The sequence below is a fragment of the Micromonospora sp. NPDC000663 genome (genome assembly GCF_042898105.1).
In the GTDB taxonomy this organism is placed as follows: Bacteria; Actinomycetota; Actinomycetes; order Mycobacteriales; family Micromonosporaceae; genus Micromonospora.
Window position 1 is genome coordinate 1245898 of the sequence record NZ_JBIAYR010000001.1, and the last position, 56763, is coordinate 1302660.

Annotated in this window: 51 protein-coding genes and 2 pseudogenes (2 of these 53 cut by a window edge); 30 read left to right on the plus strand and 23 right to left on the minus strand. The window is 71.5% G+C overall.

All coding sequences use genetic code 11. The features are described from left to right. Positions 1-664 carry the 5' portion of an Acg family FMN-binding oxidoreductase gene (locus ACFY1S_RS05970; RefSeq protein WP_387113260.1) on the minus strand. Its footprint begins 311 nt before the window's first position, so 664 of the gene's 975 nt are visible here — the first part of the coding sequence; the start codon lies at positions 662-664; its stop codon lies off the left edge, out of view. 194 nt (positions 665-858) lie between these two features. On the opposite strand from ACFY1S_RS05970, the gene ACFY1S_RS05975 reads away from it, so the two are divergent. Further along, positions 859-1497 carry a response regulator transcription factor gene (locus ACFY1S_RS05975; RefSeq protein WP_285793775.1) on the plus strand — a complete coding sequence of 213 codons (639 nt, stop codon included), beginning with the start codon at positions 859-861 and terminating at the stop codon, positions 1495-1497. A gap of 10 nt (positions 1498-1507) precedes the next feature. Here ACFY1S_RS05975 and ACFY1S_RS05980 read toward each other — a convergent pair whose 3' ends face one another. From ACFY1S_RS05980 to ACFY1S_RS06000, 5 genes are all read right to left on the minus strand, one after another. Further along, complete coding sequence (locus ACFY1S_RS05980) at positions 1508-3184, minus strand: GAF domain-containing protein (protein WP_387114329.1); 1677 nt, start codon at positions 3182-3184, stop codon at positions 1508-1510. Positions 3185-3280: 96 nt separating this feature from the next. After that, positions 3281-4276 (minus strand): Acg family FMN-binding oxidoreductase, encoded by a 996-nt coding sequence (locus ACFY1S_RS05985; protein WP_387113263.1) that lies wholly within the window; start codon positions 4274-4276, stop codon positions 3281-3283. A gap of 339 nt (positions 4277-4615) precedes the next feature. Next, the gene (locus ACFY1S_RS05990) at positions 4616-5518 is read right to left on the minus strand and encodes a universal stress protein (RefSeq protein WP_387113265.1); all 903 of its coding nucleotides are present in this window, start codon (positions 5516-5518) and stop codon (positions 4616-4618) included. Beyond that, positions 5479-7872: a phosphoketolase gene (locus ACFY1S_RS05995; protein WP_387113267.1), complete on the minus strand. Its 2394-nt coding sequence runs from the start codon at positions 7870-7872 to the stop codon at positions 5479-5481. The genes ACFY1S_RS05990 and ACFY1S_RS05995 overlap by 40 nt, the downstream gene beginning before the upstream one ends. 66 nt (positions 7873-7938) lie before the next feature. Beyond that, positions 7939-8799, minus strand: a complete 861-nt coding sequence (locus tag ACFY1S_RS06000) for a universal stress protein (RefSeq protein WP_387113269.1) — start codon at positions 8797-8799, stop codon at positions 7939-7941. Between the two features lie 147 nt (positions 8800-8946). On the opposite strand from ACFY1S_RS06000, the gene ACFY1S_RS06005 reads away from it, so the two are divergent. From ACFY1S_RS06005 to ACFY1S_RS06035, 7 genes are all read left to right on the plus strand, one after another. After that, on the plus strand, positions 8947-9183 hold the full coding sequence (locus ACFY1S_RS06005) for an HTH domain-containing protein (protein WP_007457155.1): 237 nt from the start codon (positions 8947-8949) through the stop codon (positions 9181-9183). Further along, a complete protein-coding gene (locus tag ACFY1S_RS06010; RefSeq protein ID WP_387114332.1) occupies positions 9183-9761 on the plus strand; it encodes a Clp protease N-terminal domain-containing protein in 579 nt (192 codons plus the stop codon). Before ACFY1S_RS06005 ends, ACFY1S_RS06010 begins: the two co-directional genes overlap by 1 nt. Before the next feature lie 93 nt (positions 9762-9854). Next, on the plus strand, positions 9855-10859 hold the full coding sequence (locus ACFY1S_RS06015) for a diacylglycerol/lipid kinase family protein (protein WP_387113272.1): 1005 nt from the start codon (positions 9855-9857) through the stop codon (positions 10857-10859). Beyond that, positions 10852-11853 carry a YihY/virulence factor BrkB family protein gene (locus ACFY1S_RS06020; RefSeq protein WP_387113274.1) on the plus strand — a complete coding sequence of 334 codons (1002 nt, stop codon included), beginning with the start codon at positions 10852-10854 and terminating at the stop codon, positions 11851-11853. Before ACFY1S_RS06015 ends, ACFY1S_RS06020 begins: the two co-directional genes overlap by 8 nt. Before the next feature lie 70 nt (positions 11854-11923). Continuing rightward, positions 11924-13414: a phosphatase PAP2 family protein gene (locus ACFY1S_RS06025; RefSeq protein ID WP_387113276.1), complete on the plus strand. Its 1491-nt coding sequence runs from the start codon at positions 11924-11926 to the stop codon at positions 13412-13414. 10 nt (positions 13415-13424) lie between these two features. Continuing rightward, positions 13425-14240, plus strand: a complete 816-nt coding sequence (locus tag ACFY1S_RS06030) for an endonuclease/exonuclease/phosphatase family protein (protein WP_387113278.1) — start codon at positions 13425-13427, stop codon at positions 14238-14240. Positions 14241-14309: 69 nt separating this feature from the next. Further along, on the plus strand, positions 14310-14456 hold the full coding sequence (locus ACFY1S_RS06035) for a hypothetical protein (protein ID WP_387113280.1): 147 nt from the start codon (positions 14310-14312) through the stop codon (positions 14454-14456). Between the two features lie 136 nt (positions 14457-14592). Here ACFY1S_RS06035 and ACFY1S_RS06040 read toward each other — a convergent pair whose 3' ends face one another. Continuing rightward, on the minus strand, positions 14593-15423 hold the full coding sequence (locus ACFY1S_RS06040; RefSeq protein ID WP_387113282.1) for an alpha/beta fold hydrolase: 831 nt from the start codon (positions 15421-15423) through the stop codon (positions 14593-14595). Then, positions 15420-16382 (minus strand): TIGR03557 family F420-dependent LLM class oxidoreductase, encoded by a 963-nt coding sequence (locus tag ACFY1S_RS06045; RefSeq protein ID WP_387114335.1) that lies wholly within the window; start codon positions 16380-16382, stop codon positions 15420-15422. The genes ACFY1S_RS06040 and ACFY1S_RS06045 overlap by 4 nt, the downstream gene beginning before the upstream one ends. A 350-nt stretch (positions 16383-16732) precedes the next feature. On the opposite strand from ACFY1S_RS06045, the gene ACFY1S_RS06050 reads away from it, so the two are divergent. Continuing rightward, complete coding sequence (locus ACFY1S_RS06050; RefSeq protein WP_387113284.1) at positions 16733-18079, plus strand: cellulase family glycosylhydrolase; 1347 nt, start codon at positions 16733-16735, stop codon at positions 18077-18079. Between the two features lie 122 nt (positions 18080-18201). Here ACFY1S_RS06050 and ACFY1S_RS06055 read toward each other — a convergent pair whose 3' ends face one another. From ACFY1S_RS06055 to ACFY1S_RS06070, 4 genes are read right to left on the minus strand one after another with little or no spacing between them, the layout of a single operon-like run. Next, positions 18202-20337: an alpha-galactosidase gene (locus ACFY1S_RS06055; RefSeq protein ID WP_387113286.1), complete on the minus strand. Its 2136-nt coding sequence runs from the start codon at positions 20335-20337 to the stop codon at positions 18202-18204. Beyond that, positions 20334-21215 (minus strand): carbohydrate ABC transporter permease, encoded by an 882-nt coding sequence (locus ACFY1S_RS06060; RefSeq protein WP_387113288.1) that lies wholly within the window; start codon positions 21213-21215, stop codon positions 20334-20336. The genes ACFY1S_RS06055 and ACFY1S_RS06060 overlap by 4 nt, the downstream gene beginning before the upstream one ends. Beyond that, entirely contained in the window at positions 21212-22168 is a 957-nt protein-coding gene (locus ACFY1S_RS06065) for a carbohydrate ABC transporter permease (protein WP_387113290.1), read from the minus strand. Before ACFY1S_RS06065 ends, ACFY1S_RS06060 begins: the two co-directional genes overlap by 4 nt. A gap of 21 nt (positions 22169-22189) precedes the next feature. Then, positions 22190-23518 carry an ABC transporter substrate-binding protein gene (locus ACFY1S_RS06070; protein ID WP_387113292.1) on the minus strand — a complete coding sequence of 443 codons (1329 nt, stop codon included), beginning with the start codon at positions 23516-23518 and terminating at the stop codon, positions 22190-22192. Between the two features lie 283 nt (positions 23519-23801). Between ACFY1S_RS06070 and ACFY1S_RS06075 the strand changes: the two genes are divergently transcribed. Beyond that, entirely contained in the window at positions 23802-25790 is a 1989-nt protein-coding gene (locus tag ACFY1S_RS06075) for a beta-galactosidase (RefSeq protein ID WP_387113294.1), read from the plus strand. 37 nt (positions 25791-25827) lie between these two features. Beyond that, a complete protein-coding gene (locus ACFY1S_RS06080) occupies positions 25828-26601 on the plus strand; it encodes a DeoR/GlpR family DNA-binding transcription regulator (protein ID WP_387113296.1) in 774 nt (257 codons plus the stop codon). A 6-nt stretch (positions 26602-26607) separates the two neighbouring features. Here the strand turns inward: ACFY1S_RS06080 and ACFY1S_RS06085 are convergent, their stop codons facing one another. From ACFY1S_RS06085 to ACFY1S_RS06095, 3 genes are all read right to left on the minus strand, one after another. Continuing rightward, positions 26608-26835 carry a hypothetical protein gene (locus tag ACFY1S_RS06085; RefSeq protein WP_387113298.1) on the minus strand — a complete coding sequence of 76 codons (228 nt, stop codon included), beginning with the start codon at positions 26833-26835 and terminating at the stop codon, positions 26608-26610. Between the two features lie 75 nt (positions 26836-26910). Continuing rightward, on the minus strand, positions 26911-27147 hold the full coding sequence (locus ACFY1S_RS06090) for a hypothetical protein (protein ID WP_387114338.1): 237 nt from the start codon (positions 27145-27147) through the stop codon (positions 26911-26913). A gap of 86 nt (positions 27148-27233) precedes the next feature. After that, positions 27234-27506, minus strand: coding sequence for a DivIVA domain-containing protein (locus ACFY1S_RS06095; RefSeq protein ID WP_387113300.1), 273 nt, complete (start codon positions 27504-27506; stop codon positions 27234-27236). Between the two features lie 327 nt (positions 27507-27833). On the opposite strand from ACFY1S_RS06095, the gene ACFY1S_RS06100 reads away from it, so the two are divergent. The 4 genes and pseudogenes from ACFY1S_RS06100 to ACFY1S_RS06115 all read left to right on the plus strand — a co-directional run bounded on the left by ACFY1S_RS06100 (position 27834) and on the right by ACFY1S_RS06115 (position 31094). Next, positions 27834-28697: a helix-turn-helix domain-containing protein gene (locus ACFY1S_RS06100; protein ID WP_387113302.1), complete on the plus strand. Its 864-nt coding sequence runs from the start codon at positions 27834-27836 to the stop codon at positions 28695-28697. Beyond that, positions 28694-28915, plus strand: a complete 222-nt coding sequence (locus tag ACFY1S_RS06105) for a DUF397 domain-containing protein (protein WP_387113304.1) — start codon at positions 28694-28696, stop codon at positions 28913-28915. Before ACFY1S_RS06100 ends, ACFY1S_RS06105 begins: the two co-directional genes overlap by 4 nt. Before the next feature lie 73 nt (positions 28916-28988). Continuing rightward, a pseudogene (locus ACFY1S_RS06110) lies at positions 28989-29702 on the plus strand (HEAT repeat domain-containing protein); the annotation flags it as partial. Between the two features lie 438 nt (positions 29703-30140). Further along, the gene (locus tag ACFY1S_RS06115; RefSeq protein ID WP_387114341.1) at positions 30141-31094 is read left to right on the plus strand and encodes a sporulation protein; all 954 of its coding nucleotides are present in this window, start codon (positions 30141-30143) and stop codon (positions 31092-31094) included. A 66-nt stretch (positions 31095-31160) separates the two neighbouring features. Here ACFY1S_RS06115 and ACFY1S_RS06120 read toward each other — a convergent pair whose 3' ends face one another. Both ACFY1S_RS06120 and ACFY1S_RS06125 read right to left on the minus strand, forming a co-directional pair. Then, positions 31161-31445 carry a hypothetical protein gene (locus ACFY1S_RS06120; RefSeq protein ID WP_387114344.1) on the minus strand — a complete coding sequence of 95 codons (285 nt, stop codon included), beginning with the start codon at positions 31443-31445 and terminating at the stop codon, positions 31161-31163. A 263-nt stretch (positions 31446-31708) separates the two neighbouring features. Then, complete coding sequence (locus ACFY1S_RS06125) at positions 31709-33751, minus strand: glycerophosphodiester phosphodiesterase family protein (protein ID WP_387113306.1); 2043 nt, start codon at positions 33749-33751, stop codon at positions 31709-31711. Positions 33752-33940: 189 nt separating this feature from the next. Between ACFY1S_RS06125 and ACFY1S_RS06130 the strand changes: the two genes are divergently transcribed. After that, entirely contained in the window at positions 33941-34360 is a 420-nt protein-coding gene (locus ACFY1S_RS06130; RefSeq protein ID WP_387113308.1) for a hypothetical protein, read from the plus strand. Between the two features lie 80 nt (positions 34361-34440). Here ACFY1S_RS06130 and ACFY1S_RS06135 read toward each other — a convergent pair whose 3' ends face one another. Together ACFY1S_RS06135 and ACFY1S_RS06140 are read right to left on the minus strand one after the other, a co-directional pair. Further along, positions 34441-36669, minus strand: coding sequence for a HelD family protein (locus tag ACFY1S_RS06135; RefSeq protein ID WP_387114347.1), 2229 nt, complete (start codon positions 36667-36669; stop codon positions 34441-34443). Between the two features lie 257 nt (positions 36670-36926). Further along, a complete protein-coding gene (locus ACFY1S_RS06140) occupies positions 36927-38057 on the minus strand; it encodes an outer membrane lipoprotein carrier protein LolA (RefSeq protein WP_387113310.1) in 1131 nt (376 codons plus the stop codon). Positions 38058-38154: 97 nt separating this feature from the next. Between ACFY1S_RS06140 and ACFY1S_RS06145 the strand changes: the two genes are divergently transcribed. Further along, positions 38155-38811 carry a response regulator transcription factor gene (locus ACFY1S_RS06145; RefSeq protein WP_357988570.1) on the plus strand — a complete coding sequence of 219 codons (657 nt, stop codon included), beginning with the start codon at positions 38155-38157 and terminating at the stop codon, positions 38809-38811. Positions 38812-38870: 59 nt separating this feature from the next. Next, positions 38871-39955 (plus strand): annotated as a pseudogene (locus tag ACFY1S_RS06150) (sensor histidine kinase). 11 nt (positions 39956-39966) lie between these two features. Here the strand turns inward: ACFY1S_RS06150 and ACFY1S_RS06155 are convergent. Both ACFY1S_RS06155 and ACFY1S_RS06160 read right to left on the minus strand, forming a co-directional pair. Then, a complete protein-coding gene (locus tag ACFY1S_RS06155) occupies positions 39967-41532 on the minus strand; it encodes a tetratricopeptide repeat protein (RefSeq protein WP_387113312.1) in 1566 nt (521 codons plus the stop codon). Positions 41533-41589: 57 nt separating this feature from the next. After that, positions 41590-42051, minus strand: a complete 462-nt coding sequence (locus ACFY1S_RS06160; protein WP_364374719.1) for a MarR family transcriptional regulator — start codon at positions 42049-42051, stop codon at positions 41590-41592. 49 nt (positions 42052-42100) lie between these two features. Here ACFY1S_RS06160 and ACFY1S_RS06165 point away from each other — a divergent pair, with 49 nt between their 5' ends. Together ACFY1S_RS06165 and ACFY1S_RS06170 are read left to right on the plus strand one after the other, a co-directional pair. Continuing rightward, positions 42101-42622 carry a VOC family protein gene (locus ACFY1S_RS06165; protein ID WP_387113314.1) on the plus strand — a complete coding sequence of 174 codons (522 nt, stop codon included), beginning with the start codon at positions 42101-42103 and terminating at the stop codon, positions 42620-42622. Between the two features lie 24 nt (positions 42623-42646). Next, complete coding sequence (locus ACFY1S_RS06170) at positions 42647-43531, plus strand: hypothetical protein (protein WP_387113316.1); 885 nt, start codon at positions 42647-42649, stop codon at positions 43529-43531. 184 nt (positions 43532-43715) lie between these two features. On the opposite strand, the gene ACFY1S_RS06175 is transcribed toward ACFY1S_RS06170, so the two are convergent. Beyond that, complete coding sequence (locus tag ACFY1S_RS06175; RefSeq protein ID WP_030333600.1) at positions 43716-43895, minus strand: DUF4236 domain-containing protein; 180 nt, start codon at positions 43893-43895, stop codon at positions 43716-43718. 249 nt (positions 43896-44144) lie between these two features. Between ACFY1S_RS06175 and ACFY1S_RS06180 the strand changes: the two genes are divergently transcribed. From ACFY1S_RS06180 to ACFY1S_RS06210, 7 genes are all read left to right on the plus strand, one after another. Next, on the plus strand, positions 44145-44222 hold the full coding sequence (locus tag ACFY1S_RS06180; RefSeq protein ID WP_349881247.1) for a putative leader peptide: 78 nt from the start codon (positions 44145-44147) through the stop codon (positions 44220-44222). 134 nt (positions 44223-44356) lie between these two features. Continuing rightward, on the plus strand, positions 44357-45388 hold the full coding sequence (locus ACFY1S_RS06185; protein ID WP_387113318.1) for an ABC transporter substrate-binding protein: 1032 nt from the start codon (positions 44357-44359) through the stop codon (positions 45386-45388). Then, positions 45385-46230, plus strand: a complete 846-nt coding sequence (locus ACFY1S_RS06190; RefSeq protein ID WP_387113320.1) for an ABC transporter ATP-binding protein — start codon at positions 45385-45387, stop codon at positions 46228-46230. The genes ACFY1S_RS06185 and ACFY1S_RS06190 overlap by 4 nt, the downstream gene beginning before the upstream one ends. Then, positions 46223-47077, plus strand: coding sequence for an ABC transporter permease (locus ACFY1S_RS06195; protein WP_387113322.1), 855 nt, complete (start codon positions 46223-46225; stop codon positions 47075-47077). Before ACFY1S_RS06190 ends, ACFY1S_RS06195 begins: the two co-directional genes overlap by 8 nt. Before the next feature lie 9 nt (positions 47078-47086). Beyond that, complete coding sequence (locus ACFY1S_RS06200) at positions 47087-48421, plus strand: LLM class flavin-dependent oxidoreductase (protein ID WP_387113324.1); 1335 nt, start codon at positions 47087-47089, stop codon at positions 48419-48421. Further along, entirely contained in the window at positions 48418-48978 is a 561-nt protein-coding gene (locus ACFY1S_RS06205; RefSeq protein WP_387113326.1) for a flavin reductase family protein, read from the plus strand. The genes ACFY1S_RS06200 and ACFY1S_RS06205 overlap by 4 nt, the downstream gene beginning before the upstream one ends. Next, the gene (locus ACFY1S_RS06210; RefSeq protein ID WP_387113328.1) at positions 48975-49592 is read left to right on the plus strand and encodes a malonic semialdehyde reductase; all 618 of its coding nucleotides are present in this window, start codon (positions 48975-48977) and stop codon (positions 49590-49592) included. The genes ACFY1S_RS06205 and ACFY1S_RS06210 overlap by 4 nt, the downstream gene beginning before the upstream one ends. 64 nt (positions 49593-49656) lie before the next feature. Here the strand turns inward: ACFY1S_RS06210 and ACFY1S_RS06215 are convergent, their stop codons facing one another. Beyond that, on the minus strand, positions 49657-51381 hold the full coding sequence (locus ACFY1S_RS06215; protein WP_387113330.1) for an exo-alpha-sialidase: 1725 nt from the start codon (positions 51379-51381) through the stop codon (positions 49657-49659). 359 nt (positions 51382-51740) lie between these two features. On the opposite strand from ACFY1S_RS06215, the gene ACFY1S_RS06220 reads away from it, so the two are divergent. From ACFY1S_RS06220 to ACFY1S_RS06230, 3 genes are all read left to right on the plus strand, one after another. Continuing rightward, the gene (locus tag ACFY1S_RS06220) at positions 51741-54080 is read left to right on the plus strand and encodes a beta-galactosidase (RefSeq protein WP_387113332.1); all 2340 of its coding nucleotides are present in this window, start codon (positions 51741-51743) and stop codon (positions 54078-54080) included. A gap of 187 nt (positions 54081-54267) precedes the next feature. Then, a complete protein-coding gene (locus tag ACFY1S_RS06225) occupies positions 54268-55047 on the plus strand; it encodes a DeoR/GlpR family DNA-binding transcription regulator (RefSeq protein ID WP_387113334.1) in 780 nt (259 codons plus the stop codon). A 253-nt stretch (positions 55048-55300) separates the two neighbouring features. Further along, a protein-coding gene (locus ACFY1S_RS06230; RefSeq protein ID WP_387113336.1) for a TIM-barrel domain-containing protein crosses the window boundary here: on the plus strand, positions 55301-56763 show its 5' portion. It continues 1312 nt past the right edge of the window; 1463 of the gene's 2775 nt are visible here — the first part of the coding sequence; its start codon is at positions 55301-55303; its stop codon lies off the right edge, out of view.

The window sequence follows — 56763 nt, forward strand, 5'->3', positions numbered from 1 at the left end:
CCCGGTCGCGGCTGCCGAAGCCGCGCGTCGGCAGCAGGTCCTGCGGTTCGCCCTGCGGGCCGCCGGCCGAGGCGGGTACGCCGTCCGGCGCGGGCTCCCGGCGCAGCCACTCCTCGCGTTCGGCCCGGTAGGCCGGGTCGCGCTCCAGCACCCGGTGCGCGCTGTGGGCGATCTCGCCGAACGCCGTGACCGCGCTGATCCCGACCAGTAGTTCCAGCCAGCAGTCCTCGGCGCGGGCGGCCTCGCCGAGCCGCCACCGAGCGTCGGCAGGCACCGGGTCCGGCCAGAACGGCATCCGGTTGCTGAACCGGCGGGGGATGGCCGCGTACAGGCTCTGCTCGGTGGGGGTGGGCCGACGCGGAACGTCCGGCACCAGCCGGGCCAACAGGTCCGGCTCGGCCGGGTCGGGACGCAGTCGTACCCGGGCCGGGAGACCCGCCACGGCCAGCGCGACGCGCACATTGAACAGGGCCGCGCCGCAGGCGATCCGGACCCCCCACCCGTTCGGGTCGGTCGCCGGCAGCCGGCGGGTCTGGTCGGCCAGCACCTCGATCCCACCGTCGCGCAGGCGCAGCCGCCACGGCTGGGTGTTGTGCAACGACGGCGCCCGGACCGCGTCCACGGCGGCGGCGCGCAGGTGGGCCGGGCTGTAGCCGACGTCCATGGCGGTGCTCCTCTCGGTCCGGCCGGTCGCCGAGACGTGCGGCCGACGCACCCCCACGGTCCGCCCCACGGGTGGGTGGCGAGCAGGGCCGGACGTCCCGACCAGCCGGGTCCGACCGCCCGCGAACTCCGGCCCGTCCTGATCGGGACCTTCGGCCCGTGCGGTGGGGCGCGGCAACGGGGTAGAAACGAGGGATGATCCGCGTCTTCCTCCTCGACGACCATGAGGTCGTCCGCCGTGGCCTGGCCGACCTGCTGCAGAGCAGCGGCGACATCGAGGTGGTCGGCGAGTCCGGCTCCGCGCAGGAGGCGGCCCGCCGCATCCCCGCGCTGCGGCCCGACGTGGCGATCCTCGACGCCCGACTGCCCGACGGCAACGGCATCGACGTGTGCCGCGACGTCCGGGCCGTCGACTCGTCCATCAAGGGCCTCATCCTCACCTCGTACGAGGACGACGAGGCGCTGTTCGCCGCGATCATGGCGGGCGCCGCCGGGTACGTGCTCAAGCAGATCCGCGGCACCGACCTGGTCGACGCGGTGCGCCGGGTGGCGGCCGGGCAGTCGCTGCTCGACCCGGCGATCACCACCCGGGTGCTGGAGCGCATCCGCAACGGTGTCGAGCAGCCGCGCGAGCTGAAGTCCCTCACCGAGCAGGAACGGCGGATCCTGGAGTACGTGGCGGAGGGGCTGACCAACCGGGAGATCGCCGGGAAGATGTTCCTGGCCGAGAAGACTGTGAAGAACTACGTGTCGAGCGTGCTGGCCAAGCTGGGCCTGGAACGCCGTACGCAGGCCGCCGTCCTGGCGACCCGCCTGCTCGGCAAGACTCCCTGACCCGACCCGGTCAGTCGCGGAGCGGAACTGTCCAGCACAGCTCGGTGCCGTGCGGCTCGACCCGGCCGACGGTGAAGATGCCCCCGTGGCCCTCGGCGCGTTCCCGCAGGTTGACCAGGCCGCCCCGGGCGGTGGCCGGGTCGCAGCCCACCCCGTCGTCGGTGACCGTCAGGCTGACCTGCCCGCCGTCGACCCGGACGGCGACGGTGACCCGGCTGGCATGCGCGTGGCGGACCGCGTTCGACAATGCCTCGCGCAGCACGGCGGTGAGGTCCGGGCGGATGGCGTCCGGGACGGCGCTGTCCACCGGGCCGGTCAGCTCCAGGTGCGGCCTGAAACCCAGCGACTCGGCGGCCAGCTCGACCGCCTCGCGGATTTCGGTTCGCAGCGCGGCGGTCATCGGTGTGCGCAGCTCGAAGATGGTCCGCCTGATGTCGCGGATGGTGGCGTCCAGGTCGTCGACTGCCGCGTTGATCCGTTTGGCGACCTCGGGTCGGGTCATCATCGGCGCGGCGCTCTGCAGTTGCAGACCGGTGGCGAAGAGCCGCTGGATCACCACGTCGTGCAGGTCGCGGGCGATCCGCTCGCGGTCCTCCAGGACCACCAGCAACTCCCGTTCCTCCTGACCTCGCGCCCGCTCCATGGCCAACGCCGCCTGCCCGGCGAAGCTGCCCAGCAGGGCCATCTCGTCGTCGCCGGCGCCGCCGCCGCGCTCCGGCGGGTGCGCGACGACGAGCACGCCGTGCAGCGTCTCCGCGGTGGCCAGCGGTGAGATCACCGCCGGGCCGGTGTGCAGCAGCGCCGGCCACGGCGCGGCATGGCCGAGGTCGTCCACCTGGTCCTGGCGGCCCTCCGCAATGGCCCTCCCGAAGCTGGTGTCGGCCGCCGGCAGGACCGTGCCGACCAGCCCGCGGGCCTGCTCGTCGACACCGTCGACCACCTCGACTGTGAACTGCTCGGCGTCGGTGTCGTAGAGCAGCATCAGCGCCAGCTCCGCCTCGGCCACCTCGCGGGCGCGCCGCGCCACCAGGGCCAGCGCGTCGGTACGGCGCACCTCACCGAGCAGCACCGAGGTGATCTCGGCGGTCGCGGCGAGCCAGCGTTCCCGCCGGTGCGCCAGCGCGTACAGGCGGGCGTTCTCGATGGCCACGCCGGCGGCGGCGGCGAGCGCGACGACGATCTCCTCGTCGTCCTCGGTGAACTGCGCGCCGCCCTGCTTCTCGGCCAGGTAGAGGTTGCCGAACACCTGGTCCCGGATGCGCACCGGCACGCCCAGGAAGCTGTGCATCGGCGGGTGGTTCGCCGGGAAGCCGTAGGAACGGGGGTGCTGGGTGATGTCCGGCATCCGCAGCGGCCGGGGCTCGTCGATGAGCAGGCCCAGCACGCCCCGCCCGTGCGGCAGGTCACCGATCCGCGCGTGCTGCTCGGCTGTGATGCCGTGCACGATGAAGTCGTGCAGCAGCCGGTCCGGGCCGATCACGCCGAGCGCGCCGTACCGGGCGCCCACCAGCTCCGAGGCGGACTGCACGATCCGTTGCAGGGTGGTACGCAGATCCAGGTTGGTGCCGATGCCGACCACCGCGTCGAGCAGGGCACGCAGCCGCTCCCGACTGGTGACCACCTCACCGACCCGGTCCAGCATCTCCTGGAGCAGTTCGTCGAGGCGTACCCGGGACAGGGGGCTCAACCCCAGCGACGGGGTCACCGGCGATTCGTGGCGGGGATGCGAAGGGCTGCTCGTCACCCGGCGATGGTAGCGCCGTGAATTTTCCGGCCGGGCTGCTCAGCCCTGCTCACCGCGGACCGCTGAGGTGTCGACCACCTGCTCGGTGGTCAGTCGCGGGGTGTGCGGCGGGCCGGCGTGTGCCGGGTCGGCGATCCCCAGGCGCAGCACCAGGTACGGGTAGCTGAGCCCGGCGAGGAGCTGACGCAGCGTCTGCCGGGTGCCCGGCACCTCCACCACGGCGCTGAGCGGCACCACCGACACACCGAGGCGGGTGGCGGTCAGCCAACCGGCGGAGAGTGCCTCGCCGGCACGCAGCCAGCTGTCCGGTTCGTCCTCGTCGCCGTGCAGCAGCGCGTACACCGCGGCGCGGTCGTGACCCGGACCCATCGGCAGGCTGCCGGGGCGGCCGAAGTCGCGGGCCGGCACCGTGGTCTGCGGGAGCTGCTCGGGCAGCACCTCCGCCGGCAGCCCGGTGCCGGTGCCGGCCCGGCCCGTCCAGTACGCCAGTTCGGCACGCAACTCCGGGTCTTCGGACTCGACCGTGTCGGCGTGCCCGGCCGTGGCGGCCAGCTCCAGCACCTGGTCGCGGTCGAGGATCTGCAACCGGCAGCCCTCGGCGGTGACCGCCCGGCTGATCTGCGTGATCGCGTCCGTCGGCACCGGCTCGTCGCTCACCGGCCGCCGGTCGGTGTGCCGGACCTGCATGCACTGCACGATGCGCATGGCGTCCGGGTCGGCGTCGGTGCGGCTCAGGTCGGTCAGCCGGGCCAGCAGCTCGCGGTCGCCCGGGTCGGGCAGCCGCTCCACGACGGCACGCCACCCCTGCGCGGCAAGCGCCACCCGGGCGTGGTGCAGGGCGGCGCCGCAGCTGATCGCGAGGAGCCGACCCTCCGGGTCGGTGGCGGCCAGCTTGCGGTCGGCGACCGAGCGCAGCTCCAACGCGTCGGGTAGCACCCGCCACCGCCACGGCTGCGTGTTGTGCACCGAGGGGGCGTGGCCGGCGGTGGCGGCGGCCTCCGCCAGCGCGGTGGTCAGCTGGCTCTCCTGACTCATGGTCACGACCTTTCCGTCTCTGCTCATCGTGCCTCACGACCCGATGCCGTGCGGGACTTGCCGCACCATCCTGTGCCATCGGGCGTCAACGCGCAGGGGTCGCAGGTCCCGACCGCACCGGGACGTTGCGCCCGCCCACCGACGAAACTCCGGGTGTACGGCTACGGCCGGCCACGGACTGCGACGATGCGCAGGTGGGGGCGGTGGAGTCGACCGAGTGTGTGCCGGAGCGGCCGGTCCGGGTCCGCCTCCGGCGGTGGTGGCCGTGGGAGGAGTTCTTCTCCCTGGACCCGTCCGACCCGGCGGCCGAGCGGCGGTGAAGCGCGAGCCCGGCCGGCCTCAGCGTTCCCGGACCACCGCCACCGGGCAGTGGGCGTGCTGGATCAGCTGCTGGCTGACCGAGCCGAGCAACATGCCGGCCAGCCCGCCCCGGCCCCGGGTGCCGACCACCACCAGCCGCCCGTCGCGGCTCGCCTCGATCATCATCGCCGCCGGGCTGCCCGGCACCAGGTCGACAGTGACGTCCAGGCCGGCGAACGTGCGCCGCCACGGCTCCACCAACTCCTCGATCGCGGCCCGCTCGTCGGGCACCCCGGCCGCCCCGCCGGGGCCCGGCGTCCAGGCGTGCAGAACGCGCAGCGGAACCTGCCGCTGCGCGGCCCGCTCCGCAGCGAAACCCAGCGCCACCTGCGACGGCTCCGAGCCGTCCACGCCCACCGCCACCGGGCCGACCGATGCGCCGCTCGGGACGTCACCGTCGCGGACCACGACGACCGGGCAGCGCGCGTGCGCGGCGACCGCCACCGCCGTCGACCCGGCCAGCAGGCCACCGAACCCGCCGTGTCCCCGGCTGCCGAGCACCAGGATCCCGGCCTCGGCGGAGCGCTCCTGCAACACGAGGGCCGGCGGCCCGTCGTACACCTGGCCGGTGATCGTCAGCCCGGGGTTCGCGGCCGTGGCGTCCGCCGCTGCCCTGCGGACCAGGTCCTCGACCTGCCGCCGGGCGGTGTCGTCTGGCCAGACGCCGGGCGCCACGCCCGGGCCGACCCAGCTGGCCACCGTCAGCCACTCGAACACGTACGCCAGTCGCACCGGCTGCCCGCTGCGCCGAGCCTCGTCCAGCGCCCAGTCCAGGGCCCTCGACGCGTCGGTGGAGCCGTCGTAGCCGACCAGGATCTCCGCGTCACGCACGTCGTCCTCCTTCAGCGGTTCGTCGGGTCGGTCTCGCGGACCCAGCGCCACTCCGCGACCTGGGGGTCGTCCTCGCCGTACCGGCGGGTGTAGTCGCGGGCGGCCTGCCGGGCGTCGACCATCTCCTGCCGCAGGTGCGCGGCGCGCGCGCCCAGCCCGGGCACCCGGTCGATGACGTCGATGACCAGGTGGAAGCGGTCCAGGTCGTTGAGCATCACCATGTCGAACGGGGTGGTGGTGGTGCCCTCCTCCTTGTAACCGCGTACGTGCAGATTCTCGTGGTTGGTACGGCGGTAGGTGAGCCGGTGGATCAGCCACGGGTAGCCGTGGTAGGCGAAGATGATCGGCCGGTCCGGCGTGAAGATGGTGTCGAACTCCTTGTCGGGCAGCCCGTGCGGATGCTCGGTGTCCGGTTGGAGCCGCATCAGGTCGACCACGTTCACCAGCCGCACCTTCAACTCCGGCAGGTGCTGGCGCAGCAGTTCCACGGCAGCGAGGGTCTCCAGGGTGGGCACGTCGCCGCAGCAGGCGAGCACCACGTCCGGTTCGGTGCCCGCGTCGCTGCTGGCCCACTCCCAGATGCCCAGGCCGCGCCGGGTGTGCTGGATGGCCTCGGTCATCGTCAGCCAGTTCGGCGCCGGCTGCTTACCGGCCACCACCACGTTGATGTAGTGCCTGCTGCGCAGGCAGTGGTCCATCGTGGCGAGCAGGGTGTTCGCGTCCGGCGGCAGGTAGACCCTGACCACCTCGGCCTTCTTGTTGACCACGTGGTCGATGAAGCCGGGGTCCTGGTGCGAGAAGCCGTTGTGGTCCTGGCGCCAGACGTGGCTGGACAGCAGGTAGTTCAGCGAGGCGATCGGCTGCCGCCACGGGATGGCCCGGGTCACCTTCAGCCATTTGGCGTGCTGGTTGAGCATCGAGTCGACGATGTGTATGAACGCCTCGTAGCTGGTGAACACGCCGTGCCGGCCGGTCAGCAGGTAGCCCTCCAGCCATCCCTGGCACAGGTGCTCGGAGAGCACCTCCATCACCCGGCCGTCGGGGGAGAGGTGGTCGTCGCCGGGCACCGTCTCGGCCACCCAGGCCCGGTCGGTCACCTCGAAGGCGGCACCCAACCGGTTGGAGGCGACCTCGTCGGGGCCGAACAGCCGGAACGTCTCCGGGTTGGCGGCGATGACGTCGCGGATCCACGGGCCGAGCACCCCCGTCGCGCCGGCCATCGGCTGGCCCGGCTCGGGGACCTCCACGCCGTAGTCACGAAAGTCGGGCAGGGTCAGGTCACGCAGCACCACTCCGCCGTTGGTGACCGGGTTGGCGCTCATCCGCCGATCGCCGCGCGGCGGCAGCGTACGCAACTCGTCCACCGGCGCGCCCGTGGCGTCGAACAACTCCTCGGGCCGGTAGCTGCGCAGCCACTGCTCCAGCTCGGCCAGGTGCGCCGGGTTGTCGCGAACCTCCGACAGCGGCACCTGGTGGGCCCGGTACGTGCCCTCCACCTGCTTGCCGTCGACCTCGCCGGGGCCGGTCCAGCCCTTCGGCGTCCGCAGGATGATCATCGGCCAGCGGGGGCGTTCGACGAGACCCCCGGTACGTGCCCGGCTCTGGATCGCCGCGATCTCGTCAAGCGTCCGGTCCATCGTCGCGGCGAGGGTGCGGTGCACCTCGGCCGGGTCGTCGCCGGCCACCACGTACGGCTGGTAGCCCGACCCGTGCATCAGGTCGAGCAGGTCGGCCTCGGGGATCCGGGACAGTACGGTCGGATTCGCGATCTTGTAGCCGTTGAGGTGCAGGATGGGCAGCACCGCGCCGTCGCGGGCCGGATTGAGGAACACGTTGGAGAGCCAGCTGCCGGCCAGCGGACCGGTCTCCGCCTCGCCGTCACCGATGACGCACGCCACCACGAGGTCCGGGTGGTCGAACGCGGCGCCGTACGCGTGACTCAACGCGTACCCCAGCTCACCGCCCTCGTGGATCGAACCCGGCACGTCCGCCGCGACGTGGCTGGGGATGCCGCCGGGGAACGAGAACTGCCGGAACAGCCGGGCCATCCCTGTCTCGTCGCGCGCCACGTCGTGGTAGCGCTCCGACCAGGTGCCCTCCAGCCAGGTGTTGGCCACGATGGCCGGGCCGCCGTGCCCAGGGCCGGTGACCAGCATGGCGTTCAGGTCGCGCGCCACGATCACCCGGTTGAGGTGGGCGTAGATCAGGTTGAGGCCCGGGCTGGTGCCCCAGTGGCCGAGCAGCCGCGGCTTGATGTCGTCAGGGGCCAGCGGGTCGCGCAGCAGGGGGTTGCCCAGCAGGTAGATCTGCCCCACGGTGAGGTAGTTCGCGGCGCGCCAGTAGGCGTCCAACCGGCGCAGCTCGTCGTCGGTGAGGGCGCCGTGCACGTCGAGAGCGGTGTCCATGATGCTGCCTCTCGCGGGGTCGGATGGGCGTCCGGGGTCCAGCTTCGCGGCTGGCGGCGCCGCGGATCAGGGCCGTTGGTCCCGTGTCGGGCGGGCGGCGGGGCCGGTGAGCGGCTTCGTGGCGAGGCCTCGCACGACGACCACCGGGGCCGGGGAGTGGTAGAGCAGGGACTGGGCGACGGCGCCCAACATGGCTCGGCCTGGTTCGTCACCCCGGGCCGCGACCACCGCCACCTGCGCCGAGCGGGACGTCTCGACGAGCACCTCGCCGGGATCGCCGCGCTCGACACGGCTCTCGGTCACCACCCCGGGGCGGTCGGCGGTGTGCCGGGCCAGCGCCTCGGTGAGCTGCTCGGTGACCGCGTCGGTGTCCTCGTCGTACTCCGCCACCCGCAGGGCCAGGAGTCGTGCGCCACGCTGGGCCGCGCACTCCAGGGCCCAGCGCAGGGCGAGGTGGGAGCTGGGTGAGCCGTCCACGCCGACAAGCACGGGGCCCTGCGGCGGTGGCTCGCTGCGGACCGTCAGCAGTGGGCAGCCGGCCCGGGCCGCCAACTGCACCGCGGGCGTCTCGGCCGGTACGCACTTACCGCTGCCGGCCATGCCGCTGTCGCCGACCGCCAGCAGGAAGGCCGCCTCCGAGCGCCGGATGAGGGTCATCAGCATGGCGCTCTCGACGATCTCGCCGCGTACGGTGAGCCCCGGTTCGGTCCGGTGGGCGAGTTGGGCGGCCTGTGCGATCAGCTGCTCGGCCCGGTCCCGGGGCGCGGCGACGGTGTCGGCGGCGAAGGCCGCGTGCCAGTCGAAGGTGTGCAGCAGGTGCAGTGCCCGGCCGTGCCCGGCGGCCTCCAGGGCCGCCTGCTGGACGACCGGGAGATCGCGCTCCGAGCCGAGGCCGACGATCACCTCCGCATCGACGGATGCGGTCATCCGACATCACCTCCCGGGCGTCGCGCCCGGCACGACCACGCTGTCCCTCACCGAGGGTAGTCGGGCGGGTGCGGCAGCGGGGCCGGTTCGCCCACGCCTCGTCAACCGGGGTTGACACGAGTGGCGCTGTCAACGTATGTTGACGCCATGAGTCAGGCGACGGAACTCGCGGCGGCAGCCGGCAGCACCGACCCCCGGGTCGGGCTGCGCGCCGTCCGCGCGCTGCGCCGGCTGCTCGAGCGGCTCGAGGTGGTCCAGGTGGACAACGCCCGTCGACAGGGCTGGTCCTGGCAGGAGATCGCCGACGCGCTCGAGGTCAGCCGGCAGGCGGTGCACAAGAAGCACGCCGGACGACCGGCGGTCAACTCATCCTGGGAGGCGTGATGTTCGAACGGTTCACCGACCGGGCGCGCGACGTGGTGCGGCGGGCGCTGGAGGAGGCACGGGCCGAGGGGCAACGACCGGTAGGCACCGAGCACCTGCTGCTCGCCCTGCTCGCCGACGAGGCCGGGCTGGCCAGCCGCGTGCTTACCGACGCCGGTGTGCGCGCCGACGACCTTCGCGAGCGGGTACGCCGGCACACCGCCAGCGGCGGCGCCGGCCTCGGCGACGCCGACGCGGCAGCCCTGCGGGAGATCGGCATCGACCTGGCCGCGATAGTGGCCCGCATCGAGGAGTCCTTCGGCCCAGACGCGCTGCGCGAGGCCGTACCCGCGCCGCGCCGCCGCTGGAGGCGCAGGAGGTACCTGGGCGGGCCGTTCTCACCCCGGTCCAGGAAGGTCCTGGAGCTGTCCCTGCGGGAGGCGCTGCGCCTGCGCCACAAGCACATCGGCACCGAGCACATCCTGCTGGGCGTGCTCCGGGAGGGCCACGGGCTGGGCGCGCAGGTGCTCACCGAATCCGGCGTCGACCTCGACGATCTGCGCCAGCGGGTGGAGAACGCCCTGCGGACCACCGCCTGACAGACCCGCAGGCGTTGAAACCTGTCTGTGGCACTTCCGACGCCCGGCGTCCACGGGCTCGCTGAAGCCGTCCCTGTGCTGCACACTGACGCCGTGGATCCTGGACAGGACAGACGACCCTCGGGCGGCGACGGCGGGCTGCGCTCGGCAGTGGTGGTCAACCCCGTGAAGGTCGACGATCTCGACGAGCTGCGACGCACCGTCGACGACGCCCTGGCCGCCGCCGGCTGGCCGGCCCCTCAGTGGTACGAGACGACAGTCGACGACCCGGGCCGGGGCCAGACCGAGCAGGCCGTCAAGGACGGCGTCGACCTGGTCTTCGCCTGCGGTGGCGACGGCACGGTGATGTCCTGCGTCAGCGCCCTCGTCGGCACCGACGTGGCCCTCGCCGTGCTGCCGCAGGGCACCGGCAACCTGCTCGCCGCCAACCTGGGTCTCTCCACCGACCTGGCCGCCGGTCTCCAGGTCGCCGTCGAGCGGGGCCGTCGGCTGCTCGACGTCGGCGCGGTCGAGGACCGCTACTTCACGGTGATGGCAGGCATGGGCTTCGACGCCCAGATGCTCGAAGCCACGAACGAGACCACCAAGGCCCGCATCGGCTGGCCGGCGTACGTGGTGGGCGCCGTCCGGCACCTGCGCGACAGGCCGATGCGGGTGCAGATCCGCATCGACGACCGGCCACCGGTACGCCGCCGGGCCCGCTCGGTCCTGATCGCCAACGTGGGCCGGCTCCAGGGCGGGGTGCGGCTGCTCACCGAGGCCGAGCCGGACGACGGCTGGCTCGACGTCGCGGTGCTCACCCCGCACAGCCTGCGGCACTGGCTCGCGCTCGGTTGGGCGGTGATCCGCCGCAGCGGCGAGGTGCCCCGGATGGAGGTGTTCCGTGGCCGGCGCGTGGTGGTCACCAGCAACCGGGCCCAGCCGCGCGAGCTGGACGGCGACCTCATCGCCCCGGGCCGGCAACTGCGGGCGGACATCAAGCCCGAGTCGCTCTGGCTCTGCGTCCCCCAGCCGCAGGACGCCCCCGACCTGGCCGTCGACGCACAGGGCGCCGGAGAGCGGGGCGAGCAGCTGATCGAGGAAGCGCGCCGTGAGTAGCACCCGCATCGTGCCGGAGACCCGGCTGATGGCCGACGCGGAGCTGTCCGCCGACGACGCCTGGCGCACACTGCGCCGGCAGGGCGGCTGGCACCTGCTGCGGGACGCCTTCATCCGGTTCCGCTACGGCGACGGGTTCAGCCACTCGCGGGCGTTCGCGCTGCAACTCTGCCTCGCCGTGGTGCCGTTCCTGATCGCCCTCACCGGCCTGGTCAGCGAGCTGGGCGTCCGGGAGGGCGGCCAGGTGGTCGCCGATACCGTCCTGGCGCTCACCCCCGGGCAGAGCGAGCAGGTGGTCGGCGACCTGCTCGGCGAGGGCGAGCGGGTCGAGGACGCCGGGGAGCTGGCGCTCACCCTCGGTCTGCTCACCGGCCTGGTCGCGTTGACCACCACGATGGCCCAGATCGAGCGGGGCGCCAACCGCATCTACGGCGTCGAACGGGACCGCCCCGCCCTGGGCAAGTACCTGCGCGCCGCCGTCCTGGCCGTCACCGCCGGCCTGCCCGCGCTCGCCGGGTTCCTCATCCTGGTGGGCGGCGGCGCGATGGGTGACTCGGTGCGCGAACACTACGAGTGGGGTGATGTCGCCCAGGGCATCTGGGACGCCGTACGTTTCCCGCTGAGCCTCGGGCTGACCGTGCTCGCGGTGGCCGTGCTGTTCCGGCACGCGCCCCGCCGACGGCAGCCCGGCCTGTCCTGGCTGCTCTTCGGCGCCGGCATCGCCACCGCCCTGTGGTGGACGACAAGCCTCCTGCTGGCCGCGTACGTGCGGTTCAGTGACGGTTTCGGCCAGACCTACGGTGCGTTGGCGGGCATGATGGCGCTGCTGCTCTGGGCCAACCTGACCGGGATCGCGCTCTTCGGTGGGCTGGCGTTCGCCGCCCAGTTGGAGGCGCTGCGCATCGGTGTGCAGGAGCCCGCCCAACCGGACCTGTGGGAGCCCGACGCCGAGCGCGGGGAGCTGCTCGACACCGGGGACATGTCCGCCCTGTAGCTGTCCCCGCGTGTACGCACGACGCGGATCGGGTAAAGCGCCTCGCCAGAGACGACAAGGGAGGTGCGGGGTGACCGCGGTCAAAGAGGTGGCGCGGCGTCCGATCGGTCATTTCGCCGAACGGAGCGTCGCCGGGCTGGCGGCCGTCACTGGCGCCGGGGTGGCCTTCGGGCTGCTGTTGCTGCTCGTGCGGGTGCGCTGGAGCCCGTTGCAGGACGCGGACCACGCCGTCGCCGAGTGGTTCAACGGGCTCGTCGCCCCGCACCACGCACTCGTCACAGTGCTCCAGGCGGTGACCGACCTGGGCGGCCGGCCGATTCTCATCTGGCTGGTCACCATCGCGGTGGTCGGTCTGCTGATCCGGCGCCAGCCCCGACTGGCCGTCTACCTGATCATCACAGGGGTCGGCGGTCTGATCCTCGACCCGTCACTCAAGACGCTCGTCGGCCGGCTCCGCCCGATCGTGGACGTGCCGGTCGCCAGCGCCCCGGGGAACAGCTTCCCCAGCGGGCACGCGCTCGGCTCGTTCGTCGCGTACGGGGCGCTGCTGCTGGTGTTCCTGCCGGCGATGGCGCCGCGCTGGCGTAAGCCGGCGATCGTCGGCGTCGGCGTGCTGGTGGCGCTGATCGGCCTGACCCGGATCGCGCTGGGCGTGCACTTCGTCTCCGACGTGTTCGGCGGCTGGCTGCTCGGCGCGGCGTGGCTGGGCGTCACCGCGTACGCCTTCCGGCTGTGGCGGCGCGAGCGGGGCCGGCCGGTGCCGTCGCTGAGCGAGGGTCTGGAGCCGGAGGCCGGGCACGACATCGCCCCCGCCCCGGCCGAGGAGCACGTGCTGGCCCATCCGCGCTCGGCGGTGGCCGAGCTGCTGGTCGGCTGGGTGCTCGTGTTCGGCGCGCTGTACGGCTTCGGCACGTACGTCAGCTACCACGCCAAGGGCACCTTCTTCGACACCCTGGACACGGAGGTGCCGCGCTGGTTCGCCGAGCGGCACACCGAGATGCTCACCGAGGTGAGCTGGTGGTGGAGCAAGTTCGGCGACACCCACGCGATCCTGCTCATCTCGCTGGTGTTCTGCCCGCTGGTGCTCGCGGTGTGGCGGCGCTGGCGGCCGGTGCTGTTCGTGGCGCTGGCGATGATCGGTGAGCTGACCCTCTTCCTCGCCTCGGCGCGGGCGGTCGACCGTCCGCGTCCGCCTGTGGAGAACCTGGACGGGCAGATGCCCACCTCGTCGTTCCCGTCCGGGCACATCGCGGCGACGATCTGCGTCTGGCTGGCCATCACCCTGATCGTGTTCCCCCGTACCGACCGCTGGTGGCGGTGGATCTTCGTGGCGCTGGCCGTGATCATGCCGGTCGGCGTGGCCACCTCGCGGATGTACCGGGGCATGCACCACCCGACCGACTTCATGGGCGCGATCCTGCTCTCCGCGCTCTGGATCGGGCTGCTCTACCTGGTCGTCCGCCCGAACGCCGACCTGGAGGAAGGCAACCAGCCGGCCATCGAGTCGGAGGACGTGGGCACCCTCGACGACGAGCTGGCGCGGGCCGGCCGGGCCGACTGAGCGCGGCGCCGTGCTGCGCGTGATGACCTGGAACATCCGCACCGGCGGGCGGGACCGCGGTGGTCCCGACCGGTTGGATCAGGTGGTCCGGGTCGTCACCGAGCAGGTGCCGGACGTGCTGGCCCTGGAGGAGCTGCGCGGCTTCGACCGCGACGGGCTGATGGTCACTGTGGCGGGCCGGGTGGGGATGACGCCCCACCTGGCCCGGTCCTGCTTCGGGCAGCCGGTGGCGGTGCTGGTCCGGCCGCCGTACCGGGTCGTCGACGCGAGGCCGGTGCGCCGCCCGTTCCACCACGCCGCCGCCCGCGTCGTGGTGGCCACCTCCGCCGGCCCGCTCACCGTGGTGGGCGCCCACCTCTACCCGTACTCCGGTGGGCGCCGGCGGATGGAGGTCGACTGGCTGGTCTCGGCAGTGCGACGCGCGCCCGGACCCCTGACGCTGGTCACCGGCGATCTCAACTCGCTCGATCCGACCGTCGACCACACCGCACGGCTGGCCGGGATGCCCGCGATGTACCGGCGGCGGCACCTGCGACGGGCCGGCGGGACCGTGGACACCCGTGCCATTGCCCGGTTGCTTGCCGCCGGGCTTGTCGATCTCTGGCCCGCGTCCGCCCCCGGAGCGCCGGAGGCCGAGGGGCTCACCGTGCCCACCCGGTTCGGCGGGGCCGAGTTCGCCGGAATGCGCCTCGACTACCTGTTCGGCAGCCCCGCGCTTGCCGAACGCGTCAGCGACTGTCGGGTGATCCGTGGCGGTGCGGCCGACACGGCCTCGGACCACTATCCGCTGCTTGCCGACCTGGACCTCGACAACGCTCCACACTGAACGGTCCAGGACCGCGAGCCGTGGCACGGGACCCGCCTGCTGCTGCTCGGAGCCCGGTGGGTCTGGTCGGTGACTGTGGTGCCGGTGGCGCGCGGCGTCACGGCGGCCTGGCGGGCCACCGTCGCGCCGGTGGCCCGCTGGATCCGCCGGTCGGTGTTCGACCCGGCCCGGTTGGCCTCCCGTGAGGTGCTCAGCGCACTGGGTTTGCGCCGCTGAGGCGGTCGGGCCTCAGAGCACCAGGTTGAGCAGGACTGTCAGCACCACCGAGGCGACGATCGAGAAGAGGATCATCAGGAGGCAGCCGAGTCCGCCGCCGAGCGGGCGGATCTCCGTGTTTCCGAAGCGCATGGGTTCACCTTTTCGTCAGGGTGGAGTTGAGGAGGTGGCGGACCGCGTCGGCGACCGCCGTCGGGGCAGTGGTTGCCACGTTGTGCGCGGCGCCGGGGACGACGACCAGGTCGCCGTCGACCAGCCGGGCCGCCTCGTCCCGCCAGCCGGCCGGTACGACCGGGTCACGACGTCCGGCGACGACGAGGGTCGGGGCGGTGACCCGGACCAGATCAGCCTCGATGGCGTTGTGGGCCGAGTGCGACAGGGTGGCGAAGACCCGCCAGGGCCTGGCGTTCCACACGTCCCGCACCAGGATCGGCGCCTGCAACGGCGCCTCCCGCGCGGTGTCCACCAACCATCTGCCGAACAGCCCTCGACGGGACCGGGCAGCCGGGTCGCTTGTCGGCCCGGCCAGGACCAGCGCACGTACCGCGTCCGGGTGGCTGGCGGCGAGCGAGGCGGCCACCTCCGCACCGAACGAGTGCCCGAGCAGGCACACCTGCGGCAGCCGGTACGCGGCCAGCCAGGTGGCCAGGTGCCCGGCGTGCCGGCGCACGTCGTACGCGCCCCGGGGGCGCTCGGACAGCCCGAAGCCGGGCAGGTCCGGCACGTACACCTGATGGGTGGCGGCGAGCGCGACGGCAAGCGGGGTCAGGTAGCGGTGGGAGACCGCGAGCCCGTGCACCAGGACCACAGGCGGCGCCCCGGTGCCTGGGTCCTCGCTTCGCCGGGTGTGGGTGCGCAGGCCGTCGACGAGCCGCCATTCGCTGACCAGACCGGCGGCCGGCCGGGGCGCGGCCATCGCGAGGCGCAGCTCGGTCCTCCCGAACCGGCCGGCGGGGGTCAACCTCACAGTTGCCGCAGCCGGGGCAGCAGTTGCTCCTGCGCCCAGTCCAGGAACATCGGCTGGGTCTCCCCGCCGACCTGGATGATCGCCACGTGGGTGAAGCCGGCGTCGACGAACTTGCGGAACGCCTCGACGTGCGCGTCGATGTCCGGGCCGCAGGGGATGCCCTGGGCGACGTCGTCCTCCCGGACGAACTGGGTGGCGGCGGCGAAGGAATCCGGCCCGGGCAGGTCGGCGTTTACCTTCCAGCCCAGCCCGAACCAGCGGAACTGGTCGTGCACGATCTTGCGGCACTCCGCCTCGTCCGGCCCGTAGCAGATGGCCACCTGCCCGTAGCGGGGCTGGCCGGCGCCGCCGGCGTCGTCGTACATCTCGATGATGTGCCGGTCGGGTTCGGTGGCGATGATGCCGTTGCCGTACTCGGCGGCGAGCGTCGCGGACTGCCGACCGGACGCGGCGACGGCCATCGGCACCGGACGCTCGGGGCGGTCCCAGACGTACGCGTCGGGCACGTCGAAGTGGTTGCCGGAGAAGGTGAGCGTCTCGCCGTTGAGCAGCGGCCGGATGATCTGCAACGCCTCCTCGAACATTTCGTGCCGCTGCTGCACGTGCGGCCAACCGCCGACCACGTGCTCGTTGAGGTTCTCGCCCGCGCCCAGGCCGAGGGTGAAGCGTCCGTCCGAGAGGGCGCCGATCGTGCTTGCCTTCTGCGCGACCACTGCCGGGTGGTAGCGGCGGATCGGACAGGTCACGAAGGACATCAGCTCCGCGCGGGAGGTGGCGTGGGCGACCGCGCCGAGCACCGACCAGGCGTACGGGGAGTGGCCCTGGGAGTCCAGCCAGGGGTAGTAGTGGTCGGACATCACCAGCTGGTCGAAGCCGGCGGCCTCGGCCCGGATCGCGTGGTCGACCAACTGCTTGGGACCGGCCTGTTCGCCCATCAGGGTGTAGCCGACGCTGACCATCCTGGTTTCCCCTTCCACCGACGTATCGTTCCCGGGATACCCAGGTCGGCAGCCCTCAACCCTCCCGTCCGGTTCACGGGCGGTGGTGCGTGAGGGGATTAACCGGTTAAGATTCGGTCTCGCGCGCATCCTGTGGTGGGGATGTTCGCCCCGGGACGGCCTGCGCTCGCGTGGGCCGTCACGGCTGTGCGGGGTCGGCTGCGGCCACTGAACCGGTTGCGCCCGCCGATCCATCGTCCTACGCTGATGCCTGCGCCGCCGGGAGCCGAGCGGTGGCTGCCGGGCTGCAGCCGCCTTCCCTGTCACGTCCCACCCCTGTCGGGCACCGGGGGTCCTGCCTGAGGAAGGCCATGAAGACTCGACTCTCCGCCGCCGGCGCCGCGCTGCTGGCGCTGCTCGTCGCGGTGCTGGCGTTCGGCCAGCCGGCCCGCGCCGCCGCCGGTTTCACAGTCGCCGACGGCAAGTTGTACGACGCCAACGGCACCGAATTCATCATGCGCGGGGTCAACCACGCGCACACCTGGTACCCGCAGCAGACCAGCTCGTTCGCCGACGTGAAGGCGCTCGGCGCGAACGCCGTGCGGGTGGTGCTCTCCAGCGGCGACAGGTGGACCCGCAACACCAACGCGGACGTCGCGAACGTCATCTCGCTGTGCAAGGCCAACCGGTTGATCTGCGTGCTCGAGGTGCACGACACGACCGGGTACGGCGAGCAGAGCGGCGCGATCACCCTCGCCCGAGCGGTCGACTACTGGATCAGCCTGGCCGACGTCCTCGCCGGCCAGGAGAAGTACGTCATCGTCAACATCGGCAACGAGCCGTACGGCAACCAGAACTACGGTTCCTGGGCCACCGACAACGCTGCGGCGATCAAGCGGTTGCGTACCGCCGGCCTGACCCACACGATCATGGTGGACGCGCCGAACTGGGGGCAGGACTGGTCGTTCACCATGCGCGACAACGCGGCATCGGTCTTCGCCGCCGACCCGGCCCGCAACACGGTCTTCTCCATCCACATGTACGGGGTGTTCGACACCGCGGCGGAGATCAGCGACTACCTGGGGCGGTTCCGGGCCGCCGGGCTGCCCATCGTGGTCGGTGAGTTCGGGTTCAACCACTCCGACGGCGACCCGGACGAGGACACCATCCTCGCCTACAGTCAGGCCAACGGGATCGGCTGGCTGGGCTGGTCGTGGAGCGGCAACGGCGGTGGCGTCGAATACCTCGACCTGTCCACGTCCTTCAACCCGGCCAACCTGACCACCTGGGGTCAGCGGCTCTTCAACGGCGCGAACGGCATCCGGCAGACCGCCCGGGAGGCAAGCGTCTACGCAAGCATCCCCCCGCCGACCACCCCGCCGCCCACGACCCCGCCGCCGACCACGCCCCCGCCGAACGGTGGCTGCACCGCGACGTACACGATCACCAACTCCTGGCAGGGTGGCTTCCAGGGTGAGGTACGGGTGACCGCCGGCGCGAGGGCGATCACCGGCTGGACCGCCGGGTGGACCTTCGCCAACGGGCAGAGCGTCACCCAGTCCTGGAACGTGGCCCTGACCAGCAGCGGCACCACGGTGACCGCGCGCAACGTGGACTACAACGGACGGCTGGCCGCCGGTGCCAGCACCAGCTTCGGCTTCATCGGCGGTTGGACCGGCACGAACGCCGCCCCTGTCGTGAGCTGCACGGCGAGCTGAACGACGGGCTGGTGGCCGAGCCCCACGCCGGGCCCGGCCACCACGCCCGTTCTGGTCAGTGCACCCGGTTACCGCCCGCCGTCGACACGGGGCGGCGCGAAGCACACGCGCCTCCGGACCGCTCAGTCGACGGCGTCGACCTCCAGGACCAGGCTCTGCTCCGGGTGCAACGCGGGCATCTGCACGCCCACCCGGGCCAGCGCCGCGCCGGTGAGCGTGACGCCCGTCGCCAGCCATATCGGCGCGGACCTGTTGATTGTCGCCGGGGCCGGGACGCCGTCCGCCGGCCGTACCCGGTAACGCCGGTCCGGGTCGAGGCCGGGCAGTCGTACCGCGCCCGGGACCTGCGCCACCGAGGTGGCCAGCCGTGCCACCGCGTACACCGCCCGGGTCTTGTCACCCGCGACCACACCGTGCGTCCAGACGGCCGGGTCCGGGTGGTCGACCCGGACCACCCGGCCGGCGTGCAGCAGCGGGCGCAGCCGCTTGTGCAGGGCCACCCAGGCGGCCAGCTCGGCCTGCTCGGCGGCGCTGATCGACGCGATGTCCCACTCGATGCCGTGGTGGCCGAACAGTGCGGTGGCCGCCCGGAAGCCCAGGTCGTGCACGCGGTGGGTGGTGTGCGAGCGTTCCGGGCCGATGTGCGTGCCGATCAGTTCCGGTGGCAGCAGCAGCCCGGTCCAGCGCTGGATGGCGAGCCGTTCCAGGGCGTCGTTGCAGTCACTGGCCCAGACCCGGTCGGTGCGGGCCAGGATGGCCAGGTCCACCCGGGCGCCGCCGGACGAGCAGCTCTCGATCTCCACCCCGGGATGCCGTCGGCGCAGTTCGTCGAGGAGCCGGTAGACCGCAAGCGTCTGCCCGTGCACGCCGGGTCGGCCGTGGTGCCCGGCCTCGGTGAGGTCCCGGTTCTGGTCCCACTTGAGGTAGCTGATTCCGGGATGGGCGTTGAGCAGTGCGTCGAGCCGTTCCAGCAGGTGGTCGTACGCCTCGGGGCGGCCCAGGTCGAGCACCTGCTGGTTGCGCCAGGCCGGCGGCAGCCGCCCCGGTACGGCGAGCAGCCAGTCACGGTGCGCGCGGTACAGGTCCGAGTCCGGGTTGACCATCTCCGGCTCCACCCAGAGACCGAACTGCAGGCCCCGACCTGTCACGTGGTCGATGAGCGGTTGCAGGCCGTCGGGCCAGACGTCCTCGTCGACGTACCAGTCGCCGAGCCCTGCCGTGTCGTCGCGCCGGCCGCGGAACCAGCCGTCGTCGAGCACGAACCGTTCCACCCCGATCTGCGCCGCCCGGTCGGCGAGCGCCCGCAGCCGGTCCAGGTCGTGGTCGAAGTAGACGGCCTCCCAGACGTTCAGCGTGACCGGGCGCGGGGAGCGCGGGTGCCCGGCCCGGGCCCGCAGGTGGGAATGGAGTACGTCGCTGAGTCCGTCCATCCCGGCGTCGGACCAGACGGCGTAGAGCAGGGGAGTGTCGTACGACTCGCCGGGGCCGAGCCGGACCTCGCCGGGGGCCAGCAGTTCGCCGCCGCCGACCGTCGACTCGCCTGTGGGACGGCGCTCGGCGAACGTGACGTGGTCGCCGCTCCACGCGGTGTGCACCGCCCACACCTCGCCGTGGCCGAAGTCGAACCCGGCGGTGCCGGCCACAAGCAGCAGGGTGGCGTCGTGTCCGGTACGGCCGTGCCGGCCCTCGCGGACCCAGGCGCCGTGCTGCCACGGGTGCCGCTGCGGGGACCGTTCCCGGCACCAGCGGCCGGTCAGGTCGAGCAGTTCGGTGGCGACCGCCGGCACCGGCAGCACGGGCGTCAGCTCCCGCAGCTCGTACGCGCCTTCGCCGTCGTTGCGCAGCCGGTGGCGGAGGGTCAGCAGGCCGCGCTGGTCAAGCGTCAGCTCGATGGTCAGGGACAGTCCGGCGGCCGGGTCCGACGCGCGCACGACCACCCGCGCCGGGGCGTCGGCGGGCTGGTCCACGTCGAGACCGTCCAACCGGAACGCCGTGGACCAGTCCCGCCCGTCACGGTGCCCGGCCAGAGCGGGCCTGCCGCTCCAGCCGGCGCTCGCCTCCGGCAGCAGCGACAGCACGGCGGGCTCGTCGAAGCTGCTCGGCACCACGGGCGGTACCGTCGCGTCGGTGAGCTGGCGCAGGCCCTCGTCGTCGAGGTCGCCGACGTCGCCACCCCAGTGCACGACCCGGGGCAGCCCCGGGCCGCGCGCGTCGAGCACCAGGCTGGTCCGCGCGTGGCGCAGGTGCAGGATCGTCATCCCTTCGAGGCTCCCAAGGTCAGGCCCCGGACGAAGTGCCGCTGGAGCATAAAGAAGATCACCAGGGTGGGGATCGCGACGAGCACGCTGCCCGCCGAGACCAGGTTGTTGTCGGTGAAGAACTCGCCGCGCAGGTTGTTGAGCGAGCTGGTCACCGGGAACTTGTCGCCGGTACGCATCAGGACCGTGGCCCAGAAGAACTCGTTGTAGATCCAGGTCACCTCCAGAGTGGCCAGTGCGGCCAGGGCCGGCCGGCACAGCGGCATGGTGACCTGCCAGTACTGCCGCCAGATGCTCGCGCCGTCGACCATCGCCGCCTCGTACAGGTCGCGGGGCAGCGCCTTCATGTAGTTGCTGAGCACGAAGACGCAGAACCCGCACTGGAAGGCCACGTTGATCAGGATCAGGCCCCAGTAGCTGTCGTAGAGCAGCTCCGAGTCGCTCATGAACTCCGGCAGCGGCACCTCGGTGAACAGCCGGAACAGGGGGATGAGCAACGCCTGTTGGGGCAGCAGGTTGGCCGCGGTGAAGATGCCGAGCAGGACCAGGTTGAGTTTCCAGCTGAACCGGGCGATGACGAACGCGACGCAGGAGGCGAGGAAGAGCGTCAGCAGCACCGCGGGCACCGTGATGTACACCGAGTTGAGGAAGTGCTTGCCGAACTCCGCCGTCCGCCAGGCGGTGACGTAGTTGTCGAAGGTCCAGCCGCCGAACGAGACGTAGCCGTTGACTGCCGTGTACTCGTACGAGCGCAGCGAGGTCAGCACCGCCCAGGCGATCGGGAAGAGCCAGACCAGCGCGACGACGATGAGGAAGCCGTGCAGCAGCAGCCGCAGCGGGGCCGGCCTGCGGCGACGGACCGGGATGTCGGTGCTCATTGCCGGTTCTCCCTCATCACGGTTGCCAGGTAGATGGTGATGAAGACCAGCGAGACGACAAGCATGATCGTGGCCAGTGCCGAGCCGAACCCGATCCGGCTCGCCTCACCCACCACGTTCTGGGTGACCAGCGCGGAGATCAGCTCCAACCCGTTGCGGCCCTTGTTGACCACCCAGACCAGGTCGAACGCGCGCAACGACTCGATCACCGTCACCACCAGCACGATGATGTTGATCGGCCGCAGCACCGGGAAGACGACCCGGAAGAAAGTCCGGCTCTCCGAGGCGCCGTCGACCGCGGCGGCCTCCCGCAGCGACGGGTCGACGCCCTTGAGCCCGGCCAGGTAGAGCAGCATGATGTAGCCGACGTGCCGCCACCCGGAGGCGACCATGACCGCCCAGATGTTGACGTTCGAGTCGCCGTACCAGTCGATGTTGCTGCCCAAGACCGCGTTGATCAGCCCCTGGTCGCGGGAGTAGAGCAGCTGCCAGACGAAGCCGATGAGCGCCAGCGAGAGCACCACCGGCAGGTAGAGCGCGGTCTGGTAGAAGCGGCTGCCCCGCAACTCCTTGTCCAGCAGCACGGCGAGGAACATGCCGAACGGGGTGGCGACCACGAACAGCACCGCCAGCCAGAGCAGGTTGTGCTGGATCGCCGGCACGAACGGCGGGTAGATGTTCACCACGTCGCTGTAGTTGCGCGCGCCGACGAACTCGATCTCGTTGAGTGGGCCGATGCCGTCCCAGTTGGTGCCGGAGAGCAGCACGGTGGCCGCCGCCGGCAGCCAGACGAATCCGGTGACGAGCAGCAGCGGGACGAGCACCATAAGCGTGATGACCACGCGGTCGGTGCGGGACAGGAGCCGTAGCCGCCGGCGACGACCACCCGTGGAGGTGGTCGCGGCCGGCGGCGGTACGGCGCGATCCGCTTGGATCAGGGGCAGGTCGGACACGATGTCCTCCCCCTTCCGCCGTCAGTCGGTGAAGATCGACTTCTTCTGGTTCTCGATGGACGAGGTGAGCCCGCCGATGTCCTTGGGGTCCTTGATGAACTGCTGGATCGCCGGAATGATCACCGTGGAGGCGAAGTCCGGTCGGGTGTCCCGGTCGAGGAACTGGGCGATCTCGGTGGCCGACCCGACCAGCTCCGCGGCCTTCTTCTGCAGGGCGGTGTAGCCGCTGACGTCCGCGCCGGTGTTGGCGACCAGGGTGGCCGGGTCGTTCTTGACGGTGATGTCCGCCGCGTCCTTGCCACCGAAGTACTCAAGCAGCTTGCGGGCGTTGTCCTCGTTCTTGGGCTTGCGGGCCATCATGTAGCCGTCGATCGGCGCGTCGAGCGCCTTGGCGCCGATCGAGGGGTCGATCTCGGGGAAGGTGAAGAAGTCGAGGTCGTCCTGCTCCTCGTTGGTGAACTGCTGACCGACGAAGAGGCCGAGCAGGTACATGCCGCTCTTCTTCTGCTGCAACGACTGGGCGGCCTCCTGCCAGGTGCGTCCGAGGCTGTCCGGCTGGTGCAGTGGGAGCAGACCGGCCCAGGTGTCGAATACCTTCTTGACCCTGTCGGAAGTCCAGGCCTCCTTGCCGGCCATCAGGTCGATGTGGAACTGGTAGCCGTTGATCCGCAGGTTGAGGATGTCGAAGGTGCCCATCGCCGGCCAGCCGTCCTTGTCGGCGAAGGCGACAGGGGTCAGGCCGTCCCTCTTCATCTGCGTGCCGAGCGCGGTGAACTGGTCGAGGGTCGTGGGCACCTGGTAGCCGTGCTGCTTCCAGACCGACTTGCGGTAGAAGACGGCCCACGGGTAGTACGTCGCCGGAACGAAGTACTGCTTGCCGTCGTCGCCTGTGGATGCCTTCTTGAACGCGTCGGAATAGCCGGAGAGCTTGCTCCACACGTCGCTGATGTCGCCGGCCAGGCCCTTCTGGGCGAAAAAGCGCATCCGGTAGCCGGCGAACCAGGTGAACACGTCGTCCGGCTTGCCCTGGAGGTAGTTGTTGATGTTCTCCTGGAACGTGTTGTGGTCGACCGTGTTCACCGCGACCTGGACACCGGACGAGGTCTTGAACCCGTCGGTGACCTTCACCAGGACGTCCTTGGGCTTCGGGTCGGACTGGTTGGACCCGAGCGACACGTCCTTGCTGGACCCGCCGGAGCCGGAGTCGTCGCCGCAGCCGGCGAGCAGGCCGGTGCCGAGCAGCGCGCCGGTGCCGGCCGCGCCGGCCAGCAGCGACCGTCGGTTGATGCCGGCGACGGACGGCGGTACGAGCCGAGCCAGGTACTCGGCTTGGGATCGGGGACGGGACATCTGTGCCTCCTGCGGATGAAGAGGTGCTAGTCCAAGGGCCATCAGAGGTGGTGACTGCGGAACCGCCGTCGTGATGACACATCGGGATCCACCGAGAATCCACATTGGCGAACACGAACGGCCATTGGGGCCTCAAGCTACCCGTCCGCAGGGCGCTGTCAAGAGGGCTGTTCGCCTCTGATAACCCAGTCGTGACGCGGCCGTTACGTGGTAAACGTTGGAAAGGAAATCGATGTTGGAAACTGTTGACTTGCGTGGATCGCCGGGTGCACCCTCAGCTGTCATGCGGCGATGGCAGGGCGACGGCATCCATTTCGGCGGCGACTACAACCCCGAGCAGTGGCCCGAGGAAACCTGGTCCGAGGACGTCGAGCTGATGCGCCGGGCCGGGGTCACCCTGGTCTCCGTCGGCATCTTCTCCTGGGCGCTGCTGGAGCCCAGCCCGGGCCGGTTCGAGTTCGGGTGGCTGGACCGCGTCCTGGACCTGCTGCACGACGGCGGCATCCAGGTCGACCTGGCCACCGCCACCGCCAGCCCGCCACCCTGGCTGGCCCGCGCGCACCCGGAGACGTTGCCCCGCCGGGCCGACGGCGCGGTCCTCTGGCCGGGCGGCCGGCAGGCGTACTGCCCCAGCTCGCCGGTGTTCCGCGAGCGGTCACTGGAGTTGGTGCGCGCGGTCGCCGGCCGGTACGCCGAGCATCCCGCCGTGGTGATGTGGCACGTCTCCAACGAACTGGGCTGTCACAACGTGCACTGCTACTGCGAGGTCAGCGCCGAGGCGTTCCGGGGCTGGCTGCGCGAGCGCTACGGCGACCTGGACCGGCTCAACGACGCCTGGGGCACTGCCTTCTGGAGCCAGCGCTACGGCGACTGGTCCGAGATCAACCCGCCGCGCACCGCACCGACCTTCGCCAACCCCACGCAGCAGTTGGACTTCCTGCGTTTCTCCTCGGACGAGCAGCGCGCCCAGCTGCGCGCCGAACGCGCGCTGCTCAGGACCCTGGTCCAGCAGCCGGTAACCACCAACTTCATGATCGGCATGGCCAAGAACATGGACTACCACTCCTGGGCCGCCGACGTGGACCTCGTGTCCAACGACCACTACCTGACCGCCGCCGAACCGCTGGCGCATCTCGGGCTGGCGTTCGCCGCCGACCACACCCGGGGCGTCGCGGGGGGTGACCCGTGGCTGCTGATGGAGCACTCCACGAGTGCCGTCAACTGGCAGCCGCGCAACGTGGCCAAGCTTCCCGGGCAGATGCGCCGCAACAGTCTCGCGCACGTCGCGCGCGGCGCGGACGGTGTGCTGTTCTTCCAGTGGCGGGCCTCCCGGGCCGGCGCGGAGAAGTTCCACTCGGCCCTGGTGCCGCACGCCGGCGCGGACACGAAGGTGTTCCGCGAGGTGTGCCAGCTCGGCGCGGACCTCAAGGCGCTCGCCGAGGTACGCGGCAGTCGCGTGGACGCCGACGTGGCGATCCTGTTCGACTGGGAGGCGTGGTGGGCTGTCGAGTTGGACTCGCACCCCAGCGTCGACGTCACCTACGGCGACCGGCTCTACGCCCTGTACGGCGCGCTGTGGCGGGCCGGCGTGACCGCCGACATCGTGCACCCGTCCGCCGATCTCAGCCGCTACCGGCTGGTCCTCGCACCCACCCTCTACCTGGTGCGCGACGTCGACGTCGAGGCACTGCACAGGTACGTCGAAGCCGGCGGCACGGTGGCGGTCACCTACTTCAGTGGCGTCGTCGACGAGAACGACCACATCCGGCTGGGCGGCTACCCGGGCGCGTTCCGCGACCTGCTCGGCGTACGCACCGAGGAGTTCTTCCCGCTGCGCGCGGGCGAACAGGTGCGCCTCGACGACGGCAGCACCGCCGACGTGTGGACCGAATGGGTGCACCCCGACGGCGCGGAGGTGCTGTCGTCGTACAGCGACGGGCCCTTGCCGGGCGTGCCGGCGCTGACCCGGCACCGGGTCGGCGACGGCGCCGCGTGGTACGTCGCCACCCGGCTGGACGAGCCGGCCACCGACCGGCTGGTCGCCCGGCTCCTCGACGAGGCAGGCGTCCGCCCGGCGGTGCCGGCGCCGACCGGCGTGGAGGTGGTACGACGGCGCGACGGTGAGCGGACCTGGCTGTTCGTCCTCAACCACACGGGGGCGCAGGTCCGGCTCCCGGTGGCCGGCGTCGAGCTGTTGACCGGTGAGCGGTGTGCCGGTGAGCTGGCGGTCCCCGCCGGGGAGGTGGCGGTCGTCCGTGAGGATCGGGCCTGATCGTCAGGACGGCCCCGGCGCGAAGGAGGTTCCCCACATGCTCGCCCAGCAGCGGCAGACCGCCATCCTCGATCTGATCCGCCAGCGCGGCGGCGTGCGGGTGAGTCAGCTGGTCAGCCGGTTCGGCGTGTCCGACATGACGATCCGGCGCGACCTGGAGGTGCTCGCCGAGCGCGGCCTGGTCGACAAGGTGCACGGCGGCGCCACGCTCGCCGGCCCGGGATCGGCCGAGGAGCCCGGCTTCGCCGCGAAGTCGATCCGCCAGCAGGAGGAGAAGCGGGCCATCGCCGAACGGGCGGCGACGATGGTGGAGCCGGGAATGGCCATCGCGCTGTCCGCCGGCACCACCACCGCCGCGCTGGCCATGCTGCTCTCCGACGTACGCGGGCTGACCGTGGTGACCAACTCGATCCCGGTGGCCGACGCGCTCTACCAGAACCCGCGCGCCGACCAGACGGTCGTGCTGACCGGTGGGATCCGCACCCCGTCGGACGCGCTGACCGGGCCGGTTGCCGAGGCGGCCATCAGCGCCCTCAACGTCGACCTGCTGTTCCTGGGTGTGCACGGGCTCAGCCCCCGTACCGGCTTCACCACGCCCAACCTGCTGGAGGCCGGCGTCAACAGGTGCCTCATCGGCGCCGCCCGCCGGCTCGTGGTGCTCGCCGACCACACCAAGTGGGAGACCATCGGCATCGCGACGATCGCCCCGCTGGAGGCCGCCGACGTACTGATCACGGACCGTGGGCTTCCGACCGAGGCCCGCACCACGATCGGCGAGCAGGTAGGCGAACTGGTGGTCGTGGAGCCCTGACGCCACTCAGCCCGGCCGCCCGGCTCGCCGCCGCTCGGCGAGGTACGGCAACGCGAACAGGTACAGCCCGGTGAACAGGAGCAGGGCAAGGGGGAGCAGTGGCACGTAGGACACCCAGACGATGGGATCGTCCTGTGCCGGCGCGACGAAGGTGACGACGACGGTCGCCGGGTCGCCGGGTTGCCGGGTCGCCCGGTCGCCGTCGAGCCCGGGCCAAGATCCGAACAAGAACACGGAAACTGGCCCTTCGAGCGTCGTGGAGGCAGCAGTTTCCCGGAAGTTGCGCGGATCATGACCGGGCGCGCGGGCTCAGCGGTCATCCGCGGGCCGGCAGGATGCGGGGTGGTCGGCCGGCAGCCCGCACCGCAGGCGATCGGGCATGATCCGGTCGCAGAACACCCAGTGTCGTACGTGCTGCGCGTCCTCGGCCGAGACGGTGGTGCCGCCAACGTCCACCTGCGGCGTCGAGGCCAACGAACGAGCCAGTGTCCGCGCCAGGTCCAATGCCCCGGCCAGGTCGGCGACCGCCACCGGCAGGTGGATCACATGCCGAGGTCTCTCCGTGTACGCCTCGGCGGCGAACCTCGGCAGCGGCGTGAAGAGCCCGCTGTACTGGTGCTCCCATCCCGGGCTCACGGCTGACGCCGCTCGGGCCGGGCGCTGTGCCAGTCGCGTAGCGCCCGCTTCACCCGGGCGTTCTCCTCGCTGAGCCGGGCCACGTCGTGATGCAGCGTCGCCAGCTCGAGGGCGACGCGGTGCAGGAACCGCCGTACCTCCCGGGGGTCCAACCCGCGTCGGCCGAAACCGACGACGGCGAACTGCCGGTCGCGGACCTGGCTCGGGTGCAGCCGGGCCAACCGAGCGGCACCGTGGAACGTGCCGTCGTAGAGCGTGCCTCGGGTCATTCGTCACCTCACGCGTCGTCGACCGATGGGCGGGTCAGGGTCGCAAGGCGCCCTTTGCCGTGGTACTTATTCGTCAAGTCGGTTCGGAGCCGGGATTCGCACATCCCGACGCTCCAGTTGAGACCCGACGAGAGCCGGTATGCGACTGCCACTCGCGAGGCCGTCTCTCGTCACCTTCTCGGCTGTTGGCACAGCCGCGGTCGTCGTGTTTGCACCGGGCGTCCCCGGGGGCCGGCGATCACCTCACCCGAAGGCCACGTTTCCAGTGGCTTGGAACTGGAGCAATGGTTCCTACGCGGGCGTCGCCAACGAATTGAGAGGTGAACCATGCCGCACAAGCCGTTCATCCGGACCTTGCGTGCGCAATGGCTGGGTCAGCGCCTGCGGGCCCTGCGGGAGGAGCGGGGGATGACGTTGAAGTTGGTCGCGGAGCATCTGCAACGGGACATGTCGGCGCTTGGTCGGTACGAACGCGCGGACTGGCCGATCCGCAAAGGCGATGTGATCGCGCTGCTGGATCTCTACGGATTTCACCGCGCAGCCGAGCGGGCCCGCCTTCTAGCGCTTGCCGAGGAGGTCTGGCGCACCGACCGGTGGGACGAGGACTACGGCGACGTCGTGGACGCCTCCTTCATCGAGTATCCCTGGCTGGAGGGTCGCGCGGAGCAGGTCTGTTGCTTCCACCTCACCCTGGTACCAGGGCTGCTGCAAACCCGGGAGTACGCCGAGGCCGTGATTCGTAACGCGGCAGAACCGGGAGTCACCGAGGCGACGATCAATCGCTGGGTCGAGCTTCGGATGACCCGTCAAGAGGTTCTGAGGCGACGCCGACCGCTACGGATTTCTACGGTGATCGACGAAGCTGCGCTGCGTCGAATGGTCGGCGGGCCGGAGGTGTGGCGCCGACAACTACACCACCTCGCGCAGGCGCAGCGAATGAGCAACGTGGCAATCAGGGTCATGCCGATCGGCGTGGCCCTGCACCAAGGGCTCGACGGCACGTTCTGGATATTCCGCCTGCCGGAGCCGTATCCTGCGGTTGCCTACGTTGAGTCTTTGGGAGGCCGGCTCTACCTGGAGTCGCCGAAGGCTGAGCGCTTTGTTCGCGCCTATGGTCGTCTGCTGGATTCTGCGCTCAGCGAGAGCGAGTCAACGAAGTTGATCACGAGCATCGCGGAGGAGTTGTCATGAGCGAGAGCATGCCCAAGGTCGCATGGCACATCAGCACTAAGAGTGACAGCAATGGTGGCAGTTGTGTCGAGGCTGGGCCGGTTCTAGACGGGTCTGGTCGGGTGGCGGTGCGCGACAGCAAGGACCGCGCGGCAGCGACACTCCTCTACGGCGCCCGCGGCTGGACCGCGTTCGTCAACGGGGTCAAGGACGGCACGTTCACGCGCACCGATCCGTGATCGACTCGACATCGCCGAAGTGGGGGTGTCCCGGTCACGGTGATACCGCCATATCGGCGATATTGGGTTGATCATGTCCTCGCCGGCGGGCACCGTCCCAGGCGTGGCGGCACATGAGATCACGGAGCTGTTCGGTCGGGCGGTACGGCAGTTGGGTCGGACCGTTGAGCAGGGTGAGTCCGACGACGGCTGGGAGCTGCTTCGACAGGTGGCCGACTCGGGTCCGGCGGCCGTTCGGCTGGCGGTCGGACACCTCGCCGATCCGGACCGGGTGGTGCGTGGGGCGGCGTGCGACCTGCTCGGCTTCGCGAGCGACCTGCACGGGGACGCCGCGACGGCCCTGATCTCGCTGGCCACCACCGAACCCGATCCCGAGGTGCACTGGTCGATCGCCCGCGCCCTGGGTGCCACCTGCGATCCCCGCGCCCTGTCGACCCTTGCCACCCTCGCGGGCAACCCCGACAGCGACGTCCGGTTCCAGGTCGCGGTCTCGGTGCCGGCGGTCCTGGAAGACCCACCGGACGAAGCCGGCGACGCGGTGTTGATCGACCTGTGCCTGGACTCCGACCCGAAGGTCCGGGAGTCGGCCACCTTCGGCCTGGGCTGGGCGAGCACCGCCGACGGCGATGCCGTCCGGAGGGCACTGTGGGACCGCATCCACGACGCCGACCCGGAGGTACGCGCGGAAGGCATCCGAGGGCTGGCGCGGCGACGGGACGTACGGGCGCTTCCACTTGTACGTGGGCTGCTCGCCCAGGACGCGGTGCACACGTTCACCTTCCAGGCCGCCGCGTACCTTGCAGACCCGTCGTTGCTGCCGCTGCTGGACGGGTTCGATCCCACCGCGGACGGCGTCGCCGAGGCCCTGCTCGAGTGTGACCCGGTCCGCCGCGCCGAGCGCGATGAGCTGGCATGGCGACTACTGCTCGCCGTTTACCTGCGTCGCCCCGACTGGCAGGTCACCGTCGGCGGCGAGCGTTGCGATCTCGGCCTGTACCTCGATGCCACCGACGGATCAGGCGTCGCCGGGTCACTGGTTCGCCGACGGGCTGCTGAGTCGGGCCGGCGGCGACCCCGACCATGCAGCCGAGCTGGCGATCGAGGATCTGTCGACACACGGGACGCGGCACGCTTCACAGCCACCTCACAGCGCATCTGGATAAGGTGCGCGTCGAGTCAACGTCCGACTCCAGCCTGGAGCGGTCGGCGTCGCACAGGAGTTTCGATGGTCTTCAAGAAGATGTTGAGCGCGTTCGGCGTGGGTGGTCCCAGTGTGGACACCGTGCTGACCAACCCCAACACCCGGCCCGGCCTTACCCTCGAGGGGCAGGTGAACCTCGTCGGTGGTGACGCCCCGGCGGCCATCGAGCAGGTGGTGATCGGTCTGGTCACCCGGGTCGAGGTCGAGGGGCACGACGCCGAGTACTCGGGCACCCTGGAGTTCCACCGGATGGCCGTCAGTGGCGCGTTCGAGCTCGCCCCGAAGCAGCAGCTGTCGATCCCGTTCCAGCTGCCGGTGCCGTGGGAAACCCCGATCACCGACGTGTACGGCCAGCGCCTGCACGGCATGACGATGGGCCTGCGTACCGAGCTGGCCGTGGCGCGCGCGGTCGACAAGAGCGACCTGGACCACGTGGCGGTGCACCCGCTGCCGGTGCACGAGCGGATCCTGGAGGCGTTCCAGCGGCTCGGCTTCCGGTTCAAGCACGCCGACCTGGAGCGCGGTCACATCCGCGGCGTGCAGCAGACGCTGCCGTTCTACCAGGAGATCGAGTTCTTCGCCGCCCCGCAGTACGCGAGCACCATCAGGGAGGTCGAGCTGACCTTCGTGACGAGCCAGCGTGGCGTCGAGGTGATCCTGGAGTGCGACAAGCGCGGCGGTTTCCTCAGCGCCGGGCACGACGCCTTCGGCCGCTTCCAGGTGTCGCACGCCGACGTCGACCGCGTCGACTGGGCGCAGGTCGTCGACGGCTGGCTACGGGAGACGACCTCCCGTTACGGCAGCCTGCTCTCGCAGTACGGCCCGAGCCACGGGCGTGGTCACGGACACGGCCGTGGCCCCGGTATGGGTGGCATGGTGGCCGGCGCGGCGCTCGGCGTCGCCGGCGGGATGATCGCCGGCGAGATGATCGAGGACGCCTTCGAGGGCGACTTCGGCGACTTCGGTGGCGACGAGTAGTTCCGTCCACAGACGGCAGTGGCCTCCGGGAGATTCTCCCGGAGGCCACTGTGCGCCGTGATCCGGTCAGTGCCGGGTCTTGCGCTCTTCGCCGCTGCGCCAGGCGCTGCCGGCCTTGGCCAGACCCCGGCTACCGAGGTAGCCCAGCGTCAGCAGGGTGATCAGGAACCAGGCGTTGTCGGCCCGGAAGATGTCGACCCCTGCCGAGTTCCGCCCCACGACCTGCGACGCGCCCAGTACGGCGGCCACCGCGATCAGGTAGATCCAGAACTCGGTGGTCTTGAACGCCTGCTTGGTCTCCGTACCGGGTGCCCGCATGTCGTTCCGATGCCCGTCGTGCATGACCGGCATCTGCTGCGTGTCGCGCATGGCAGCGGGGTTCTGCGGGTCGTTCATCGGCCGGTTCATCGGCCGGGTGGAAGCAGCCTGCGTGCTCATCTGGTCCTCCTCAGGATGCGATGAGTCGTACCTGCCTTCCCTCGCCCCGCTACCGCGTTTCGGCCGCGGCGCGGTTCGTGTTCACGGCGGGGACGCCCCCCGACTACCCGACGCCGGTGAGCAGGTAACACCGACCGCCGGCCGGAAAATCCAGCCGGCGGTCGGGTCGGCGCACGTCAGCGCAGGCCGTTGCGGACGGCCACGCTCACCAGCAGGTCCGGGTCGTCGGTGATGATGCCGTCGACACCGAGGTCGATGACCCGCTGCATGACAGTCGCGTCGTCGACGGTGTACGGAATCACCTTCAGGTCGTACCGCGTCTGAAGGGTCCGTACGTCCGGTCCGTGGAAGTACGCCGGGTTCTCCCGCAGGTACCAGTCGGCCGAGGCGACAGTGCCCTGCTTCGGGTCGTGCACCTGCCAGTTGGCGGACACCGTGCCCGCCCCCGCGGCGCGGGTCAGCCTGCCCAGGTCCCGGTACTTCCACCAGTCCAGCCCACCGGTCCACGGGCTCTTCACCGACGGGTCGCCGTACACGGCCTCCAGCGAGCACTCGTCGGCGAGGATGGCGCACTCGGTCGGGCCGTACTGCCAGACCAGGCCGTCCGTGCCGATCCGCTTGTCGAGCTGCTTGGCGTACGTGATGGTGCGCCAGTCGAACGACTGGATGGTGGCCCGGCTGGTGAAGCCGGCCCGCTGGATGGCGTCGACGAGCTTGCGGGTAAAGCTGCGGTACGGCTCCGTGTCGTTCACCAGCGGGCTGATCTTCGTCTCGATGTTCATCCCGATGTCGGTACGGCCACTGGCCTTCACCAGGGCGAAAACCTCGTCCAGGGTGGGGATCCGGGCACCCGGGACGGGCACCTGCGCGGGCAGCTCCGGCAGCGTCCTCGTGCCGCAGTCGACGGTCTTGAGCTGCGCCAGGGTCAGCTCGTGCACTCCCTTGCCCACGTACGGGAACATCGGGTCGCCGCGGCGTACCGGGGCGGTGTCGACGCAGTGCGACCCGTTGACCGTGCGGTCGTGCAGCACCACGAGCGTGCCGTCGGCGGTGACGCCGGTGTCCAGTTCGAGGGTGGAGATGGCCCGGTTGGACAGCGCGTTGGCGAACGCCGGCAGGGTGTTCTCCGGCCGGGTGGCCCGTCCGCCCCGATGCGCCTGGATGTCGAACGGCGCCGCGTACGCCTTGGGCAGCCGGTAGCCGCGCTGCGCCAGCACGCCTCGCAGCCGGTTCGGGTAGTCGGTGATGATGCCGTCCACGCCGTCGTCGATCAGCTTGGTCATGGTCGGCACGTCGTCGACTGTCCATGGGATCACCTTGATCCCGTAGCTGTGGGCCCGGGCGACCATGTCCTTGGTGACGTACGGCTGGTAGTCCGGGTCGGTGACAGTGCCGTTCTGCGGCATGCCGTGCACCGGTGAGAAGACGCTCGCACCGAAGCTGCGGATCGCCCTGATCGGGTCGCCGCCGAAGTCGTCGATGTCCAGTCCGCCCAGCCACGGCGAGGCGCCCGGCTGGCCGGTCTGGAGGAAGTCGTAGTTGGTGAGGGCGACAAGCGGGAGCTTCGGTTCGACCTGGCGCATGCGCATCAGCGCGCCCCAGTCGAAGCTCTGGATGGTGACCTGCCTGAGCAGCCCGGCCGCGCGGATCTCGGCCGCGGTGACCCGCACGAACTGCTCGCGGGGCGCGGTCTCGGTCGGTGCGCCGGCCTCCACCTTGGTCTCGACGTTGAGCGTCACGTCGTTCGCCCGGTAGCGGTTCACCAGGGCGAACACCTCACGCAGCAGCGGCATCCGGGCACCCGGCACGGCGAGCTGGCCGGGCTTGTCGGGCAGTGTCTTCGCACCACAGTCGAGAGTGCGCACCTGGGCCACGGTGAGCGTGTTGACGTACTTCCCGACGTACGGGAACTCCGGGTCGCCGGGCGTCACAGGGGCGGTGTCGACGCACTTGGCGCCGCTGATCTTGCGGTCGTGGGTGACGACCGCCTGACCGTCCTCGGTGATCTGCACGTCCAGTTCGAGGGTGCTCACCCCGAGTTGGAGGGCGTTGCCGAAAGAGGCGAGGGTGTTCTCCACCCGCAACCCGAGGCCGCCGCGGTGGGCCTGCACGTCGAATGTCCGGTCCGGTCGCGGTTTCGCCTGGGCGGGCGCCGCGAGCCCGGTCGTCACCGTCGCGGCCACCAGGGCCGCGACGGCGGTACGGCGTACTGTGCGCACGCTGTCTTCCCCTCCTGCCGGCGGGCGTCTCCCCCCGGTCGCCGGACAGCATGGACATCCCGGACTGCGGGCAGACGGCCAGTGGACGGCGCGACGGTGAACCGTCGTGGACGACCTCCGGTCCCGCCGGTTTGCCCGGCCGGTGGCCGGGCACGCAGTCAGTTCCACAGCTTCTGCGAGGTGATGATCGTGCGTGAGGACGACATGCGGCAGGACGCCGCCCGCCAGGCCGAGGATCGGATCGCCGGAGGCGTGTACGGCGAGGGCGCCCTCGACGAGGTGACGGTGCCCCGCACCGATGTGGAGAGCCAGATCCAGCGCGACGACCCGCTCGATCCGGCGAACGAACGGATCGACCCCCAGGTGCTGCGCGACGGTGGTCCCGTCGCCGGGCAGGGTGCGGTCACCACCACCGGTGGCACCGCCGGGCCGGCGAGCGTACGTCGGGTGGCCCGGCAGCCCGAGCGGCACCCGGGCACTGTCGCACCGACCACTACCGGCGATGCCACCACAGGCGGTCTGAGCACCCCGACGGGTGGTGGCACCAGCGACCAGTCCACGTCGGCGACCGGGCCGGCCAAGTCCACCCGGGACAAGACCCGCGACTGACGACCAGGCGCCTACCTACCGACGCGTGATCATGAGGTTGACGTGGCTGTCAGAGACCACAGGCCACGTCAACCTAATGATCAACTGGGGTCGGGCTGGGGGCGCAGGACGCCGAGGCGTTGGGTGGCGCGGGTGAGCGCGACGTACAGGTCGCTGCGCCCACGAGGTGACTCGGCGACCATCCGGTCGGGGTCGACCACGAGCACCGAGTCGAACTCCAGCCCCTTGGCCTGCGCGACGGTCAGGACGACGACAGCGCTCTCCAGCTCCGGGTGCTCGCCCACGGCAGCCTCGGGCAACGCCGCAGTAAGCGCGGCGCCCAACTCATCCACCCGGCTGGCCGGCACGATCACGCCCAGCCGGCCCTCGGCCAGCCCAGCAGCCTCCCGGGTGGCCGCCGCCACCAGCTCCGCCGACAACTGCCAGTCGGGCACCGCCCGGTCCCACGGGGGTACGCCGCTCTCCCGCACCGAGCGGGGCGGCCGCAGCTCCGGGTCGATCTTGGCCAGGACGTCGGCGGCGACCGCCATGATCTCGGCGGGTGTGCGGTAGCTGACGGTCAGCTCGGTCAGCCGCCACCGCTGCGCCACGTACGGCGCGAGCGCCTCGGCCCAGGAGGGCGTGCCGGTGAGCGCGCCGGTCTGCGCGACGTCCCCGACGATGGTCATCGACCGGCTGGGGCAGCGGCGCATCAGCAGTCGCCACGCCATCGGCGACAACTCCTGCGCCTCGTCGATGATCACGTGGCCGAACGCCCACTTCCGGTCGGCGGCGGCACGCTGCGCGGTGGTCAGCCGGTCGGCCTCCTCCTGCCGTTCCAGCAGCCGGTCGGCGTCGATCAGGTCGGTGACGCCGAGGATCTCGCCACCCTCGGCCTCGTCCTCGACGTCGATCGAGCGGGAGCCCCTGGCGATCTCCAGCACGCCCTCGGCGTACTCGCGTTCCATCCGGCGGATGCGGTCCCTCCGGGCGGCGGCGGCCCGCTCGTCCTCGCCGAGCAGTTCGGCGGCCTCGTCCAGCAACGGCACGTCGGCGGGCGTCCAGCCACCCGGCTCGCGGTGCAGCCACGCCCGTTCCTCGTCGGTGAACATCGGCGTGGCGGCGGCGATCCGGTCCGGGTCGGCGTACAGGTCGGCGAGCAGGCGCTGCGGGGTGAGCACCGGCCAGAGCCGGTCGAGGGTGGCCTTGACCTCCGGCTCGTCGTTCAGCTCCCGGCGGATCTCGGCCCGGTCGGCCTCGTCGAGCAGATTGTCCCCGCCCAGCGGGTCGGCGCCGATCCGTTCGGCCACCTGCTCTGCGAGCGCATGCACGATCTCCACGTCGAACAGCGCCCGGGCCAGGTTGTGCGGGCGCTCGGTGCGACGTACCCGGTCCCGGGCGGCCCGTACGGTCTCCGGGTCGAGGATCAGCGCCTCGCGCTCGACCTCGATCTCCAGGGGCTCGTCCGGCACCCACTGCCGGTCCCGTACGGCGAGCGCCAGCACCTCGGCGAGCACCGCTCGGCCCTTGAGCGCGGCGGTCTCGGCCGGCTCGGTCCGTTGGGCGCTCACGCCGGGGAACAGGTCGCCCTGGGTACGCAGCAGCACGCCGGTCTCGGCGAGAGTCGGCAGCACCTGGGAGATGTAGCGCAGGAAGGTCGCGTTCGGGCCGACCAGCAGCACGCCCCGGCTGGAGAGTTCCCGTCGGTGCGTGTAGAGCAGGTACGCCGCCCGGTGCAGCGCGACGGCTGTCTTGCCGGTGCCCGGGCCGCCCTGCACCACCATGACGCCCGGCAGTTCGGCGCGGATGATCCGGTCCTGCTCGGCCTGGATCGTCTCCACGATGTCGCGCATCCGGCCGGTGCGTCCGGCGTTCAGCGCGGCCAGCAGCGACGCCTCGCCGGTCAGCTCCTCGTGCGCGCCGGGGGAGGCGGTGTCGATGTCGAGGACCTCGTCGTTGAGCCCGGTCACCTTGCGCTGGCGCGTACGCAGATGACGGCGGCGGCGTATGCCCTGCGGGTTGGCGGCGGTGGCGAGGTAGAACGGGCGGGCGGCGGGTGCCCGCCAGTCCATCAGCAGCGGGTCGTAGTCGCCGCTGGTGTCGAAGATGCCGATTCGGCCGATGTAGCGGCGCGAGTCGTCGTCGCCGTCGAGCCTGCCGAAACAGAGACCGTTCTCCACTGCGGAGAACTGCTCGACCTGGTCGGCGTACATGGCCACCGAGCTGTCGCGCTGGGAGCGGTCCTGAAGGGTGCCGCCGGTGCTGCGCAGCGCATCGGTGAGCCGATCGGCGGCCTGCTCACGGAGCCCGTCGAGCCGGTCGTAGAGCATCGAGACGTACTCCTGCTCGTGGCCGATCTCGTCGTCGAGCGGCAATTCACCGGAACCGCCGGAGTGCCTTGACAAGCCGTCTCCTAAAGATTAGAATCTTTTGCAGGAACGGCTTTGAGCCGTTCTTTTTTTGTGCCCTCGAATTGTCGAAGATAGCGCGTTCCGTCGGCCCCCATCAAGCCGCACGGCCCGGCGTGATCCGCACAACGAAGCGCCGGGCCGACCAGTGGTCGACCCGGCGCGTGCCCGAGGAGAGATCAGCCGCGCGCGGCCTGGTAGAGCCGTTCCGGCGTGACCGCTCCGGCCAGCACCCGGCCGTCGTCGGTCAGCAGCACACTGAACAGCTTGCTGGTGAGCAGTCGACCGCTGCCCCAGTCGCCGCTGACCGGCGGCAACCCGCCCAGCAGCTTCGATACATCGACGTCAGGTGCGGCGCCGGCTGGCGGCACGGCCGGCTTGGCGTCGGCCGGCTTGCCGCCGACCGCACCGTCGAGCTTGGCGACCAGCACGGTCGTCCAGCCGGAGCCGACGGCCCGTACACCTGGGTCACCCGTCGGCGCGGCGTGCTCGGGCCGGCCGCCGCCGGCCGGCCGCTCGGCGGTCTCCTCCTTCACGGTCACCCCGGGCGGCGGGTTGAACGTGAACTGGTCCGCGTCGGGACGCCGGTAGTCGACCTGGGTGAACGCCACCTCGAAGGCCGGCTGGTCACTGCCCTTCGCCAGCACCTCGAAACGCAGCGGAACGTGCTGCTCGGCGTCGATGGCGATACGCAGCTGGTGCACGAGCGAGCCGCGGTCGCGCGGCTGGAGCACCAGCTCGTACGCGTCGTGGCCGGCCACGGTGGCCGCCCGGCCGACGCTTACCTCGGTGCTGGGGTCGATGGCGCCCAGTGCCAGGTCGGCCGCCTCCTGCGGGGTGGCCGGCAGACTCGGCGTGGCCTGCGGGGAGGCCTTCTCGGCGGTGCCGTCGCCCAGGGTGCGGTGGCTGGCGGTGTTGGTGCGGCTCTGCCAGGTCCACAGGTCCCGGCCGTTGCGGATCACATCCTGCTCGCCGAGGGTGTCCAGCAGCGCGACCCGCTGCTGCTCCGGCCCCGAGTACCAGACCCGCAGCGTGTGCGTACCGGTCAGCAGGGTGGTCACGTCGTTGCCGGGAACCAGGCCGAGAAGGGGCGGCAGGCCGAGGTCGGCGCGTTGCACGACGGTGCCGGACAACCCCTCCAGCCGGGAGGTCTGGAGATCGACGAGGAGTTGGGCGGCGGTACGGGGCGGCAGGCTCGGTTCGGCCTCGGCGGCCAACGTGCCGACGGCCGCGCCACCGCCGATGACGGCGACGGCGGCGGTCGCGGGGACCAGCCAGCGCAGGACGGGACGGCTTCTCAGGACGGACATGGTGGGCACCTCCTGCGCACCATCCTGCCCGGTCCCGGCTGTGAACGGGCTGAGGACGCCGATCCGCCGCCGTTGACCCGGGTGGCACCCTTGGACTGTGCGGTTGCTGGTGGTGGAGGACGAGGCCCGGTTGGCGGCCGCCCTGCAGCGCGGTCTGCAGGCGGAGGGGTTCGCGGTGGACGTGGCGGCGACCGGCCCGGCCGGCCTGGACGCGGCCCGGCACGGCGGGTACGACGCGATGATCCTCGACGTGATGCTGCCGGGGCTGTCCGGCTACGAGCTGGTCCGGCGGTTGCGCGCGGAGCAGCACTGGCTGCCGGTGCTGATGCTCTCGGCAAAGGACGGCGAGTACGACCAGGCCGACGGCTTGGACTGCGGGGCGGACGACTATCTGACCAAGCCCTTCTCGTACGTTGTGCTGCTGGCCCGTCTGCGGGCGTTGCTGCGCCGGGGCGCGCCGGAACGTCCGGCCGTGCTCACGGTCGGCGACCTGAGGCTGGACCCGGCCCGCCGGCGGGTCACCCGGGCGGACGCCGAGGTGACGCTCACCGCACGGGAGTACGCCTTGCTGGACTACCTGATGCGCCGGCCCGGCCAGGTCGTCTCCAAGATCGAGTTGTTGGACCATGTGTGGGACGCCAGCGTCCAGACCGCGCCGAACGCCGTCGAGGTCTACGTCGGCTACCTGCGCCGCAAGCTCGGCCGGGACCGGCTGGAGACCGTACGGGGCGCCGGCTACCGGCTGGCCACGTGACAGGGGACGGCCGGCCGTGGCGGAGCCGGCTGCCGGCGCTGGGGCTGCGGGGGCGGCTCATGGCGATCGGCGTGTTCGGCCTCACCGTCGGTTTGGCGCTCGGCGGGGTGGTGCTGCTCGGTGCGCTCGGGTTCGTGCTGCAACGCACCGTGGACACCGAGGCGTTCCGGACCGCGGACGCGGTCGCGCTGCTCGCCGCCGAGGACGCGCTGCCCGATCCGCTGCCGGTGGCCGGTGGGCAGGTCCGCGTCCAGGTCATCGACGCGCAGGGGCGGATCCGGGCCGCCTCCATCGACGCGGACCGGCTGGTGCCGATGGTCCGGCCGCAGCGACTGGACCCGGGACGGCGGCAACGGCTGGAGGTGCCGGCGGAGCGGGTCGGGCTCGCCGGCCCGGTGCGGGTGGTCACCGTGCCCGCCGGTACGGCCGCCGATCCGCTGACAGGCAGCGGGCGTTCGTCTCCGACGCCGCGCACGAGCTGCGCAGCCCGCTGACGAACATCCGCACCGAGCTGGAGGTCGCCCAGCGGCTCGCCGACCGGACCGACTGGACGGCGGTGACCGGCAACCTGCTCGCCGACACCGAAAGGCTGAGCCGGCTGGTCGACGACCTGCTGCTGCTGGCCCGCCTCGACGAGGCGCCGCAGGCGCGCGGCAGCGGCCCGGTGGAGCTGGGCGGACTGCTGACCGAGGTCGCCGCGCGGTATCCGTCGCCGCCCGTGTCCGTGGCCCCGCCGACGAGGCCACTGTGGACGACCGGGAACGCCGACGAGCTGCGCCGCGTACTGGCGAACCTGGTCGACAACGCGGTCCGGCACGCGCGCGGCAGCGTACTGCTCGCGGCCGAGGCCCATGCCGAGGTCGGGACCGGGGGAGTGACGTACCACCTGGTGACGGTGACCGACGACGGCCCCGGCATTCCGGCGGCCGACCGGGAGCGGGTCTTCGGCCGGTTCACGAGGCTCGACGACGGCCGGGCCCGCGACGACGGCGGCGCCGGCCTCGGCCTGGCCATCGTGCGGGAACTGGTACGACGTGCCGGCGGCAGCATCGCCCTGACCGACGCCGAGGGCCAGCCGTCGGGTCTGCGGGTGTGCCTCCTGCTGCCCGCGCTGCCGGCCGATGACGGCACCGACCTTCGCTGACGGGCGGGCGGTCAGCGCCGGCGGGTGCAGACCTGCTCGGAGTTGGCCACGGTGTCGGTGGACCAGACGACGGCCACCGTGAAGCAGTAGTCGTTGGTGCGGTTGAGCGCGTAGATGACGTAGGTGCTGGTGCCGGCCGGCAGGGTCGCGAAGACGTTGCGCTCCTGGCCGGCACGGCCGCCGGCGATGACCACCGGACCCTCGCCGCCCGACGGGTAGGTCCAGCGCAACGTGATGCTGTCCCGGGTGTCGCTCAGGGTCACCGCGCCGGGCGGACTGCCGGGTGGGGCCGCGGCGGGTGCGGCCTCGGCCGAGGTCGGCGCGGCGCCCGGCGCCGGAGCGGTCGTCGCCGGTGGGCCGGCGGTGGGGGAGCCGCTTGCCGGTGGCGGGGTCCTGTCGTCGTCACCGTCGACGCGCGCCACCCCGGCGATCACCGCGGCGGCCCCGAGCAGCACCACGACCACGCCGGCCACCAGCACCGGCACCAGGCGGTTGCGCGGCGCCGGCGGAGCCCGATGCACGGGTACCGGAAGCAGTCGTGACGGCGTGTACGGCTCCAGCTGCGCGTACGGGTCGTCCGGCGGCCGGCGCAGCCGGTACACCCCGGACTGCTCCTCCGTCGCGCCGGCCAGCCCCACGACCGACGGGGGGACCGGCGTCTCGGTGACGTGGGGGACGGGCTCCTCGACCGGCTCGGGCGGCCAGGCGGCGCTGCCACCCGGCTCGTCGGCCGGTGCCCGGGGGGTCGGAACGGCCCCGCCGGTCGCCGTCGCCCCGGCCTGTTGCGGCGGGTGGTAGCCGGCCTCGACCGGCCCGTCGTCGAGAGGTGGGACGCGGGCGGCGGGCACCGTCGGGGAGCCCTCGGCGGCGGACGGCTCGTCGGCGCAGACATGATCCGGATTCGCCGCCGCCCGCGCCAGAGCCGCCACCTGCGCGGCCAACGGGTCGTCGGCCGCGAGGTGCTGCCGGCACAGCTCGCGGGCCAGCGCCAGATTGTCGTGGGCCTCGGTGAACTGTCCACAGTCGCGCTGCATCGCGCCGAGCCGGGCCAGCATCTTGATGCCGCTGGGGTGGCCGTCGCCGTACACCTCGCGGTGCAGCTCCCAGGCGTCCTGGAGCCGGTCCCGTGCCACGGTGCACTGGCCCCGCGCGTACTCGACGGTGGCCAGGTCGGCGTGCGCGGCGAGCACCCGCAGCGACTCCGGGCCGTCCTGCGCGGTCAGCTCGATGATGACTTCCTGGTAGAGCCGGGCGGCCCGGGAGTGGCTGCCGACCCGGTGCAGCACCGCGGCCAGCGTCGCCGCGGCGGCCACCGTGCGCGGGTCGGAGCGGCCGTGCAGCCGGGTGGTGGCCGCGTACGCGAAGGCGGCCCACCCCCGGGCGGAGTGCGGTTCGCCGAGGGCGACCAGGACCCGCGCCTGGAGGCTGGCGGCCTCGGCCAGCTCGGCTGTGGCGTTGGCCGGGCGGGGGTCGGCGTCGGTGAGCGCGTCGGAGAGCAGCCGCTGCGCGCCCACCAGATCACCTGAGGACACGAGGTGGTGCGCCTGATCAGTGAGGTCGCCGAAGCCGGAGGGCACGCCCCATCGTGCTCATCCGACGACGGTAAGTACAAGACCCACGGCGGTGTCGATCGGTCAGGATCCTGTCAGGTGCTCGGCCAACGTCTCGCTGATCCGGCGTAGCTGGTCGACCTGGGCTGGGCTCAACGCGTCGAACAGGTGCCGGCGTACCCCCTCGACGTGGCCGGGGGCGGCCGCCGCGAGGGTGGCGAAACCGTCGTCGGTGAGCACCGCGACCTGCCCGCGCCGGTCGGTGGGGCAGTCCTCGCGGCGTACCCAGCCGGCGGCCTCCAGCCGGGCCACCGCGTGCGAGAGTCGGCTGCGCGACGAGCCTGCCGCCTCGGCCAGGTCACTCATCCGGAGTTGGCGGCCGGGGGCCTCGGAGAGCCGGACCAGGATCTCGTAGTAGGCGTGCGGCATTCCCGCGTCGCGTTGCAGTTCACGGTCGAGCGTGTCCATCAGCGCCCGGGAGGCGGTGAGGTACGCCCGCCAGGTGCGCTGCTCGTCGGGGTTCAACCAGCGGGTCATGACGACCATCATATCCACGATAGTTGAGCGTTCAACTAAATGCCGTTACTCTGGGGTCATGGGTATCCACCGGCTCAACCACGCGGTCCTGTACGTCAGCGATCTCGCCCGCAGCGTCGCCTTCTACCGGGACGTGCTGGGCTTCCGTCCGGTGGCGATGACCCCGGACGGCTTCCGGGGCGCCACCTTCCTCCAGGCCCCCGACTCGACGAACGACCACGACCTCGGCCTGTTCGAGATCGGCGCGGGGGCCGGGCGCTCGACCGCCGGCCGGGCCACCGTCGGTCTCTACCACCTGGCCTGGGAGGTCGACACCCTCGACGAGCTGGCCGCCACCGCCGAGCGGCTCGCCGCCGCGGGCGCGCTGGTCGGCGCCTCCGACCACGGCACCACCAAGAGCCTCTACGGCAGGGATCCGGACGGCCTGGAGTTCGAGGTGGTCTGGCTGATCCCGGCGGACCTGCTCGACGACGCCGCGCTCGCCGCCCGCAAGCAGATCGGTCGGCTCGACCTGGACGCCGAGCGGCGGCGCTACGGCGGCCAGACCCGCGGCGGGGTGGGGATCTCCGTCCCGGCCTGACCCGCCATGAGGTAGAACGGACCGATGCCGACCGACCGGACCACCGACTTCCTCCGCGAGCTGCTGGTCCGCCAGTTGACGACCTGGCTGCCCACGGCCCTGCAACGCTCCCGGCGAGCCACTGTCGCGCTTGCCGGCGTCGACGGGGGCGGCGCGGAGGCCGCGCTGCGGGTGGTCGCCGGCCACGCCGCGCAGGTACGCGGCCGTCAGGTGACCGTGCTGGTGCTGGCCGACAGCGCCGCCGACCTGCCGGCCCGACTCGGACCGGTCGAGGCGGACCTGCCCGCCGAGGTGACGGTGCACCTGCTGCCGGGCGCCCCGGACCGGCTGCCGGTCGCGGTGAAGGCGGCGGGCGCGGCCGGCTCGCCGCTGTTCACTGTCGTGGCCGTGCCCGGTGCGGTGAGCGCCGACGTACTCACCGCCGCCGCCAACGGGCGTACCGGCGAGGTCCTGCTGCACGCGGGCAGCAGCGCCCGCGACGCACTCGTCGCGACCGGATTCCCGCTGGTCGCCGAGGTGGTGCCGGTGCTGCCCAACGACGGGGCGGCGGGTGTGATCGCGTTCGGCAGTCGCTCGGACCGCAGCCTGGAGGCCGTACGCGACGCGCTGTGGGCGGTCGGCGCAGACCTCGGCATGCGCTACCGCAACCCGGCCGACCCGACGGGCGCGACCGTCGACGTGGCAGGCGATCCCGACCTCGAACCGCTGGCCCGCGCTCTACTGGCCGAGCTGCGCCGGCGCGGCCCCCGAACGGTCACCGAACTACGCCGGCACACCCTCACCGCGACCGTCTACCGCGCCGGCGACGCCAACCGCGCCCTGGAAAACCTGATCAACGCAGGCGACGTCGCCCGCGACCGCCCCACCGGCCGCCTGGCCGGAGACGAAACAATCACCCCCCACCCCTGACAAGCCCCCGCCCCGCCCCCGCCCCGCCCCGCCCCGCCGATCTTGCACTTTCTGCCCCGACGAAGGGCGTCAGACCGGGCATAACGGCGACCGAAAGTGCAAGATCGGCGGGGCGGGGCGGGGCGGCGTAGACGCCGAGCGGGGCGCCGGTGAATCACCGGCGCCCCGCTCGACTCCCGGGTCGCTACGACCGGGACTTGTCCTGCTTCCAGGACAGCGGACCCGGCAGGTCGACCCGGTGAGCCCGTGCCTTGGAGTTCCAGGACCAGCGCCCGATCTTGATGCTCCAGGAGGAGAAACCGTTCTCGGTGAAGTTCAGGATGATCGGACCGTACTTCTTGCGCTTGCGAAACATGAGGCCCATCGGAGGACTCCCCTCGTCACCGTTCCCTGCCGTGTCGAGATCGAACATTCCCGAACCGGCGAATCCCGAAACCACCTCGCCGTCCCGGGTGGACGATGGTCCGGAGCGGTGCCGCAATCTCTAGTCAACAGATAGGTGTTGCGCGAAGGTAAACGCTGTTGGGAGCGTCTCGTAACATCGGCAGCGATACAAGTCTCACCTTCTGGAAGAGCGTTGACCTGTCGATCCCGCCGCCGGCAGCATGAGGTCATGTCGCAGCGGGACGAGCTCCTTCTCACCGCTCGCGTGCACGTCGACCTGGTCCGGCACGCGAGCGCGCTCTGTTGAGCTGACCGGTTCATCCGGCTCGGCCGCAATCGCCGCCCTCACACCGCTCGCCCGCTCATCGCGGAGCGGCGTGCCTCCACGCCCCCACATCCGGGCGTACCCGTTCCCATCGTGGACAGATCAGGAGACACCCCATGTCCCCACCCCGTCGTACCCTCCTGCGCGCCCTCGCCGCCGCCACCACGTTGACCCTGCTCGCCGGCGCTGCCGGCTGCGGCGGCGACGCCCGGGCCGGCGGCGGGCAGGCCACCGAGCTGCGCTACCAGGGCTCCGTCGGCCAGGTCACCCTCCCCGAACTCGCCGCCGACCTCGGCTACCTCGGCGACGTCCGGCTCAAGTGGATCGGCAACGTGACAGGTGGCCCGCAGGACATCCAGGCCACCGCCACCGGGCAGAGCGACTTCGGTGGCGCGTTCAACGGCGCGATCGTCAAGCTCGCCGCCGCCAACGCACCGATCACCGCGGTGGTCAGCTACTACGGCTCCGACGCGCAGACCTTCCAGGGCTACTACGTGCTCGACGACAGCCCGATCCGCGGCCCTCGCGACCTGATCGGTCGTAAGGTCGGCATGAACACCCTCGGCGCGCACGCCGAGGCGGTCCTCAAGACCTGGCTCGCCCGCGGCGGGCTCACCCCCGCCGAGGTCAAGCAGGTCGAGCTGGTCGCCCTGCCACCTGTCAACACCGAACAGTCGCTTCGGCAGAAACAGATCGACGTCGCGGTGCTCGGCGGAGTGATCCGGGACAAGGCCGTCGCCAGCGGCGGGCTGCGCACCATCGTCACCGACTACGAGCTGCTCGGCGCGTTCAGCGGCGGCACCTACGTCTTCCGCGACGACTTCATCAAACGCAACCCGGAGACCGTGAAGGCGTTCGTCACAGGGGTCGGCAAAGCCATCGAATGGGCCCGCACCCAGCCCCGGGAGACGGTGGTCGCCCGGATGCGCGACATCATCGCGGGGCGAGGCCGCAACGAGGACCCGTCGCTCGTCGCGTACTGGAAGAGCAGCGGCGTCGCCGGCCGTGGCGGGGTGATCGCCGAACAGGAGTTCGGCACCTGGATCGACTGGCTCGCCGCCGAGGGTGAACTCAGGGGCGACCGCCCGAAACCGACTGACATCTTCACCAACCGGTTCAACCCGTTCGTGGACGGGGGCGGCGCGTGAGCACCGACAAGATCCTCTTCGACCGGGTGAGCAAGACCTTTCCGGTCCGCGCCACCCGACGCGGCGACGCCGGCGCGGTCACCGCGCTGGACCAGGTGACCCTCGGCGTACGCCCCGGCGAGTTCCTGGTCGTCGTCGGCCCCAGCGGCTGCGGCAAGTCCACCCTGCTCGACCTGCTCGGCGGGCTCACCCGGCCGACCGGCGGGCAGGTGCTCGTCGACGGCCGGCCCGTCACCGGCCCCGGCCTCGACCGGGGCATCGTCTTCCAGCAGTACGCGCTGCTGCCCTGGCGCACCGCCGCCGGCAACGTCGCGTTCGGGCTGGAGGCCAAGGGCGTACCCCGCGCCGAACGCGCCGCCCTGATCGAGCACCACCTCGACCTGGTGGGCCTGCGCGGGTTCGCCGACCGCTACCCGCACGAGCTGTCCGGCGGGATGAAGCAGCGGGTCGCCATCGCCCGCAGTCTCGCGTACGACCCGGACGTGCTGCTCATGGACGAGCCGTTCGCCGCCCTGGACGCGCAGACCCGCGACTCGTTGCAGGACGAGTTGGTGCGCATCTGGGCGCGTACCGGCAAGACGATCGTGTTCATCACCCACGGCATCGACGAGGCCGTGTACCTGGGTCAGCGGGTGGCGGTCCTGACGTCCCGACCCGGGCGGCTCAAGCAGGTCATCGACGTCGACCTCGGCGACCGGGACGCGGCCGAGGACGTCCGCTCCACCGACGCGTTCCGCCACCACCGCCATCAGATCTGGACGCTGCTGCGGGACGAGGTGCGGGCCGCCCAGGCGGTCGAGGGCACCGGTGTCCGCGTCACCGAGGAGGCCCGCGTTGGTTGACATCGCCGAACGTCCCACCCGGCTGGTGGCCGCACCCGCCGTACCGGACCGTGTCGTCCCCGGGCGGGCCGGTCGACTGCTCGGCGTCGGGGCGAGGGTGCTGCACCGTACCGTCGCCATCGCCGCGCTGGCCGCGATCTGGGAGGGCGCGCCCCGGCTGGGGCTCGTCGACCGGGTCTTCCTGCCCCCGCTGTCCGAGGTCCTGGTGGCCTGGTGGGAGCTGCTGCGTACCGGGCAGCTCGCCGAGCACGTCGGCGCGAGCCTGACCCGGTCGCTGACCGGGCTCGGCCTGGCGGTGCTCACGGCGATACCGCTCGGGCTGCTGATCGGCTGGTACCGGCCCCTCGCCGATCTGCTCAGCCCACTGCTGGAGGTGTTCCGCAACACCGCCGCGCTGGCCCTGCTGCCGGTCTTCGTGCTCATCCTCGGCCTGGGCGAGACCTCCAAGATCGCCCTGGTGCTGTACGCGTGCTCCTGGCCGATCCTGCTGAACACCATCGCCGGCGTGAAGGGCGTCGACCCGCTACTGATCCGCTCGTCCCGCTCGATGGGCCTGAACCACCTGCGGCTGTTCCAGAAGGTGATCCTGCCGGCCGCGGTGCCGACCATCTTCACGGGCGTCCGGCTGGCCGGGGCGTACTCGATCCTGGTGCTCGTCGCGGCCGAGATGGTCGGCGCGAAGGCCGGCCTCGGTTACCTCGTGAACTACGCGCAGTACAACTTCGCGATCTCCGACATGTACTCCGGAATCATCACGATCTCCGCCATCGGCCTGGTCGTCAACCAGCTCCTCGTCGCCCTCGAACGTCGCTTCTCCACGTGGCGCGTCGACGTCTCCGCCGGATAGGACACTCTCATGCCTCGAACCCTGCACCTCAACGCGTTCCTGATGGGCGTCGGCCACCACGAGGCCGCCTGGCGGCACCCCCGCACCGACCCCCGCCGGGTCACCGACGTGCGGCACTTCCAGGAGCTGGCCCGCATCGCCGAGCGTGGCACCCTCGACTCGGTCTTCCTGGCCGACGGGCTGTCGGTCGGGCCGAACCCCCGGCACAACATCCAGGCCGTCTTCGAGCCACTGACCCTGCTCGCCTCGCTCGCCGCGGTGACCGAACACATAGGTCTCATCGCGACCGTGTCCACCACGTACAACGAGCCGTTCCACGTCGCCCGCAAGTTCGCCTCGCTCGACCACCTCAGCGGCGGACGCGCCGGCTGGAACATCGTCACCTCCGCCCAGGAACGCGAGGCGGTCAACTTCAACCGGGACAGCCACCCCGGGCACGCCGACCGCTACCGGCGGGCCGCCGAGTTCGTCGACGTGGCGATCAAGCTCTGGGACAGCTGGGAGGACGACGCGCTGGTCTTCGACACCGCCGCCGGCGTGTTCGCCGACACCGACCGGGTGCACGAGGTGGCCCACCGTGGGCCGGAGTTCCAGATCCGGGGCCCGCTGAACATCCCCCGCGGCCCACAGGGCCGGCCGCTGCTGGTGCAGGCCGGCTCCTCGCCGGACGGGATCGCCTTCGCCGCCCGCTACGCCGAGGCGGTCTTCACCGCCCAGCAGACCCTCGCCGACGGGCAGGGGTTCTACGCCGAGCTGCGCCGGCAGGTCACCGCCGCCGGCCGCGACCCGGACCTCGTGAAGGTCCTGCCCGGCATCGCGCCGGTGATCGGCGGCACCGAGGCAGAGGCAGTGGCGCTCGCGGCCGAGCTGGAGGAGCTGATCGTCCCCGAGTACGCCCTCGCCCAGCTCTCCGGGATGCTCGGCCTCGACCTCACCGGCCTGCCACTGGACGGGCCGCTGCCGGAGCTGCCAGACTCCGACACCGTGCAGGCGCACCAGAGTCGATACCAGCTCGTCACCGAGCTGGCGCGCCGGGAACAGCTCACCATCAGACAGTTGATCGGCCGGCTCGGCGGCGGTCGGGGCCACCGAGTCGTCGCCGGCACCCCTGAACAGATCGCCGACCAGATCGAGGTGTGGTTCACCCAGGGCGCCGCCGACGGCTTCAACATCATGCCGCCGCACCTGCCCGGCGGCCTTGCCGACTTCGTCGACCACGTGGTGCCGGTGCTGCGGGCCCGAGGGCTGTTCCGCAGCGAGTACACCGGGCGGACCCTGCGCGAGCACTACGGGCTGCCCCGACCGGCGAGCACGTACGCCGCGCCGAGCCTGGTGCCGGCATGACCACCGTGGAGCGTCCGACGGCGGACGCCGCCGAGCTGCGCCCCGTCGACCGGGACCTGTTCCGCGTGCTGCTGCGCCGGCAGGCCACGAGCGTCACGGTGGTCACCGCCGTGGCGCGGGCAACCGACCCGGCCTGCCTGGGCGGGATCGGAGCGCCGCTGCGGGCCGGGTTCACCGCCACGTCGTTCACCTCGGTGTCACTGGACCCGCCGCTCGTCTCGTTCTGCCTCGGCGTGGCGTCGTCGAGCTGGCCGGTGCTGGCCCGCGCCGAGCACGTCGCGGTGCACCTGCTGGCCCACGGGCAGCGGGACGCGGCCACCATCTTCGCGACCAGCGGCATCGACCGCTTCGCCGCATACCCGGACTGGACGCCGGGACCGTTCGGGGTGCCGCTGCTCGGCGGGGCGCTGGCCCGGCTGCTCTGCCGGGTGGTGCACCGGGTCCCGGCCGGTGACCACACGCTGGTGATCGCCGAACCGCTGGCGCTCGGCGACGGCGGCGACGGCGCGCCTCTCGTGCACCACCGGGGCGGTTACACCACGGCGGCGCCAGCGTGAGCGCACCGACCACGTCCGAGCTGCTCGCGCTGGACCGGGCCGCCCAGGATCTGCTGTTCCGTAAGGCCCGTACGGCCGAGGCGTTCACCGACGAGCCGGTCACCGACGAGCAGGTCGCGGCGATCCACGACCTGATCCGGTACGGGCCGACCGCGTACAACGGTCAGCCACTGCGGGTGCTGCTGCTGCGTTCGCCGGAGTCCCGGGCCCGGCTGCTGCCGTACCTGTCAAGCGGCAACCGGGCCAAGACGGCCAGCGCCCCGCTGACCGCGATCCTCGCCGCCGACGTGGACTTCCACAGGCGGCTGCCCGAGCTGTACCCGCACCGCCCGCAGGCCCGCGAGTGGCTGGCGGACCGGGCGGCGCGGGTCGAGCAGGCCCGCTTCAACGCGACACTGCAGATCGGCTACCTGATCGTCGGTGTCCGGGCTGCCGGTCTGGCCGCCGGCCCGATGGCCGGGTTCGACGCCGCGGGCGTGCAGCGGGAGTTCCTTCCCGACGGCCGCCACGAGGTGTTGCTCGTGCTCAACCTCGGGCATCCGGCCCCGCAGACCGGGCCGGCACGTCTGCCTCGGCTGGACACCGATGAGGTGGTCCGCACCCTCGACGGCTGAGCGGGGAAACGGGACCGTCCCCGGTGCCGGCGTCACGCCGGCACCGGGGACGCGAGGTCGCCTGTCAGGCGCCCTTGACCCAGTCGACAGTGAAGCGGGCGAAGAAGATGCCGCCGGTGTTGCCGACCTCGTACAGGTTGCCGACCGTGCCGTCGTTCAGCACGGCCATCGTCGAGTAGCCCGCGCCGCCCGGCTTGACCAGAGCCCGGGCCGGCCAACTCGCGCCGTCGTCGGTGGAGAGCCGGACGGTGAGGTCGTTGCGCGCGGCCGGGGCCGCGTTGTTGCTGAACAGGGCGGTGCGGGTGCGCACCGGCGCGCCGTTCGCACCCACCTCGGACGGGCGCAGGTAGGAGATCTCGTCGGCGTTGCAGAGCGGGTCGGTCAGCAGCGCGCTGGCGGTGGCCGGGCCGAACGTCACAGCCCCGTCGGTGGACGTGGAGTAGAACCGGCTAGGGGTGCTGTTGTGCCGCATGTTCTGCACGATGGCCCCGGTGCCGCGCTCGACCGCCTTGCTCTCGTTGATGTTCCCGCCGGCGGGTCCACCGCGCCGCCACGTCACGCCGTTGTCGTCGCTGTAGACGTTTGCGGTCTGGGTGAGACCCGCCCCGTCCCGGTAGACGAACGGCTGGATCAGACGGCCCGTGCTGGTCTGGATGCCGTGCCCGGAGGAGAAGAACGCCTGCTGCCAGCTCGCGACCTTGATCGTCGGGTTCAGCTCGACCGGGGCGCTCCAGGTGGCGCCGTTGTCCCGGCTGGTGATGTATTGCAGGTGCAGGCTGTTCGGGTCGTTCGCCGTGTTGAGGCCGGACGAGCCGGACCAGAAGCTGATGCCCGGCCTGGGGGAGTACGTGTAGAAGCAGTAGACGGTGCCGGTCCGGCGGTCCACCAGCAGGCTGGGATCGCCCGCTCCCTCGCTTGTGGTGGCGGGCGCGTGGATGATGCGCGGCTGGTCGAAGGTACGCCGACCGTCGGTGCTGCGGGTCATCGCGATCTGGATGTTGTTGGTACCGCCACCGAGGTCGTACGAGCCGTTGACCCGGGCGTCCGCGACGGCGATGACCGTGCCGTTGTTGGTGACGGCCATGCCCGGAATACGGACCGAGGCCGCCGTGCCGTCGTACCGGCCGTTGGCGCCGTTGAGGTTGCGAATGACGCTCTGGGTGGTCAGCACCGCAGTGGTGTTCATCTGTGGGGTGCCGGCGGCCAGGCCGCAGCCGGTGGTGCCACGCACCGTGGTGTCGAAGCCGGGGGCGGTGACCCGCAGGTTGTACGCGGTGCCGGCGCCGACGGTCCAGTAGTGCAGGTAGTTGCCGCCGGCGGCGATGGTGCGGATCCACGGGGATCCGGTGCGCCCCGCCCAGGTGACTGTGAAGTCCCGGGCCGTGGTGGTGCGGTTCTCCAGCGCGAGCTGAAGCCGTCCGGCCGTGCAGTCGTAGCTGCTCACCGCTGACATGCCGGTGCCGCAGTGGAAGATGCCTGCCGACGTGTCGTCGAGCCCGGTCGGGGTGGTGGTGCGCAGCGTGTACGCGGTACCCGCCGGGAGGGTCCAGTACAGGTCGTTGCTGCTGCTGCCGGCTGCGACGGTCCGGGTCCAGGGGGAGTTGGTGCGGCCCGGCCAGGTGACGGTGAAGGTCTGCGCGGTGGTGCTGCCGTTGGTGAGCCGCAGGTTGAGCCGGCCGGTCGTGCAGTCGGCGCTGGCGGTGGCGCTCACGCCAGCGGGGGCGGCGTGAGCTGGCGTGGCGGGCAGGATCGCGGCCACGCCGAGGACGGCGGCCAGGACCGCTGTCACGCGGCGCGGTAGTGCTCGGACAGGAGACACGGGGGATGTCCTTCCGGGACGGAGGGTGGGGCGGGGGAAACCCAGGGCATAAGACGTCGGATATCTGATGTCGAGACGGTAAAGGGCGGCGCGCGGGTCGTCAATAGATCGATGAGCGAGCGTGGCCGGACGCCCTCCGGTCCGCAGTGGACGCACCCGTCAGCCCACAGCTCTGATCAAATATGCAAAGTTGCCTCAGATATTTACATCATGTTGCGCGGTCTGGCAGGCTCGACACACATCGACCATTGTCATCGCGTCGGCATCCGGGCCGCCCCCGGCCGTGATCGCCGCCGGCGTGCCGACGATGCCTGTCCGAAGGAGACACCATGCAACGGCGTCAACTCCTCACCCTGGGCGTGCTCAGTCCGTTCGCGGCGATGCTGGCATCGGGCGGCCCGGCCAGTGCCGCCGCCGCGCAGACCTTCGGGTTCTCCGCCGATGGCAGCAACTTCCTGCTCGACGGCCAGCCGTTCCAGATCCGCAGCGGCGAGATGCACCCGGCCCGCATCCCTGTGCAGTACTGGCGTCACCGGATCCAGATGGCCAAGGCCATGGGCATGAACACGATCGCCATCTACGTGATGTGGAACCACGTCGAGGAGCGGCCCGGTGTCTTCGACTTCACCACCGACCGACGCGACATCGCCGGCTTCATCAGGCTGTGCCAGGCCGAAGGCATGTACGTGCTGCTGCGCCCCGGCCCCTACGTCTGCGGCGAATGGGACCTCGGCGGCCTACCGCCGTACCTGCTGCGCAACCCGACCATCAGGCTGCGTGTCCGCACGGCCGCCGACCCGAACTACATGGCTGCCGTCACGCGCTACGTCAACGCCCTCGCCGCCCTGGTCAAGCCGCTGATGGTGGGCAACGGCGGACCGATCCTGATGGTCCAGATCGAGAACGAGTACGGGTCGTACGGCAACGACGTCGTCTACCTCGAGGAGCTGCGGCAACTGTGGCTGCGGGCCGGGATCACCGGACCCTTCTACACCGAGGACGGCCTCGGTCAGGTGCAGGGCAACCGGACGGTCGTCACCGGCGGCGCGATCGCTCTCAGCGGCGGTGACGCGGCGGCAATCGCGGCGGCCCGCCAGTCGTTCCCGACGGTTCCGGCCATGTCCGGCGAGCTCTACCCGGGCTGGTTGACCCACTGGGGCGACGGCGGCTTCGCCGGCTCGAACACCGATATCTCCAGCCAGTTGCGGGGGCTGATGGCCGGCCGGCTGTCGTTCAACCTCTACATGATCCACGGTGGCACGAACTTCGGTTACTCCGCGGGCGCGAACGCCGCCGACAACGGGTCGGGCTACCAGGCGGACATCACCACCTACGACTACGGCGCGCCGATCAACGAACAGGGCGGGCAGTCGCGGCTGTATCCGACCTACCGGGAGATCATCGGCACGGCCCTCGGGGTGACGCTGCCGGCCGTACCCGCGCCGATCCCCACCATCGTGCGGACCGGCAGCCAGGCCGTCCTGCCGGCGCCGTACGCCTCGCTGTGGGACAACCTGCCGGCCGCGCTGCCGACGCAGACGAATCCACAGCCTATGGAGATGTACGGTCAGAACTCCGGCTTCATGCTCTACCGCCGCGTCCTGCCCGGCTACACCAGGGGCACGCTGGACATCAGGTCGGTACGCGACTACGCGACGGTGTTCCTCGACGGCGTCTACCAGGGTGGGCTGTCCCGCAGCAGCCTTCCGGCGGCCTACACGACGCCGCTCGGGGTGACCGTGCCTGACGCTCCGTTGCCGTTGAGGGCCTCGGCGAGTGGCAGCCCCACGCTCGACATCCTCGTGGAGGGCATGGGGCGCACCAACTACGGTCAGGCGCTTGTCGACCGCAAGGGCATCACGGAGCGGGTGTCCCTGGTCGACGCGGGCACCCTGACCGGCACCCTGACCAACTGGCAGACCCACCTGCTGCCCGTCGACGAGGCGTTCGTGGCCGGCCTCCGTCCGGTGATCACCAACAGCTCGCGGCCCGGCATCTTCTTCAAGGCCACGGTGAACCTCGCCCAGACCGGCGACACGTACCTCGACATGGCCCGGTGGACCAAGGGCGTGGTCTGGGTCAACGGCCGCAACCTCGGCCGCTACTGGAAGGTGGGGCCGCAGCAGCGGCTCTACTGCCCGGCACCGTGGCTGCGGGTCGGTTCCAACGAGATCGTCGTCTTCGACCTGCACCAGGTGCAGGCGCAGCCGATCACCTTCGAAGCCACCCTGAGCGGCCAGTCGGGCGCCGTGCGCCACACGGTGGTCAACCGGGCCAGCGGCAAGGCCCTCGACGTGCCGGACCTGTCCCGGGTCACCGGCACGCAGCTGATCCAGTGGACCCCCAACGGCGGAGCCAACCAGGCGTGGCTGATGGCCGGCACGGTGGGCGGCGTCACCACCATGACCAGCGTCAGCTCGAATCTGCTCGCGGACGTCGAGGGCGGCTCCACGGCGGAGGGGGCGCGGGTCATCCAGTGGACCGCGACCGGCGGCGGCAACCAGCAGTGGCGGGTCGTCACCGCGTCCGGTGAGTTCGTCAAGCTGGTAAACGTGCAGACCGGCAAGGTCCTGGCCGTGGCCGGCGGGTCGAGTGCCAACGGGGCGGTGATCGTGCAGCAGACCGACAACGGCAGCGCCTCGCAGCACTGGCGGCTCACGCCGTCCTGACGTCGCCGGGCACCATGACACCGGCCTGACCAGCGGTCGGGCCGGGAGGGTGGGGTCGGTGTGCGACCTGTCGCGGTACGGCGGCCGCGCGGCTCGCCCACCGGCCCCTGCGTCGTTCCCGTGAACTGTCCACGCGTCGGAGATGCGAAGATGGCCGCATGGGCAGGCGGAGCGACCGGAGTGGCACGTGAACCAGCGCGAGCGGTGGCAGCGGCTCCTGGAGATGGTCGCGGTCGAGGGTCAGCTCGACATCGAGTCCACAGCCCGCGAGCTGGGGGTGAGCACGGCGACGATCCGCCGTGACTTCGACGAGCTGGCCACCCAGCAGTTGGTGACCCGCACCCGGGGCGGCGTGGTCGTCACGAACGTCTCCTACGACCTGCCGCTGCGCTACAAGGCGGTGCGGCAGGCCTCGGAGAAGCAGCGGATCGCGGCCGCCGCCCTCGCGTTGATCCCGGCGGGGAGCACCGTCGGGCTCAACGGCGGCACCACGACGACCGAGGTGGCCCGGGCGCTCGCGCTGCGCACCGACCCGGACGGGGCGCTGTCGGCGGCCACGGTGGTGACCAACGCGCTGAACATCGCCCACGAACTCATCGTGCGTCCGCACATCCGGGTGGTGCTCACCGGTGGGACAGCCCGCACCCAGTCGTACGAGCTGGTGGGTCGTATCGCGGAGACGATGCTCGCGTCCGTGGCGCTGGACGTCGTCGTGCTCGGGGTGGACGCGATCGACCACCAGCACGGCGCGAGCGCCCACAACGACGGCGAGGCGGCCGTCAACCACGTCATGGTGACGAGCGCGGCGCGGACGATAGTCGTCGCGGACGCCTCGAAGCTGGGCCGCCGCAGCTTCAACCGGATCTGCCCGCTGGGCGCCATCGACACCCTGGTCACCGACCGCTCCGCCGACCCACGGCAGGTGAGCCTCGTCGAGCAGGCCGGGGTCACCGTGGTGCAGGTCTGACGGACCGTCACGCCGGGCCGAGGGGCCGGGTGGGTGACGCACGCCCCGCAAAGATGTAACTCGATGCGAAATTGAGGGTTAATTCTTGCATCTTGAGTCAAGCGGGTGCAGCATTCCACTTCATCGGCTGTTGTGAATGCCATGATCTCGTCGGCCGAGGCCAGCAGACGACAGCCGTGCCTCCGGCCAGCGCCGACACGTCACCCCGGCGCCTCGGGGCCCGCATCGTCCCTCACCACACCGGGAGACAACGATGATCTGGTCATCGCCGCCCGCGCACACCCGCCGCACCGCCGGCCGGGCTGCCACAGTGGTCCTCATCCTGCTCGCCTCGATGCTGCACGCCGCACCCGCGCAGGCGAGCACACCGGGAAGCACCACCGGCCTCACCCGGGCCGGCAACACGTACACCATCACCACCAGCACGGCCGCCCGCATCCGGCTCACCCTGGCGCGCGCGGACATCTTCCGGGTCTGGCTCGCGCCCAACGGCACCTTCACCGAACCGGCGGCGAACGAGATCACCGTGCGGACCGACTTCGGTACGGTCGCCAGCACGCTCACCGACGACGGCACCTCCTACCGCATCGCCACCTCGGCGGTGGTCATCCGGATCACCAAGAACCCCCTGACGATGCAGGTCCAGCGCCCCGACGGCGGGCTGATCTGGCGCGAGTCGCAGCCGCTCGACTGGGGCTCGGGCCGCACCACGCAGCGGCTGGTCCGCTCCGCGGACGAGCAGTTCTACGGCACCGGCCTGCGCCTGGGGGAGTGGGCGCTGCGCGACAAGACGGTGCCGATCGCCGTGGACAACAGGTGGCGGGAGAACACGAACGCCAGTCCGGCTCCCTTTTACATGTCCACGAACGGCTACGGCGTCCTGCGCAACACGTGGGCGCCCGGCTCGTACGGCTTCACCGCACCGGTCACCACCACCCACAACGAGGAGCGCTTCGACGCGTACTACTTCGTGGGCGATTCGCTCAAGGCCGTGCTCGGCGCGTACACGGACGTCACCGGCAAGCCGTTCCTGAGCCCGATGTGGGGCCTCGAACTCGGCAACGCCGACTGCTTCAACGCGTCCAACCCCGCCTACCAGGGCGACCACAACCGGGCCGGGCACCAGCGGACTCCCGACGTGCTGTCGTACGCCCGGGAGGCCCGGGCCAAGGACATGCCGTCCGGCTGGTTCCTGCCCAACGACGGGTACGGCTGCGGCTACACCGACCTGCCCGCCACGGTGGCCGGTGCCAAGGCGCTCGGCTTCCAGACCGGTCTGTGGACCTCCACCGGGCTCGGGTCCATCGACTACGAGGTCGGCACCGCCGGTACGCGTGGCGTGAAGACCGACGTCGCGTGGATCGGCGGCGGCTACCAGAACGCGTTCCGTGGTGTCCAGCAGGCGGTCGACGGCATCGAGCGGAACTCCGACGCCCGCCGCTACGTGTGGACCGTCGACGGATGGGCCGGCACCCACCGCAACGCCGTCGTCTGGACCGGTGACACGTACGGCAGCTGGGACGACATGCGGTGGACGGTGCCTGCCGTCGCGGGCGCCGGGTTGTCCGGCCTCAACTACGCAACGGGTGACGTCGACGGGATCTTCGGGGGCAGCCCGAACACCTACGTGCGGGACCTTCAGTGGAAGGCCTTCACGCCGGCGTTCATGACGATGTCCGGTTGGGGCGCGACCAACCCGGCGCCCGGCTACCAGGA

Bases quoted from the DNA above. Each gene is read 5' to 3' on its own strand.
- ACFY1S_RS05975 (WP_285793775.1), top strand. From the start codon at position 859: ATGATCCGCGTCTTCCTCCTCGACGACCATGAGGTCGTCCGCCGTGGC.
- ACFY1S_RS05985 (WP_387113263.1), bottom strand. From the start codon at position 4,276: ATGAGTCAGGAGAGCCAGCTGACCACCGCGCTGGCGGAGGCCGCCGCC.
- ACFY1S_RS05995 (WP_387113267.1), bottom strand. From the start codon at position 7,872: ATGGACACCGCTCTCGACGTGCACGGCGCCCTCACCGACGACGAGCTG.
- ACFY1S_RS06000 (WP_387113269.1), bottom strand. From the start codon at position 8,799: ATGACCGCATCCGTCGATGCGGAGGTGATCGTCGGCCTCGGCTCGGAG.
- ACFY1S_RS06005 (WP_007457155.1), top strand. From the start codon at position 8,947: ATGAGTCAGGCGACGGAACTCGCGGCGGCAGCCGGCAGCACCGACCCC.
- ACFY1S_RS06010 (WP_387114332.1), top strand. From the start codon at position 9,183: ATGTTCGAACGGTTCACCGACCGGGCGCGCGACGTGGTGCGGCGGGCG.
- ACFY1S_RS06045 (WP_387114335.1), bottom strand. From the start codon at position 16,382: ATGGTCAGCGTCGGCTACACCCTGATGGGCGAACAGGCCGGTCCCAAG.
- ACFY1S_RS06050 (WP_387113284.1), top strand. From the start codon at position 16,733: ATGAAGACTCGACTCTCCGCCGCCGGCGCCGCGCTGCTGGCGCTGCTC.
- ACFY1S_RS06055 (WP_387113286.1), bottom strand. From the start codon at position 20,337: ATGACGATCCTGCACCTGCGCCACGCGCGGACCAGCCTGGTGCTCGAC.
- ACFY1S_RS06060 (WP_387113288.1), bottom strand. From the start codon at position 21,215: ATGAGCACCGACATCCCGGTCCGTCGCCGCAGGCCGGCCCCGCTGCGG.
- ACFY1S_RS06070 (WP_387113292.1), bottom strand. From the start codon at position 23,518: ATGTCCCGTCCCCGATCCCAAGCCGAGTACCTGGCTCGGCTCGTACCG.
- ACFY1S_RS06075 (WP_387113294.1), top strand. From the start codon at position 23,802: ATGCGGCGATGGCAGGGCGACGGCATCCATTTCGGCGGCGACTACAAC.
- ACFY1S_RS06080 (WP_387113296.1), top strand. From the start codon at position 25,828: ATGCTCGCCCAGCAGCGGCAGACCGCCATCCTCGATCTGATCCGCCAG.
- ACFY1S_RS06095 (WP_387113300.1), bottom strand. From the start codon at position 27,506: ATGACCCGAGGCACGCTCTACGACGGCACGTTCCACGGTGCCGCTCGG.
- ACFY1S_RS06100 (WP_387113302.1), top strand. From the start codon at position 27,834: ATGCCGCACAAGCCGTTCATCCGGACCTTGCGTGCGCAATGGCTGGGT.
- ACFY1S_RS06105 (WP_387113304.1), top strand. From the start codon at position 28,694: ATGAGCGAGAGCATGCCCAAGGTCGCATGGCACATCAGCACTAAGAGT.
- ACFY1S_RS06115 (WP_387114341.1), top strand. From the start codon at position 30,141: ATGGTCTTCAAGAAGATGTTGAGCGCGTTCGGCGTGGGTGGTCCCAGT.
- ACFY1S_RS06120 (WP_387114344.1), bottom strand. From the start codon at position 31,445: ATGCCGGTCATGCACGACGGGCATCGGAACGACATGCGGGCACCCGGT.
- ACFY1S_RS06135 (WP_387114347.1), bottom strand. From the start codon at position 36,669: ATGCTCTACGACCGGCTCGACGGGCTCCGTGAGCAGGCCGCCGATCGG.
- ACFY1S_RS06140 (WP_387113310.1), bottom strand. From the start codon at position 38,057: ATGTCCGTCCTGAGAAGCCGTCCCGTCCTGCGCTGGCTGGTCCCCGCG.
- ACFY1S_RS06160 (WP_364374719.1), bottom strand. From the start codon at position 42,051: ATGGTCGTCATGACCCGCTGGTTGAACCCCGACGAGCAGCGCACCTGG.
- ACFY1S_RS06165 (WP_387113314.1), top strand. From the start codon at position 42,101: ATGGGTATCCACCGGCTCAACCACGCGGTCCTGTACGTCAGCGATCTC.
- ACFY1S_RS06170 (WP_387113316.1), top strand. From the start codon at position 42,647: ATGCCGACCGACCGGACCACCGACTTCCTCCGCGAGCTGCTGGTCCGC.
- ACFY1S_RS06175 (WP_030333600.1), bottom strand. From the start codon at position 43,895: ATGGGCCTCATGTTTCGCAAGCGCAAGAAGTACGGTCCGATCATCCTG.
- ACFY1S_RS06180 (WP_349881247.1), top strand. From the start codon at position 44,145: ATGTCGCAGCGGGACGAGCTCCTTCTCACCGCTCGCGTGCACGTCGAC.
- ACFY1S_RS06185 (WP_387113318.1), top strand. From the start codon at position 44,357: ATGTCCCCACCCCGTCGTACCCTCCTGCGCGCCCTCGCCGCCGCCACC.
- ACFY1S_RS06200 (WP_387113324.1), top strand. From the start codon at position 47,087: ATGCCTCGAACCCTGCACCTCAACGCGTTCCTGATGGGCGTCGGCCAC.
- ACFY1S_RS06205 (WP_387113326.1), top strand. From the start codon at position 48,418: ATGACCACCGTGGAGCGTCCGACGGCGGACGCCGCCGAGCTGCGCCCC.
- ACFY1S_RS06220 (WP_387113332.1), top strand. From the start codon at position 51,741: ATGCAACGGCGTCAACTCCTCACCCTGGGCGTGCTCAGTCCGTTCGCG.